Raw genomic sequence first — 57,671 nt, 5'->3', positions numbered from 1 at the left:
CAGCCCTGACCACAGCCGCCGTAGCGCTTACGGCGTGTTCCTCTGAAAAGCCAGGCCCGGCGGTGGAACAACCCGTAGGCCTGACCATCGACGCCCCGCGCGTCACCGTGGATAATCCCGGAACCGGAGAGAAAAAACTCCTGGAATACCGCGATATCGACTCCACGCAGGACCTAAACTACCGCGTTACCGAGGGCTTTGCGCAGGACCTGCTCAAAAAGTCCGCAGCTGAGAAGTTTCAGGCCGCCGACGTCGATTCCACCACTACTACCCTGCCGCTATCGGCCAAGGTAGAAAAGGCCAGCGAGGACGTCGAAGACCAGCTACCAGCCAGCCGCAATGCCTTCGTCACGGCCGGAACTCCAGAATCTACCGGAGATAAAGACGTCTCCTCGGCGGAGGGATTCCAATTTGGTTGGCGTGGCCAGGACACCGGCCAGATGAATTCGCTGCGCTTAGCCGCGCCCCAGAATGCCACGGATGATGCCCGCGGCTCCGTCGAACAAGCGATTATGAAGCTGACGGCCCTACCCGTAGTTTTCCCTACCGAGGAGGTGGGCAAGGGCGCGAGCTGGTCGGTGGATTCGCGCGTGACCGGCGAGTCTACCCTGCTGCAGACCACGCGCTATACGGTCGATTCCATCGATGGCGACCGAGTGAAACTAAACGTAGAGGTAGAACAGCGGCCCTCGCTAGGCGCACTGTCCTTTGAAGGCCAAGCCCAGGGCACGGAGCTGGAGAACAAAGAGCTCAAGGTTTTAGATTCCAGCACCAAATCCAAGGGCAGCATCACGGTGGATTTGAGCAAGCCGCTGCCCGTAGACGGTGACGTGTCCTTCGACACTAAGGTCATTTATGGTGCCGCCGGCTCGGAGCTGCGCGTGGTGCAGTCGAGCCTGACGGAGCTGAACTTTTCCTAGTTACTCGGCCGGGGCTTCTACAGGAGCCTCTGCCGGGGCCTGCTCGGCACCAGCAGCGGGGGCATCGCCTTCCGCGGGTGCACCGTCGCCCTCGGCCGGAGCCGGGGCAGGTGCGGAGGCACCGGCGCCAGTGTCCGCACACATTTCTGGAACTTGCTCTGGCGGCACCGTGTTTTGGATAAGCGTGCAAGCCCAAGCCTTGGAAAGCTTCCAGGTGCCATTTTCATACACAAACTCCACCTGGTCTGCGGCCTGCTGCTGACCATCAGCGGTGGTGAAGTTCACGGTGGTAAGCACGGACTGCGGGTCATAGCCCGGCAGTACAGGATCCACGACCTCGAATTCAGCGCCGGATTCCGCCTTGGATTTTGCCATGGTGTCAAAGATTTCCGGCGCGGTCTCGCCGCCTTGCACGGTGGAGGTCTTTTCTTGCTCGGAGGCATTGGGGTCGGTGGCCTTGGCCAAAATTGCGTTTAGGTCGGCCGGGGACGGCAGCGCGGGGGCGGCGGAATCGCCGTCCGAGGAAGCGGATTCCTTTGCCTCGGTGTTGGCGGCGGCGGAATTGTCCTGCTCATCGTCGGAAGAGCAGGCGGCCAGGGCGGTAGCCGCGGTCAGTGCGAGGCACGCGGCGCTAAACTTGCGGAATTTCAATTCTAACTCCTCACGTGTGGGTTCCAAACTCCCATCAGTTTACAGCTGCACCACCCTTTTCCGGATTGCGCCCGCCGCGTGGACGCAGATTTCTTTAACCTTAGGTACATGACCCGAATTGCTTTGATCGCCACCGGCGGCACAATAGCGTGTACCACCACAGCCGATGGTTCCCTTGTTCCCACCGTCTCCGGCGCGACCCTAGCCGCCGATATCGACGCCGAGGTAGTGGAGTTTCGGCAACTCGACTCCTCCTCTATCACTTTGGCGGACCTCGATGAGCTCATCGCGGTGGTTAATTCCCAAACGTCGCGGGAGGACATCGACGGTGTAATCATCACCCATGGCACCGACTCGATGGAAGAGACCGCGTTGGCACTGGAGATTTTCTGTAGCGGTGCAAAGCCCATCGTGCTCACGGGGGCGCAGCGTTCCTACGATCACCCCGCGGCGGACGGCCCTAGCAACCTGCGCGATGCCCGCGATCTTGCAGCCAGCGGGCGCGCCGGGGTGTTTATCTGCTTTGGCGGTGCGAGCATTCCGGCGCGCGGTGCGCGCAAGCGGCACACTAGTGACCTGCGCGGATTCGAGTCTCTGGGTATCCCTGGCACCACGCCGCGCCTAGCTCCTGCCCCGCTGGCGCCGCATCCGGTGGAGATCATCCCCGCCTATCCGGGTGCTGGGCGCCTGCTGGTTGATGCCGCCGCCACTTCCCCTACCTGCGGCCTCATTATCGAGGCCATGGGCTCGGGCAATATGGGCGAGGACATGGGCCGCGCGCTTGCCGACGCCCTCCGCACCGGCCTCCCCGTCGTCATTTCTACCCGCACGCCCTACGGCCCAACAGCGCTGGCCTACGGCGGCGACGGCGGTGGCGCGAGCCTTGGGAAACTGGGCGCTATTAACGCCGGGTCTTTCCGCCCGAGCCAGGCGCGAATCTTGCTGGCAGCGGCACTGGCCACTGGCACCGACCCAGCTGAGCTATTCCGACAGTAAATGCTTAGTCTTCGGCGGTGAGCCAATCCTGCCAATCAAGCGAGTCGAGCGGATCCGCCGGCACGAGCGCGGGGTCATCGGCCGCGAATGACTTGGTACGGCCGGGCCCCGTGGCACGGGTTTCAAAGCGCACGCTCACTACCCCATGCCCGGCGCCCTGAATCCAGCCGTGGCCGTATTCGGGGTGGAATACGTCCTGCGTTGCGTGCCACTGGTTATCGGTTTCTTCCTCCACCGTCACCGTCGGTGTCGGTACTGGCGGCGTAACGTCATCGCTCACCCCGGTTTCATAGTCCGTATCTGCCGGTGCGGGCCGCACGATTTCGCGGTCCAATTCCGGGAAGAGCACGTCCTGGCGGGCGGTTTCTAACCCGGAATAGCTTACTCCCACTAAGCGAATGGGCCCGAGCTCATCGGGATAGCGGGCGAGCTTGAAAGCGGCGGCGGTGAGCACGGCGGCGTCGTCAGTCGCGTACGGCAAGGTAGTTGAGCGTGACTCGATGTGAAAGTCCGCCATGCGCAGCTTCACCGTCACGGTGCGTGCGCCACGCCCGTCCTTGAGCAGCCGGCGGTGCGCGCCCTCCGCCGCGCGGGCTATAGCTGCATCGACCTCCGGCACGGTTAGCAAATCCTTCGGGTAGGTGTGCTCGGTAGAAATCTGCTTAGAAATAGCGCGCGGCGCTACCTCTCGGTCATCAATACCGCGGGCCAGCTGCCACAGCTGCAGACCTACCACGCTGCCGATAGAAATCTCCACTTCCTTGCGCGTCATCGCCGCGAGCTGTCCAATGGTTTCCACCCCAATGGAATTCAGCTTCGCGCCGGTCACTGGGCCGACTCCCCATAGCTTGTTCACCGCAAGCGGGTGCAACATCTCAAGCTGGCGCTCGGCCGGGATGACGAAGGTGCCATCGGGTTTCGCCTCGCCTGAGCCAATCTTGGCAAATTGCTTACCCGAACCCGCACCGATGGAGCACGGCAGCCCCGTCTCCTTACGGATGAGCGCGCGCAATTCATCCGCCCAGCGCTTGACCTCATCCGCGCTCGCGCCTTGCAGGGCGGCGGGTTCCATAAAGGCCTCGTCGATGGAAAGTTGCTCGATGACCTCCACGTGTTGCGCGATGATGTCGAATACCCGGCGCGAGGCAGCGGAATAGACCACTCGGCGCGGCTGCACCACTACCGCGCGCAGCCCAACGAGCTGCTGCGCGCGGTACATCGGCATGGCCGAATGCGCACCGTACACGCGCGCCTCGTAGGAGGCGCCTGCCACCACGCCGCGCCCGCTGGTACCGCCCACCAAAACCGGGCGCCCCTGCAGCGTAGGCCGGGTCAGCTGCTCGACGGAGGCGAAAAATGCGTCCATGTCGATGTGTAGAACCCAGCGTTGCATGCAGCCCAGTCTAATAGGCGTCCCCCAGAGCGTTTATGTGCCGTTAATTAAAGCTTTGATTGCTTTCCATCTTCGGGCCACTCCCCTGCAATGTCACGGTTTTATCTTTTACGGGTCCTTTTTAAGGAAGGCATTTTCTAGATATGAACTCACCACACGTAGTCTTGCGCGGCAGAAAGCGCGAATTCGCCGGCAATAAGGCCTGCCCCGAGACCAATCTCCGCGGCAAGTCCACCGTTGACTTGGTAGCTAGCACGTGGTGGCGCACCCGAAAGACCGCACATGCCCGCTAGCATCTTTGTCTTTGCCGATCTGCACCTAGGCCACCCTGACTCCCCTGGACTGCGCTGGGCCCTTCAAGAACTTGAGGCTGCCGCCAATAGCGGTGCTACGGCGTGCGTGTGCCTAGGCGATATCATCGACCGTAATGCCACAGCGAGCGAGTGTGTGCCCCAGGTCCGCACCGTTTTGGACCGTGCTGTCGAGCTTTTCAACGAAGTCCACTTCATTTCCGGAAATCACGATACTCACCATGAGCTAGACTTCCCGCCCGAGGTCACCGTGAATAGCACGCAAGTACATACCTTTCAGATTGGGGAGACCACAGTGCTTAGCGCAGCGGCCGCAACCGATCCGGACCTGCGCCGCCTCCAGCTTCCGCCGCGACCCAGCGACGCACCCTTTCTTGGCCTCCTGCACTCCTCCGTCACCGGCGAGTTTTCCCACGCCATCTGTCTACCACTTTCTGTAGACCAGCTACGGGCTTGCGGTGCCGACGCCTGGATCCTTGGACATGTACATTCGCCGCTCACGCTTGCCGACGCCCCCTTCATCGGCTGGGTCGGCATGGGCAACGGCTTACTCTTCGACCCCGATACGTGCCACGTCACACGATTGCCTAACTAGATTCGTTCCCCACAAAGTACACCTTCACGCTTGCTTGCATGCAAGCTTGTATGCAAGATGGATGCATGTCCAATGAACGAATGCAACCCGCTGCGGAGCGTGCCTATGACTTCGTCAAAGAGAAGATCATTGACGGCTCCTTCGAGCCCTCGCAGATGCTTTCCGAGGCCTCACTCGCTACCGAGATGGGGATTAGCCGCACCCCGATGCATGAAGCCTTTTTGCGCCTAGAGGTCGAAGGCTTCCTCCAGCTCTACCCCAGGCGAGGTGCACTTATCGTGCCGATTAGCCCGCAGGAAATCCGCGAGGTCTATGAGGCGCGCTTACTCGTAGACAGGCACTGCGCTGAGAAAATCTGCGCCATGCCTGATGCCGAGCGCGCGGACATCGCTGATCAGCTAGACGCGACCATCACGGAACAAGACACGGCATTGGATGGCGCAGACCTACGCGCCTATGCCCAGCTGGACGCACGTTTCCACCAGATCATCATGGATGGCGGGGCGAATAGCCTGCTGGCGGGACTGGGACACCAGTTGCGCGAGCGCCAACAGCGTTTTACCGCCACAGCCATTGGCCGCAACGTGGCCCGCGCCCGCACCTTCGTGGATCAGCACCGCACGCTTGCCGATGCCCTCCGCACCGGCGACCTCGACGCCTACCTTTCTGCATTGGATACCCACCTAACCAACTCGAGGAATCAACTATGACCGAAAAGTTTGCCAAACACTCATGGTTTCCCGTCGCCGGCAGCATGGTTGCCGTGGCGTGGGGAGGCAATGAGTTCACCCCTCTCCTAGTTATGTACCGCGAGCAATCACACTTCTCGCAGGTCACCGTCAACGGGCTCCTAGCCGCTTATGTGCTCGGCATCGTGCCTGCACTGCTTATCTCTGGCCCGCTTTCTGACTACATCGGCCGCCGCCCCACGATGCTGCCTGCCGCACCACTATCGCTTCTAGGTTCCTTCCTTCTATCCATCGCACCGAACGAGCCACTCGTCATCGCCGTGGGCCGCATCATGTGTGGCTTAGCTCTAGGCATCGTCATGGCGGTCGGCTCCACGTGGGTGGCGGAGCTTATCACCCGCGCCGGCGGCGACCCCGCCGCTGGACCGCGCCACGCTTCGATGTGCCTGACCCTCGGTTTCCTCATCGGGGCTGGCCTCGCCTCGGTGCTGGCCCAGTGGGGGCCATGGCCTACCCACCTAGCCTATATCCTGCACATCCTGCTCACCGTCGCCACCGCTATCTGGTTGATGAAGACACCGGAGACTCGCCCGCCACGTGGCGCTACGGTAAAAGACACCTTCCTTGACTTGAGCATCCGCGACATGCTGCGCATGCTGCACATTCCCTCCGCAGCACACCGCCGCTTCGTGCGCATCGTCTTGCCGGTAGCACCGTGGGTCTTCGGCTGCGCTGGTGCCGCCTACGCGCTCTTGCCCCAACTTTTGTCCAAGTCTGCCAGTGAAGCACCCATTGCTTTCTCCGGCCTCATGACTGTTATCACCTTGGGCTGCGGCGTTGGCGTCCAAATGCTCGGCAAGGTCATTGACACCAGCCGGTCCGCCCGTGCTTCCGCGGTGGCAATGGGAGTTATCACCGTAGGCACCATCCTCGGTGCGGTTGCCTCTAGTACCCGTTCGCTGCCGCTCGGTATCGCCGGCGCAGCCGTCATGGGTGCAGGATATGGCCTAGCCCTTGTCGCCGGTCTATCCGAGGTCCAGCGCATCGCCCGCCCTGAAGAACTCGCTGGCCTCACCGCCGTGTACTACTCGGTGTCCTACACCGGCTTCTTTATCCCCATGGCCTTCAGCGCGCTCGCCCCGCTGCTCGGCTTTACCACCCTATTCCTCATTGGCGCCGTGCTTGCACTGTGCTGCCTAGTTAACGCGGTCCTCGGCTGGCGCGCTCACCTGCCCGGTCCAGTCCGCTAAGTCCTATCACTCATGAAAATTGCCCAGCCACGCCGGCTGGGCAATTATTTTTAGGTGGCAGCTAGCGCGCTACTGCTTGACGACGGTAGCGCTAACCCCCTTAACCACCTCGTGCACGCCCTCGCCATCAAGCGCCTCGGTGGTCACTTGGAAGTCGGTGGCGAGTACTTCACCGGCTATATGGTCGGCGTGACGCTCAGCCCATGCCTTCTTCGCCTCCGGTACGGCAAGTACGGCCGCGATGCGATCCGAAACCTCGAATCCAGAAGCCTTGCGGGCGTCCTGGAGGCCACGGATAACGTCAGCAGCCCAGCCTTCGGCCTCGAGCTCTTCGGTCACCTCAGTATCGAGTACCACAAGGCCATCGAGCCCGTCGATACGCGCGGTCGACTTCGGGTTCGCCGCCTGCAGGCGCTCCGTGTACTCATCCGGACCAAGCACAATATCGCCGTCAACTACTACCTCATCGCTGCGGCGCTCATAGTTGCCCGCCTTAAGGTTCTTGATGGCGCGCTGCACATCCTTACCCAAGCGCGGACCAGCGACCTTGGCATTGCAGACTACCTGGAAGGTGCCCACCGAATCGACGTCATCGGTAAGCTCAACTTCCTTAACGTTGACCTCGTCGCGAATGATATCGGCAAAGCCCGCCAAACGCTGTGCCTCTTCAAGAGCCACCGTCAGCTTCGGCAGCGGCAAGCGGTTGCGCAGTTTATTGGACTTGCGCACCGACGATGCCGCCGAGGCCACCGCACGGGTCGTATCCATCGCAGACACCAGATCTGCATCGGCTGGGTAATCCGCGGCCTGCGGGAAGTCCGCCAAGTGGACGGAACGCTCGCCGGTTAGCCCGCGGTAGATAACTTCCGCCACGTGCGGCAAAAGTGGCGCGACCACGCGAGTCACGGTTTCCAACACGGTGTACAAGGTATTGAATGCCTCAGGATGGGCTTCCTCTCCCTCCCAGAATCGCTCGCGCGAGCGACGCACGTACCAGTTGGTCAAAACGTCTGCGAACAGGCGCACCTCTTCGGTTGCCGTAGCGATATCGGTATCGGCAAGCGCCGCGTCCACCTTAGCTACGACATCGTGGGTTTTAGCCAAGATATAGCGGTCCAGAACATGCGTAGAGGTGGTGTCGAACTTAGCTTCCTTTTCCGCGTAGAGCTGCAGGAACGTATAGGCGTTCCAAATAGGCAAGATAGCCTGGCGCACGCCCTCGCGGATGCCCTGCTCGGTCACGATGAGATTGCCTCCGCGCAGGATAGGCGAAGACATAAGGAACCAGCGCATGGCATCCGAACCGTCGCGGTCAAAGACTTCATTGACGTTTGGATAATTGCCCTTGGACTTGGACATCTTGAGGCCATCGTTGCCCAGCACGATGCCGTGGGCTACGACCTTCTTGTATGCCGGACGATCAAACAGCGCGGTGGACAGCGCGTGCATCACATAGAACCAGCCACGCGTTTGACCGGAGTACTCCACGATGAAGTCAGACGGCGAGTGGGTTTCAAACCACTCTTTATTCTCGAAGGGGTAGTGCTTCTGCGCGAACGGCATCGAGCCGGACTCGAACCAGCAGTCCAATACGTCCGGCACGCGACGCATCATAGACTTGCCGGTTGGATCGTCCGGGTTCGGGCGCACCAACTCATCGATGTGCGGGCGGTGCAGGGACTCCGGGCGGACGCCGAAGTCACGCTCCAGCTCATCCAAGGAGCCGTAGACATCCATGCGTGGGTAATTGTCATCATCGGACATCCACACCGGGATAGGCGCACCCCAGTAGCGGGTACGCGAGATATTCCAGTCGCGCGCACCCTCGAGCCACTTGCCAAACTGACCGTCCCGAATGTGCTCCGGCAGCCACTCGATCTCATTGTGGTTGAGCTCCACCATGCGATCGCGGAACTCGGTTACCTTCACAAACCAGGCTGGCAGAGCCATGTAGATTAGCGGCTCACCCGAGCGCCACGAATGCGGGTAAGAGTGCTCGATGGTCACGTGGCGCACCACTCGCCCAGCGGCCTTCAAGTCCTTGATGATGTCCTTATTGGCATCAAAAACCAGCTGTCCCTCATACGGCGGTACCTGCGAGGTGAACTTGCCGTCCTCGTCCACTGGGATAACCAGCTCGATATCGTACTGGTTAGTGGTATTCATATCGTCTTCACCAAACGCCGGAGCCTGGTGAACCACGCCGGTGCCATCCTCGGTAGTGACATAATCAGCGACCAATACCTGGTAAGCATTGCGCAAATCCGGGAAGAAACCAAAGATCGGCTCATAGGTAAAGCCCTCGAGCTGCGCGCCGGTAAAGGTCTCCAGTACCTCGGCCTCACCTAGTTCCTTTTCCAAGGTAGCCAGCAGGTTTTCCGCCATGATGAAGGTACGGCCAGCGAAATCACCCTCGGTGGCCTTAAAGAGCGCGTAGGTAACCTCTGGGTGAACCGCCAAAGCCTCATTAGAAGGCAAGGTCCAGGGGGTGGTAGTCCAGGCGAGGAAGGAGGCGTCGGCAAGCGCGGGGTGCTCCGCCAGCGTCTTTTCTGCCGCGCTTCCCTCACGAGCACCCTCCACAGGGAAGGTAACCGTCAGGGTCGGATCCTGGCGCATCTTATAGGAATCATCCAGTCGGGTCTCCTGGTTGGACAGAGAAGTATGCTCTGCCCAAGAGTAAGGCAGGACACGGAATCCCTTGTAGATCAGGCCTTTGTCATAAAGCTCCTTGAACGCCCACATGACCGATTCCATGTAGTTGATGTCCATGGTCTTGTAGCCGTTATCAAAGTCCACCCAGCGGGCCTGGCGGTTGACGTATTCTTCCCACTCGTCGGTGTATTCCAACACGGACTTAGCGCAGTATTCATTGAACTTTTCCAAGCCCATGTCCTCGATCTGCGCTTTATCAGTAATACCCAGCTGCTTTTCCGCTTCCAGCTCGGCGGGCAGACCGTGGGTATCCCAGCCGAAGACACGAGGCACGTAGTTGCCTGCCATGGTGCGATAGCGCGGAACGATATCTTTTACATAACCGGTCAACAGGTGACCATAGTGCGGCAAGCCATTAGCAAAGGGAGGGCCATCATAGAAGATGTATTCTGGGCAATCCTTTGTCTTTTCTAGCGAAGCCTGGAAGGTATCATCCTGCTTCCAGTACTTCTGAACTTCCTCTTCCATATCCGGGAAGCGACTTGAGCCTCCGGTCATGTCAACCTTGGGGTAAATCTTTTTCGCCATTACAATCCTTCACTCATCACTCGGTGCAGGGACGCGCCTGTCGGGCTCGCGGTACCACCCTGCTTGAGCCCGAAGGCTCCGCTTCGTTTCGGTGAAGGAGTTGACGGTCCCACCCGTTCAGTTCTACTAGGCCGCACTGGCTGTTCTTCTGAATTGCTCCCCGGTGATGGCCGGATCACTGCATGTAGCACAAAGTATAGCGCCCCAGAATCTTCGTGCACAATAAGTTATCCACAGGCTAAAAATTTTCCCTTGTGGGGGCTTGCGCGGGGCAATAAATTGTGAGTCGTGAACGCGCTAGATACTTACCTCGCAGCCATGGCACCTGGGATGGACATCGTCCTTGGGTGCGCAGGCATGTCTGAGGACGACCTCTGCGCACGGGGCGCTGCCGAAAAGACTGCCCGCGAGCTGGCCTTGTTAAAGGAAGCATACTGCGGCACGACCAAGTTCACGGGGAAACGTCGCCGCGCTATCGAAGGCGCCCAGCACAATGGGCATTCCATTGTTGCCTTATCCATCATTGAAAAGTATGCGCGGAAAATGCCTACGCTTTTCGACGCCTGGGTTCTCCGCGAACAACTCTGCACTACCAAGGCCACAGCAGGGGCGCTGGAGAAGCTGGCTCAGTCCAAAGTCCCGAAGAAAAAGCGCACCGTGAAACCAGGCGTGCGCATCATCCGACGCAAAGATGCTCCGTGGACGCTTGCGATCGATGGATCGTCTTCGTTTATTGCGGATTTGCACGCAGCGGTAGAAAACCAGAATAAAAAGCCGCTAGATGTGGTGGAAGATACCTTCTTCGGGGACGATAGCGCACAACGGAGCACCGTAGTAACCAATGTCATCGTGCGGCTGGAAGATTACGTACGCATCGTCAACGGTGACGGTGAGGAAATCACCCTGCAGATGACAAACGGGGCAACGCTTTCGGGTGCGCAATACTTGCGCCGCACGTTAAAGGAACATGGACTCATCACGCTGGTCAGCCCCTACGAAGGCGCGGTGAACCTGTATCGCACGGAGCGCTTCGCCAATGCTAAGCAGCGATTGATGGCGGGTGCAGAAAATCCTGTGTGCCCGTGGCCGCGGTGCGCTAAGCCCGCCGACGAATGCCAAATTCACCATTTGGACCCCTGGCTACAGGGCGGATTGACCAATATCGCAAACTTATCCACAGCCTGCGCCTACCACAATGGAGCCAACGATGACGATCCCAATGCCCCACCGCTACGCGGACGGCTTAGCCGCACGAATGGACAGATTCGGTGGCAGCCCCCTGACTGCTAGGACAAGACCGCGAAATAAGGCGCCTCGAGCGCCTTTTTGGCGTGCTATTTTAGTTCTCGCGTAAAGCCTCGCGCAAGGAATCTTGCTCAGGGTGTTGTGCTGCCCGGGCTTTATCGCTGCGATGCTTATGCGCCCAATCCAGAATAAAGCACACCAGACCGAGGCCAGCGGCGGCGAAGACGATATACAGCGACCAGTCGGCACCCGAGATGACGAAGTTGACCAAGGCTACGAATGCCACGAGGGCGAGAACTAAGGCGGCAACAAGCACAATGGTTCCTTTCGGTTAGGTCGGGATAGGGCACCACGGTCTAAAACAACAATAGCGCCCCCGCAGCGGTGGCGGGGGCGCTAGAGAGAACGCGGTGGCTTAGTTATTGCCAGCTTCGCCGTTCGGTGCGGCGGTGCCGCGAGTAGCCAGCTCTTCCAGCTGAGACTCGAGCAAGGTCTTCAGGCGAGTGCGGTACTCGCGCTCGAAGGTACGCAGCTCGGAGATACGAGCCTCCAGTGCGGTCTGCTGCTGCTTGACCGTGTTCATAACCTCGGTGTGCTTGCGCTCAGCATCGGCCTGCAAGGAAGCAGCCTTCTCCTCAGCCTGACGGATTTGTGCCTCAGCACGGGAGGACGCATCGGACTCGGTCTGCTTTGCCTTAGCCTCGGCGTCAGACACCAGCTTCTTGGAGCGGGAATCCGCGTCCTGCAGCTGGGCATCGTACTTCTTCTGGGCGTCGGCAAGCTGCGCCTTGGAACGAGAGTCTGCGTCGGTCAGCTGCTTCTCGGCGGCGGTGCGTGCCTCCGACAGCATGGACTCGGACTCCGCACGAGCCTCGGAGGTCAGGCGGTCTGCCATCTCCTGTGCCAGACCCAGAACGCGAGCGGCCTGCATGTGGGTTTCTGGGGTAGCCAGACCATCTGCAGCCTGAGCTGCACCAGCGCCTGCAAGGCCTGCAGCTGCAACGCCGGCCTTGGAAGAACCAGCTGCGGAAGCGGACTTCTTCAGCTCATCATTTTCCTTCTTGGAAGCCTCAAGGTCCTTCTTTGCCTGTGCAGCCTCTGTACGAGCTTCCTCGGCTTCCTTCTTTGCCTGTGCTGCCTCATTGCGGGCGGCCTTCAGGTCTGCAGAAGCGGAAGCGGCGGCAGAGCCGGTCTCCTGTGCCTTGGAAGCCTCAGCTTGGGCTGCCTTTACCTGCTCGCGTGCCTTCTTGGTTTCTTCCTTAGCACGGGACAGCTCGGACTTGGAGTCCGCCAGCTTGGTTTCGTACTCGGCGCGCAGCTTGGCCTCAATCTCCTTGCGCAGTGCAGCCTCATCGGTACGAGCGGAGGCTGCCGTTGCGGTACCAGCAGCACCGGCGCCAGCGCCCGCCTTGGCCTGAGAATTGAGATCGCTGACCTGTGCCTGTAGATCTTCGTTCTCATCCTGCAGCTGGGCAAGCGCATCCTCTACGAGGTCGAGGAACTGATCCACCTCGTCTTCGTTGTAGCCGCGCTTGCCAATGGGCGGCTTGCTGAACGCGACGTTGTGAACATCAGCTGGTGACAGTGGCATGTCTTCTCTTCCCCTTCAGGTTGATACAACCCCGGAGGTTCCAGGGCCTTAGGAGCTGCGGTTCAGGTCTAACTAAACCTTCCCCACAAAGGTACATGTGGTTCATAATACGGGTTATCGCGATTTATCGTAACCAAACGACCACAATAATCGACGCCCCGCCGAGTCTCAACGTTTACCACAGGTTGCGAGGCGACGGGGGTGCTAACCGAAAAATACGATTTGCAAGATTCGTGTAAGTATCGAAAGCAAAATAAATAGCACGAGCACCGATACGTCGAGGGCCACCCCGCCCATCTGGAGCGGCGGGATCAAACGGCGTAGCGCCTTTACCGGCGGATCCGTAATTACAAACAGTGGCTCCGCCACAACCATAAACCAACGTGGCGGGTTAAACTGCCGGGAAAAGGATTGAATCATCTCAATGATGATGCGGGCGATGAGAACCCACGTATAAATCCGCACGAGCAGGATAAGAATAATTCCGAGTTGTGTCACAATAACCGAGCCTATCTAATAGACCCCCGCAGGTGCCCAATCGGCACCCCACGGGGGTCAAGAAAAACTTACCGCTTTAGCGCAGGCCAGCGGCGCGCTCGAGCTCGTGCCTAGCGATGTCCGCAGACTTCGGCACGATAGAAAAGACCTTGCGCTCGGTATCCAATCCCTTGGTGAGGTTAAGCATGCGCCCTTCCAAGCCGAAGCAGAGACCGGCAGCGAAGTCGATGAAGCGCTTTGCGGTGGCCTTGTCGGCGTCGGTAAGCTCAAAGACCACTGCGTCGCCGTCGCGGAAAGGCTCGCCCACCTTGGCAGCGTCATTGAAAGACGTCAGCGAAATAGCCACGATGGTCGGCACAAACTCTTCTTTCACCGGAGCAGGCTCATAAGACTGCGGAGCACGACGCGGGGCGTAGGCGGAGGAGGCATTTTCGGAATAACGCGGCTCCTCGCTGTAGTAGGCATCGTCTTCTTCGATGTCCACCGGGCCCAGCCCGAAGAAATCCTTCGTCTTATCAATGAATGACATTTTTGGGTCTCCCTCTGACCTAAATTTGTACAAGTCTAAACGCGCAAAATGTGTCTAGTGTGACTCATGTGATTTACGCTGTGAAATGCGCTTTTGCAATGCTTTCAACCTACTGGCCGCGGCCCCATGATACTGGTTCCGACACGCACGATATCGCTGCCCGCAGCAATTGCTTCGGCCATGTCCGCGCTCATTCCAGCAGACAATTTCAGCGGGCGCTTCAGCGCGGCAGATAGCCGGTCGACCTCATCTCGCACACCGCGAAAGACCTCGCCCGCATCGGCGTCGAGGGGCGGGACTACCATGAGGCCAGCGAAGTCGAGGTGTTCGCTTCCTTCTACTGCTTCGACGAGCTCGTCGAGCGCGTGGCGAGAAACGCCTCCGCGAGCGTCATCGCCATCGGCAGACACTTGGACAAAGACCGGCAGGTTGCTCTCGCGTTCCCCTCGTTCCTTTGCCAAGGCGACGCCCCGTTCCAAAGCCTGAGCAAGTTTGAGGGAATCAAGCGAATGAACGCTGGCCGCCCAACGAGCCACGTGATTGGCCTTTTTGGTCTGGATCTGGCCGATCATATGGAAACGCAGCTGTGGCAATTCGGCAGCTTTGGCGCGAGCTTCTTGCTCCCGGTTTTCGGCAACGTCACTAACCCCGAGTTCAGCAAGTAGGGCGATATCCGCAGCTCGATGAAACTTCGTCACCGGCAGTAGCTGCGGGGGCTTGCGGTCTGCTTGCGCCGATAGCCGTTCAATCTCAGCTCGAGTAGCGGCGAGATTTTCTCGTAGCTGTGCTTTACGGTCTGCCATTAGTTAGCCTCCAACCAGATCAGCCCGGCCTGGCGGCCGGTAGTGCCTTCGCGGCGATAGGAAAAGAAATTTTCGTCTTCAATTGTGCAGCGCGGATCGGATTCAATCGCGGTGATGCCGAGGCCCATGAGCTGGCGGATCAAACCTGCGCGAACGTCAATTCCCCAGGTTCCTTTCGACGTCCGCGTCTTCGAACCGGGCAGCCGACGTTCTACATCCTCAGCCATCTCTTTCGGCACCTCGTAGTTTTTGCCGGAGGCAGCTGGTCCCATAACCACCTGGATGCGCTCGGGCTGAGCGCCGAGTTTCTCCATTTCGCGCACGGTATTGACGATGATGCCGTTGCGGGCGCCCAAGCGGCCAGCGTGGGCGGCGGCGATGACACCAGCGGCGACGTCGACAAACAGAACCGGCGTGCAATCTGCAACAAGGACGCCCAGCCCAAGGCGGCGCTGCGTGGTGACAATCGCGTCGGTGGCTGGCACAGGTTCATCCTGTGGACCATCGATAACGGTGACTGTATTGGTGTGTAGCTGTTCCATCCACACGATATCGTCCACGCCGGTCACGCGCTTTAAGCGGTCGCGATTTGCAGCAACCGCGGCGGGGTCATCGCCGACATGGAGCCCTAGGTTAAAAGAGTCATATGGAATAGCAGACGCCCCGCCGGCACGGCTGGTAAAGACCATGCGGACGGGGCGTTTGGTGCGATGTTCCTCGTTTACTGGCATGCACACCAGCGTAGCGCTTTGCGCTTAGCGCATGAAGGAAGGCACGTCCAGATCGTCGTCGCCATCATCATCGCGGCGCTGGGATGGGCGAGACAAACGGTAGTCATCACGACGCTCCTCGCGGGAGAAACGGTCAGAATTGGTGAACAGACCGGTAGATTCTGGGCGGCGCTCCTCGGCAGGGCACTCTGGGGTGTAGCGCTCCCGCTCCTGGCCGGCACGCGGCTCGTAGGAGTGGCGCGGGGAGTAATCATCTTGTACCGGCTCGGCCGCACCAGGCTGTGCCGGAGCCGGGGTGACGGGCTCTGCGGCCGCGCGCTGGCGATTGTCAAAAAGGGACCCTGGCTTGCGCTGTTCCTGCTGCTTCTGCGGTTGTGCAGCGGCCTGGGTCATATTGGCCTCGGCATCAAAGCCGGTGGCAATGATGGTGATGCGGATTTCATCACCCAAGGTGTCATCGATGATGGTACCGAAGATAAGGTTGACGTCTTCGTCAGCGCGCTCCTCCACCATGGAAGCCGCGGCATTAACCTCGTGCAGGCCAAGGTCGGAGCCGCCGGCGATGGACAACAGCACGCCCTTGGCGCCTTCCATCGTCGATTCCAATAGCGGGGAATTAATGGCCTGCTCGGCAGCGGTCATGGCGCGATTATCGCCGCGGGCAGAGCCGATGCCCATCAGGGCAGAGCCGGCGTCGGACATGACGGAGCGGACGTCGGCAAAGTCGACGTTGATCATGCCTGGGATGGTGATCAGATTGGTAATACCCTGCACACCATTGTGCAGCACCTCATCGGCGGCGCGGAAAGCCTCAACAATGGAAAGCTCTTCCCCACCGAGCTGCATCAGGCGGTCATTCGGAATAACGATAAGCGTATCGCATACCTCACGCAGCTCTTCGATGCCGGCCATAGCCTGGCGGGTACGGCGGGCACCCTCGAACTTGAACGGACGGGTGACAACGCCCACGGTCAACGCGCCCATCTTCTTCGCGATGGATGCCACAACCGGAGCGGCACCGGTGCCGGTACCGCCGCCTTCGCCAGCAGTCACGAAGACCATATCGGAGCCTTGCAGGGCGTCTTCGATTTCGGACTTATGATCTTCTGCGGAGGTCTTGCCCACCTCAGGATTAGCGCCGGCACCGAGGCCACGGGTGGCCTCGCGGCCGATATCCAGCTTGGTATCGGCATCAGAGAAGATGAGGGCCTGAGAGTCAGTGTTGATGGCGACGAACTGAACGCCCTTGAGGCCTTCTTCGATCATGCGGTTGACGGCGTTGACGCCGCCACCGCCGACGCCGACGACCTTGATATCCGCGAGATTGTTATTGGAAGAGATCATGTGAGTTGGTCTCACCTTTCGCTACTTTAAGTCTGCACGTGCATTAAACGAGGAATGTAATGCGGTCCGCCGAGAACGAATCGCGTTCCTTTCCATCTTTAACGACAGCCGTGTAATTTTCACGCACATTTTGCGCGTGTCGAGACCCTCAAGTTGCACTTTAGGGTTGTTCACCTGCGGTTTTGTTAGTCACACCCGCACCATCCGCCCCACATTGGTGCCAGAGAAAAAGGCCCCTGCAGCGCACGCGCTTAAGCGGCGCTGCAGGGACCACAGAAGGGTAAAAAATGCGTCCGGGGGCACCCGTCCCCTATCCGCGGGTGGTCACCAACTCAGGGTTGGAAATATTCCACTCGCGACCTTCCATCTTCAACACGGTGGCAAAGGCACGCGCCTTGTCATCATCATTGGAGTCGCTCGCACCCCAAAAGACGCGGCGGCCATCCTTAGTGGTAAAGACGAGCGAGTATTCATCGGCCACATCAAGGGTTCCTACTTGGTTGCGCAGATCATCCGATAACGCAGCGATCGCGCGCACCGCGTCTTGGGTTTGGCGGGAGCCGCTATCAACAGAACCAGTAACCTCAACCGCGCCGGCGGGAGGCTCCGCGGAGGTAAATTCCTCGCCCTTATCATCAATCAGGAAAGGCTTATTATCGCGCTTTACAAAAGCCACAGCCTTGTGTTCTTCCACATTGATAGTCAAGGTGGAGGGAAAATCGCGCGAGACAGTTACCGAATCAACCCAATCCAATCCAGCAACACCGGAGGCTGCCTTGCCTGCATCTACGCGCAGGAGGTTTTCTCCTTCGGCAACCCCAGCGGCCTCCTCTACCTGCGCGGCATCAAGCTGCTGGGTACCTTCCACCTGAAAATGGCGGACTTTTAAGATGGGCACCGTCCATACTACAACGGCAATGATCAAGGCTACGACAACGACAACTGCGCTGATCCCGGCAATGAGCTTGGTGGATACGCGCACTAGCTCGCCCGCAATTCATCGAGAATTTCTGCCGCGACCATAGTTACCGAGCCAGCACCGATGGTCAGCACGACATCGCCAGGTTCTACGAGCGAAACAACGTCGCGGGCAGCGGCAGAAAAATCTGGTTCGAAGATGACCTGCATGTCGCTTGGCATCTTATCGGTAATGATGCGGGAGGTAATTCCCTCCACGGGTTGTTCGCGCGCGCCGTAGATGTCGAGGACTACGGCGGCGTCGGCAAGCGAGAGCGCTTGGGCAAACTCGGCGTCGAATTCCATGGTGCGCGAGTACAGGTGCGGCTGGAAGCAGGCGATGACACGGCCGCCGTGGCCTTCGGCCTCAACCTTTGCCCGAGCGGCGCGCAGAACTGCAGCAACCTCGGTGGGATGGTGCGCATAGTCATCAAAGACGCGCACGGGCTTTCCCTGCTTGTCGACGCTCCCCCGGTACTCAAAGCGCCGGCGCACACCGCTAAAATCAGCCAATCCCTCAGCAATGGCAGCCGGGGCGCCACCGGAAAGCACACCAGCCAACAAGGCACCCATCGAGTTAAGCACCATGTGGTGTCCCGGGATCTGCAGCTCGTAGCGCACAGTTTCAGAGATGCCAGGAAGGTTAACCTTTACGGTGGTGTCCATCCCTTCAGCGGTGGTCTCCTCGCGTTCCAGCTCAGCGGCCAGCGGCACGGTAGAGGTAAAAGACTTGTCCGCTGCGCCATAGGCCACGACGTTGATGCCGCGCTCCTGCGCACGCTCGCCTGCTTGGGCGGCGTGCTCATCCTCGGCGCAGACAACAAGATAGCCGGTATCTGGGGTGACCAGGCCAGCAAAGTCATCGAAGACCTTGAAGTAAGCCTCCTCGCTGTGGAAGAAGTCGAGGTGATCGGGCTCGATGGTCGTCAGCACCGCAACATCGGGGCTGTAGCGCAGCAGGGAGGCATCGGATTCATCAGCCTCGGCGACAAAGGCCTCACCGGTGCCGCCGTGGGCGTTGGTGCCCGCGCGATTGAGCTGGCCGCCGATGGCAAAGGAAGGATCGAGACCTGCGTGTTGCATCGCACTCACGGTCATCGACGTAGTGGACGTTTTGCCGTGCGTGCCGGCTAGCAATACCTGCTTGTGGCCTTCCATCAATGCGGAGAGCAAATCGGAGCGGCGGATGACGGGGATATCGTTTTCCTGCGCGGCTACTAGCTCCGGATTGTCTTGCGGAATGGCAGCGAAGGAAGTCACCACGACGGTCGGCAGTTCACCCGATAGGCGCAGGTTTTCGGCAGCGTGCCCGATGGCGATCTTCGCGCCCATGGTGCGCAGCACCTCCACCGGGGTGGAGTCTTTTACATCGGAACCGGTAACCACGGCGCCGCGCGTGGCAAGAATTCGCGCCAGCCCCGACATGCCAGAGCCACCAATGCCGATAAGGTGAACGCGGTGGAGATCGTAGTGTGCGGGATCAGTCATTTACTTTTCCTTCCTTCCGGCGGCGGTTTCGGCCTCGGACACGCGGGCAGCGATGCGGTCTGCGATGGTATTGGCCACGTCGCCGGCGCTGGCGTGGGCGGCGGCATGCGTCATCGATGCTAGACGTTTAGGGTCATCGAGAATGCCGCGCACCTCAGAGATAAGACGCTCAGGGGTCAGCTCCGCATCGGGAATCTGGATGGCAGCGCCCGCCTCGACCACTTCACGGGAATTGAGCGCTTGTTCACCGTTACCATGCGGCAACGGCACGTAAATCGCTGGCAGCCCTGCGGCAGATACTTCGGCAACGGTCATAGCACCGGAGCGACATACGACGAGATCGGCTACCGCAAGGGCCGAGCCCATATCCTCGATATACGGCAAAGCAGCGTAGTTCGGATGTGCTGCGGGCTCTTCATTCTTCTTGCCATAAGCATGCAGGAGCTGGAAGTCCTTGGCTAGGTCTTCCACTGCCCCAGCAACCGCGCGGTTGATGCTGGCTGCGCCTTGGGAGCCACCAGTAATGAGGACGGTGGGAAGCTCGGCCAAGTTCCACTTGGTGCGCGCGCCTGCAGCAAGGGTCCCCTCCGGGTCCTCCGCCAAGCTCGGGCGCACGGGAATGCCCACGACCTCACCCGGCATTCCGGAGTCCGGGTGGGCGTTGAGGCCGATGCCGCCCATTTTCACGCCGAGCTTATTGGCGATTCCGGCTAAGGCATTGGTTTCCAAAACATAGAACGGGATCCCGAGGGAACCCGCAGCAATATAGGCTGGGCCGGCCACGTAGCCGCCGGTGCCAAAGACAACGTCTGCTTCGACGTCCTTGAGTACCTGCTTGGCCTCCCTCACCGCGCGGGAGAGGTTAAACGGTAGCTTGAAAAGCTGCGCGTTGATTTTGCGCGGAATCGGCACGGGGGTAATCAGTCTAAGGTCCACGCCTCGGGCGGGAATGATATCGCGCTCAAGGCCCTTTTCGGTACCGAGAGCAGTGATGCGAGCGCCGTGGCGCTCACGCAAAGCTTCGCCCACGGCAAGGGCGGGTTCAATGTGTCCGGCAGTGCCGCCACCTGCAATGACGACGGAAATAGGCGTGGAATTCATAGCCTAAAGGCTACCAGCGCCACCTATCGATAGCGGCGCTCGGCGCGCGGATAGCGGCGGCCGCTTCCAGTCACCGGGCGACCAAATTGCTCTTCGCGCACACGGGAGCGTGGCTCCTGCGGGCGGGCGTGACGCCCCCGCTGCTTCTTTTTCGGCTTAGACACCGGCTGCGGCTCGCCGATGAAAAAGAGGCGATCAAAAAACGGGCGGCCAAAGTTCTGCATTGCGGAAATCTGCATCGGCTCGTGGCGCGCTACATTGCACAGCACGCCCATCGAACCGATGGTGATAATCGCCGCGGTACCGCCGGCGGAGATCATGGGCAGCTGAATACCGGTCACTGGCAGCAGGCCAATGACATAGCCAATATTGACGAAGGCCTGGGTAACCACACCGATGGTCAACGAGGCGGCGAGCAAAGATTGGAACTGATTCTGTGCCCGCATCGCGGTGCGCAGGCCCACATATCCCAAAGCGGCAAAGAGGAAGATAACGAGCGCGCCGCCCCACCAGCCAAGCTCCTCACCCACGATGGCGTAAATAAAGTCATTCTTCGCCTCTGGCAGGTAGAACCACTTGGCGCGGGATTGGCCGATACCAACGCCCCAGAAGCCGCCGTCGGCAAGCGAGAGAAAGCCCTGATAAGACTGGAAACCAGTGCCTTGAGTATCGGAGATATTGCCCAACAAGGCGTCGAAATAGGTGTGGAAGCGATTCGAGCGGAAACCGCCTTTCAAGAAAATCCCGATCAACCCCAAGACCGCGGCAACGCCGATCGTTGCGGGGACTCTCCAGTCAACGCCGGCGAAAATGAGGGTAAAGACCACCACGATGGCGAAGGACAGCGCCATGCCCATGTCCCCTTGACCGACGATGAGCAAAAACATTCCTGCAGAAATAAAGGAATACATCATGAAGGGGTCAGAAAGCTTCATGGATTTGTGTTCCTTGTCGGCCAGGACGCTCGCACCAAACATGCCTACGGCAATGCGCGCGAGCTCCGAGGGCTGCAAGGAAAACGGACCGAGGTAAATCCACGACTGCGAACCCACCTCTTCACGGCCGGTGCCTACACCGGGGATGAGCACCGCAATGAGCAAAATAATAGAAAGACCCACGATCCACGGCACGCATTTGCGCAAAGTATGTGGCGAGACCTGCAGGCCCAGCCAAAAGGCAAGGAGACCAAAAAACACCATGACGCACTGCCGTAGCGCCTGGTTCCACACCCCGCCGTCCTCGGTCAATGACGTGGCCATTGAAGAGGAAAAGACCATGAGCACACCAATGCCCACGAGCGTGAAAATGATAAAGCGCAACAGCTGGTAATCTAGGCCGGCCTGCTGGCGGGCTTGCTCGCGCAGCTCACGAACGCGGTCGCCAAAGCTCTTGGAGCGCGGGCGCTGCTGGGAGGTGGCCATCATATGTTCTCCTGATCTTCAATATCAAGCTCTAGTCACGGGTGAGCTCCCGCGCGGCTGCGGCAAAGAAGTCACCGCGTTGAGCCATGCCGGTATACATATCCAACGATGCCGCAGCCGGTGCCAAAAGGACGGTATCCCCGGCTTCGGCGTGTTGCAGTGCAGCATCCACCGCTGCATTCATGGCCGCGGCAGGGTCGTTGCTTTCGATAACGTCTACAGGTGCATGTGGTGCGTGTTCGGCCAGTGCCTGGGCGATTTCTTGCCTATCCGCGCCGAGAACTACCGCGGCCTTGATAAGGGCGGCGTGCTTGGCGACGAGCCCGTCTACCTCCGCCCCCTTCAACTGCCCGCCGGCAATCCATACAACGGAATTGAGCCCTTTTAGCGCTGCATCCGCTGCGTGTGGATTGGTGGCCTTGGAGTTATCGATGAAACTGATGCCGGAATGCTCATGAATCACAGCGCCACGGTGCCCGGCGACGGTATACGCTGCCAGCCCCTGCGCGATGGAGCGCGGGCTAGCGCCTGCCAAGCGCGCGACGCTTGCTGCGGCTGCAGCGTCCAAGACTCCTGCCAAGCCAGCGGGCTCGATACCCTCGGCGGAAGCGAGATCCTCCCGCTCCTGGGTGAGCCGAGAGAGAAGGCGGCCGGCGCTTACGCCTACCTCCCCCTCTGCAGGTTCAGCGGCGGTAAAGCCGTATAGATTAGCTGTATTCTCGGCGTAGCGCACCGCCGCGGCATCGTCCTTGCCCACGACGGCGGCTTGGCCGTCGAGCACCTTGGCTTTGGCCTGCGCATAAGCGTCGAACGAGCCATGCCAATCGAGGTGGTCTTCTGCCAAGTTCAACAGCACGCCCACATCTGGGCGCAACTGGCTAGACCAGTGCAGCTGGAAAGAAGAAAGCTCGGCACAAAGGACGTCGACGCGAGGGGTGGCGGTGAGGGCGTCGAAAAGCGAAACGCCAATATTGCCCACCGCCAGTGCGCGCTTGCCGGTGCGCTCGGCATCGGCCTGCATAATCTGGGCCAACATTCCGGTGGTGGTGGTTTTGCCGTTAGTTCCGGTGACCACTAACCAGGTGCGCGGTGCCCCGAAGACGCCGGATCGGTCCAAGCGATAGGCAAGCTCCACATCGCCGATCACCTCTACCCCAGCGTTCTGAAAAGCAACCAACAAAGGCGAGTCAGGACGCCAGCCGGGCGAGGTAATCACGAGGTCAAACTCGCTTTGGGCAGCGGAGTCAACGGAAACCGTAGCTACGCCGTAGTCCTCCGCCAACGCCTCTAGAGCATCTTCGTTGGAATCTGTCACGGTAGTATCCACGCCGAGTCTGGTGAGCATAGCGACGCAACCGCGCCCGGATACTCCCGCCCCAGCCACGAGCACGCGACCGCGCAAGGAGGATGGCAACTCGGTCATCTGTTTTTCCTCTTTCCTCGATAAAACTAGAAGGCGTGAGTCTTAAGAACTAAAACCGACCGCGGACAGCCAGTCACCATAAAAGATGCATACGCCGGCAATGGCGGCCATGGCGCTGAGCAACCAAAAGCGAGTGACCACGGCGGTCTCTGCCCAGCCACCGTTTTCAAAGTGATGGTGGATGGGCGCCATGCGGAAAAAGCGCTTTCCGGTGCTGCGGAAGACGATGATCTGGATAACCACGGAGACCGTCTCAATAACGAAGATGGCGCCGATGATGATCATGAGCAGCTCGGTACGGGTGGTCACGGACAGGCCAGCGACGAGACCACCGAGTGCTAGTGAGCCGGTATCGCCCATAAAGATTTTCGCCGGTGCGGCATTCCACCACAAAAAGCCCAAGCAACCGCCCAGGCCAGCTGCAGCCAGCACGGCGAGGTCGAGTGGATCACGGACCTCATAGCACCCCGCCGCAGGCGACGCCGCGCAAGAATTGCGGAACTGCCAGAAGGAAATGAGCGCGTAGGCTCCCATGACCATCGCAGTGGTGCCGGCGGCCAAGCCGTCGAGGCCGTCGGTGAGGTTTACGGCATTCGACCACGCCGCGATGAGTAGATAGAGAAAGACCAAGAAAACGATGGTGCCGATAATGGCGCCGCCTACGGCGATATCGAAGGTGTCAAAATCGCGGACGAAGGACAGGTTTGTCGACGCCGGGGTCAAGCCGTGTGCATCGGGGAACTGCAGTGCCAAGATGCCGAAGATAAGCGCGACGGCTAGTTGACCTACCAGCTTGGCGGTCTTATTGAGGCCGAGGTTACGCTTTTTAAACAGCTTGATGAAGTCATCGGCAAAGCCCAGTCCGCCCAAGCCCATGGTGAGGAAGTAGACCAAGAGACCGGAGGGGCTAAAGCCACCGTTGCCCGTCACGCGGGCGTAAATGCCCACCACAAGGTAGGCCACAGTGATGGCGAGCAAAATCGCCAGTCCGCCCATAGTTGGGGTGCCGCGCTTGCGTAGGTGCAGCTGTGGCCCGTCCTCACGGATTTCCTGCCCCTTGCCTACGCCGGAAAAATAGCGGACCAACATGGGAGTGGTAAAAATCGCGACGAGGAAGCTGAGGATGCCCGCGATAATGATCTGAGTCATTGCTAGAGGTCTTTCTCCTTGTACTGAGGACTAATGGCGATTGAGCTTTTCTGCCACGCGCCACAGGCGCTGGGCATTCGATGACTTGATGAGGACAACGTCTTTGGCCTCGCGCTCCGCCCAGTCTTCGATGCCGGCAGGCGCTACCCTAATGATGTCTTCGACCGCCGCCGCAGCGGTGTCAACATCTGGGCTGATAGTAGTATTTATACCCTGCGCCCGTGCGGCCTCGACCATCGCCCTCATATTCTCGTTATCTCCCACGGCCACGAGGTAGCCAACGTGGTATTTGGAAAGGACCTCGCCCAATGTGCGGTGGGCAGCCACCGCTTCGCCGCCGAGTTCTCCCATCTCACCGAGCACGGCGATGGCACGGGCATCCGGACGGGCGGCTGAGGTATAGGCCAGCGCGGCAATCGCCGCGTGCATGGAATCGGGATTGGCATTATAGGAGTCATCGATGGTGGTGACTCCATCGCGGCGGGTGCGTACGTCCATGCGGTGTTCGGAGGCATTTTGGTGCCCCGATAGCGCGCTGGCTACCACCTGCGGGTCCATGCCTGATTCAATGGCTGCGGCCGCCGCTGCCAAAGCATTAGATACTTGGTGCCGGCCAAAGACCTGCAGTTTTACTGGAAGCGGGTCTGTGCCCGGCGCATGCAGCACGAACGAGGGGCGGGCCACATCATCGAGCTGGATTTCACTGGCGTAGTACTGGGCGTCGGCAGCCGGCGGCTTATTTGCCGAGTAGTAAACCACCTTTGCTGAGGTGCGTGGCGCCATGCCGGCGACAAAGGGATCATCGGCATTGAGCACAGCGACCCCGCCCTCAGCGGCCGAGGGCAGGGCCTCCACAAGCTCGCCTTTGGCTTGGGCGATGTTTTCACGCGAGCCAAACTCGCCTAGGTGAGCGGTGCCGACGTTGAGCACTACGCCCACGGTGGGTGCGGTAATAGTTGTCAGGTGGCGGATATGGCCAATTCCGCGGGCAGACATTTCGGCAACAAGGAAGCGAGTGTGCTCATCACAGCGCAAAGCGGTATAGGGCAGACCGACCTCGTTATTAAAGGAACCAGGAGGGGCAACGGTATCGCCCTCTGCGCGGAAAATAGTGGCCAGCAGGTCCTTGGTGGAGGTCTTTCCGGCTGAGCCGGTCACACCGACTATCTCTAGGCCCTGCTCCGCGGTCAGGCGGCGGGTGACTTCCCTGGCAATATCGGACAGCGCCTGGACAACCGCAGCGGCAGAGCCGTCCTCGTCGTGAGCATAGATATCCGCGTTCGCAGCATCACCGGTAACGCGGCCTTGAGGCTTGACGACGACCGCCGGAACGCCGACCGGCCGCGCGGCAAGCACCGCTACAGCGCCCTGCTCAATGGCCTTTTCCGCATAATCGTGGCCATCCACTCGGGCGCCGGGCAGGGCTAGAAACAACCCACCTTTGGTTACCTTCCGGGAATCGAATTCGATGAACCCGGTAACGCGCTGATCTGGGTCGGAAACGCAATCGAGGCTGCCCCCGGTGATTTCGGCAATATCGGCAATAGAAAGTGGAATCATGACTACTCCTTCGCATCCCTAAGGGTATCGCGCTGTAGGGTTCCGGCCAGTTTCTCCTCGATGGCGCGTGCCATTTCTTCGCGGTCATCAAAGTGCAAGGTTTTCCCGTTAATAAGCTGGCCCGCCTCGTGGCCCTTGCCGACGACGATGACGGCATCGCCTGGCTCGGCCCAGTCAACGACTTCATCGATGGCACGGGCACGAGAACCTACCTCACGAATATCGCCCTGGGGCGCGGCTTCGCGTGCACCGTCCACCACCGCAGCACGAATAGTGGCAGGGTCCTCAGAGCGTGGGTTGTCATCGGTGACCACAGTGAGGTCAGCGCGGGTGGCCGCGGCAGCGCCCATGATGGGGCGTTTTGAGCTATCACGGTCTCCGCCGGCACCGACGACGATGCCGACGCGCCCCTTGGTTCCTTCTAGTTGGCCGCGCAGAGTATCAAGCACCGCGGCGATAGCTGCCGGCTTATGGGCATAGTCCACCACGGCCACAAAGTCTTGGCCGCGGTCGATGCGCTCCATACGGCCGGGAACAGCGACCTTTTCCACGCCCGAGAGGAACTCCGCCGGCTCCTCTCCTACCGCTACGGCCATGCCCAGCGCCAAACAGGCATTGGCGATATTGAACTCGCCAGGCAGTGGCAACCGGAAGGAGAAATCGGCACCGTCATAGTTCAAGGCGACCTCTTGGGCGCCGGTAGCCTCGGTGGCGGTTTGGTGCGCAGAAATCGTGGCCGCAGCCCCCTGAGTGGCCACCGTGGTTACGGGGTGGCCAGCGCTCTCGGCGACGCCGCGCATGCGCCCGCCCCACTCATCATCGAGGCAGATTACAGCCTGCTCGGCCGCCTGTTCCCCAGCAAAGAGCTTGGCCTTAGCTTCAAAGTAGTCCTCCATGGTGGGGTGAAAATCCAGGTGATCCTGGCTTAAATTCGTAAACCCGCCCACGGCAAACCGGGTTCCGCGCACGCGTCCCAACTCCAGTGCATGCGAAGATACCTCCATCACCACGTGGGTGACGCCCTCGCTTTTCATGCGCGCGAATAGCTCTTGCAAGGTAGGTGCCTCGGGAGTAGTAAGCGAGGTAGGAACCGGGGTGCGGTTAATACGAGTACCGGTGGTACCGATAAGCCCCACGGAATGCCCAGCATGGAGCAGACCAGCTTCAAGCAGGTAGCTCGTGGTGGTCTTGCCGGAGGTACCGGTGACGCCAATGACCGTCAGTTCCCGGGTGGGGTGGCCATAAATTTCAGCGGAAATCGGACCGAGCACGGCACGAATATCGTCCACCACCACAATGGGGCGGGTTTCTTGGGCCCGGCTGAGCAGGTCGAGTCCGGCGGCGTCGGTAAGCACAGCCGCAGCCTTAGTATCGCGGGCGAACTGCGCGCCGTGTGCACGTGTGCCCGGCAGGGCGGCAAAAAGCGCGCCCTCAGGCAGACGGGAAGAATCCAGCCCGCACGCGGAGACCTCCACGGAGGCATCACCAATGACGCGCCCGCCAGAAAGCTGGGCGAGAGTATCCAATGAAACGGTCATACTAAGCTCCTATTGTGCCCGCAGGGTCAGCCGCGGTGCTGGTTTCGAAGTCGGAATATTGTCACGGTTGAGCAGCCAGGAGGCGATGTCTCGGAAAATCGGCGCTGCCGATTGGCCGCCGCCTCCATTGTCCTCCACACCGGATTTGGGTTCATCCAACATGACGGCAACGACGAAGCGCGGATCATCGGCCGGTGCGATACCGGCAAAGGTGATCCAATAGGCGGAGTTCGAATAGGCCCCGGTATTCGGATCGACCTTTTGAGCTGTACCAGTCTTGCCGGAGAGCTGATAACCCTTGAGTTGCGCATTACCGGCCGTGCCATTTTGCAGGCCAGCGTCATCGTCTTGGAAGACGGCCCGGAACATATCCACCGTTGTCTTGGCGGTTTCAGGGCTTATCACCTGGGTCTTTTTTGGCTCCTCCAGCTTTTCTTCCTTGCCGTCTGGCCCCTTCACAGAGTCAATGATGCGCGGCTCGATGCGCTCGCCGCCATTTGCCAATGTTTGGTACACGCTCGCCATCTGCAAGGTGGTCCAGGACTGGCCCTGACCAATGGGCAGGTTGGCGAAGGTGCCGCCGGACCATTGCTCCAGGTCCGGCACGCTACCGGCAGATTCATTCGGTAGTTCTACGCCGGTGGTATTACCCAAACCAAACTTTTCCAAGTACTTCGCGTACTTTTCTTGGCCCAATTTATCGGCAAGCATCAAGGTGCCCACATTGGAGGATTTACCAAAGATGCCGGTCGTTGTATAGGGCTCGGTGCCGTGCTGCCACGCATCGTTAACGGTCACACCCGCCATATCGATGGATCCCGGAACCTGGTGCACCTCGTCCGGGGTGGTCACTCCCTCTTGCAATGCGGCAGCAGCGGTAACCACCTTGGCTACAGAGCCTGGCTCATAAGGGTGCGAGACGCTGTGGTTTTCAAAGTCTTTGCCCTCATCGAGCTGATCCTCAATATTCTTGTTGGGATCTACGGTATCGGTATTGGCCATGGCGAGAACTTGGCCGGTCGCAGCATCAAGGACCACAGCCTCCGCGCCAGAAGCCTTGGAGTTGGCCTTGGCCTTCTCCAGCTTTTGCTGCACATAAGTCTGCAGGTCCAAATCGAGGGTGAGGGTGACATCGCGGCCATCAACGGTATCAACGACATCACGGAGCGTGCCGGGGATAACCTGGCCATCCGCGGATACGTCCTCGGTTGACTGGCCGTCAATGCCGGTTAGTTCCGTATCGCGCGCGGCCTCGAAGCCAAATTGGCCATGGCCATCCATGGATACCTTGCCCACGACATTCTCCCCAATAGCGCCATTGGGGTACTGGCGAATGTCTTGCCGGTCCGCTGCCACTCCGTGGTACTTATTGGAAATCTCTACGGCTACATCCGGATCGACATTGCGCACCAATACCTCGTATTGGGTATCGGCCTTGAGCTTATTAAGAATGTCTTCCTTTTCCACCTTGGAGGTCGAAGCTCCCGAATCCTCAATCATCTTCGGGATTCCCTCCGCCATGTCTTTGAGGGTCTCCTCCATTTTCTGGTTGAGGAAGCTATCGAGCTTCTTATCGTCCATACCCTCAGTCGAGCCGTCATTCTGGGCCTCGATTTCGGCCTTGTCTTTTAGCTCATCGCGCAGACGAGTAGGTGAGACGGTCAAGGACCGAGACTTCATCGTATAAGCCAAGCGCTGGCCGTCGCGGTCTAAAATCTCTCCCCTACGGGCCGGCTCAATATAGACGCGCTCGCGCTGAGTTACGGCCTTGGCGGAAAGGTCCGGACCCCATACGAGCTGCACCCAGGCTAGTCGGCCGACAAGGACAACCATAGCCACGAGCACCACGGAGACGATAATGCGCAGACGCTTGCGCATCAGCTTCTTTTGCGGCACCGCGGAGCTGGTGGTGCGGCGCGGGCGGCGCCTAGCCCTACTTGGCGTAGTCACAGTCCAATGTCACCTTCCCTATTTCCGCCACAATTTCTTGCGTGTATTGATTGTGCCCTACAAAAGTCAGAATGCCCGCGCCACCACGCGCGAGCATCATCATTTTCACCGAATATTCTTTCCTAGCTACTCCGGCTACTCGGCGCGGCTGGCGTACGGCGCACGTGCGGGAAGGTTGGGGCGCGCGTCATCCTGCGCGGCGCCGGTATTCCCGGCATCACCGCCGCGGGTGGTGCGCTGTTGGCCTTGCGGCACGGCGTTTAAGGAATCCGAGAGGCCTTCAGTATCCTTCGGGTCGCTGGAAGCTTGGCCGGGGCGGATAGGTTCTCCGTTTACGTCAATAAGCTTTTCCGTATCCGGGGTGCCTTCGCGCTTATCGACGATCTTTCCATCGCCGCCAACTTCCGCAATACCTGGCTGCTTAGGAATGGCCATGCCCATTTCATCCGCACGGCGCGCGATGTCTGCAGAAGAGCTGAGATTTTCTGCATCACGGTTGAGGGTTTCAATCTGGTTATCCAGTTGGGAATCCTGAACGGTGAGCTGTTGGATGGCAAAGGTTTGCTTGGTAGACAAACCGGACAGCCACATTGCCACAGCTACGCCGACGATGAGAAGCGTAAGCGCGATGACAGACAGGCGGGCAAACAGCCCGCTCTTCTTAGTCTGCGGCTGCAGCTGCCGGCCGCGGAAGCTAACAACCTGCTTCGATCCCAGGCGGTTCGTGCTGCGGCTGCGGTGCGGCACCCGGGTGCGGCTCGGGGCACGCTTCGTGCTGGGACGCTCACGCAGCGCCGTCGGGGCTCCGGTATCGATTCCGGTGGTGAAGTCTCGGCTGGCGCCCATGGTGCGAGTGGCCTCTCTGTCGCGGCTGTCAGTCTTTAGGTGGTTTCGACGTGGGATTGTGCTCATGGCCTGCCTCCCGGCGGTAGAAATTCTGGCATTCCCTCGAGCCTTTCGATGGCACGAACACGCACCGACGCGGCCCGGGAATTTTCTGCAATCTCCTCTTCGGAGGCCTTTTCCGCGCCTCGCGTCACGATTGTGAATTTCGGCGCGGTGCCAGGAAGGTCCATTGGCAGTCCGGCCGGAGTTGTGGACGTGGTCAATTCTTTAAAGGCCGCCTTCACGATGCGGTCTTCCAAGGACTGGTAACTCATAAATACGGCACGGCCTCCTACCGATAGTGCTTGGGTAGTAACCGGCAGCACATTTTCGATAGCCTCCAACTCGCGGTTGACCTCGACGCGCAAGGCTTGAAAGGTGCGCTTCGCGGGGTGTCCCCCTGTACGCCGGGTCGCGGCCGGAATGGCGTCGTAAAGCAGCTCAACTAAGCGCGCGGAGTTAGTGAAAGGCTCCTTACCGCGCTCCTTCAGTACAGCCGAGGCAATTTTCCCGGCAAAACGCTCATCGCCATAGGTCTTGAGGATCCGAGCCAAATCACCGTGCGAATAGGTGTTGAGCACATCCGCCGCAGTAATCCCCTGCGAGGGATCCATACGCATATCCAGCGGTGCGTCCGTCTTGTACGCGAATCCGCGATCCGCCTGATCGAGCTGCATCGAAGAAACGCCAAGGTCAAAGAGGGCTCCCGCAAGGCCAACGCTGCGGGCCAGATCAAAGTTATAGCCCTCGCCTTCCGCAATGGCACTGCCCAACTCATCAAAGCGAGCGTTGACGCCAATGAAGCGATCGCCATAAGGAGCTAGACGTTCGGTTGCGTTGCGCAGCGCCTGCTGATCGCGGTCTACGCCAATCACTCGGACATTGGGGAAAGCTTCTAGAAAATAGCGGGTGTGGCCGCCGGCGCCCAAGGTGGCGTCAACAAGCACGGCATTATCCCCCGCCGTTTCTACTTGGGGGCGCAGGAGATCGGCCATGCGCTCGCGCATGACAGGCACATGGCCGTGATTATCAGCCACGTCATAATTTAGGTTTTCAATAGCCATGTCTCCCCGCAACCCCCTTTCTTCGAATCCCGGACTTCCAGTGGTGGAAAGCATGCGAGTGCGTATAGGGCCCTGTCCGAGGCAGGTTTCTGATATCGGGGAAGTACACCAGAATCATCCGCCTCGGACAGAGTCCTTACACGCACTCTTGTGCAGGCTTAGAGCAAGCCCGCCAGTACGTCATCGGCATCTGCGGCCGAATAAGCATCTTCAGTTTGCGACTGGTACTCGGCCCACGCGGCCGCGTCCCAAATTTCGAGAAAGTCCACAGAGCCAACCACAACGCATTCCTTGGACAGGTTCGCGTACTCCCGATGCCCCGCGGACAACGTGATTCGACCATGCCCGTCCGGCCGCTGTTCGTCCGCACTTGCTGCCAAGTTGCGAATGAAAGCGCGTGCTTCTGGGTTGGTTCGAGAAACCGCCGCTGCCTTCCGTGCTCGTGCCGCAAACTCCTCCCGTGGGTACACGGCCAGCGAGTGGTCCTGCCCCTTGGTGACCATGAGGCCACCCGCGAGTTCATCGCGAAACTTTGCCGGAAGCGTAAGACGTCCTTTGTCATCGAGCTTCGGAGTGTAGGTTCCGAGAAACATCCCGGCATCCACCTTCCTTACTCGAAAACTCCGGATTCTCTCACTTCAGAATCGAGACATTGAAGCCCCTCTTTCCTCCGCTGCGCCCCACTCTACCCCACTTTCCCCCACCTAACCCACTTATTGCCGCGTGTCCTTCAGTTAGTCCACAATTTCCTGCAGCTAGATAGCGGTTTTTTCAGTGGGAAGAAATCCCCTAAAAAGCCTTGACAGCCCACTACAGCCACCTCTTACACCCCACCCGTAACACCAATATAATGCGCCCCGATTCCCTCACCTCCCCCATATCCTGTGTTATCAAGGCGTTTTGACTGGGCCTACGGGAAAGCTACCCCACAACAGCCCACCGAACGCTTCTCCGGTGGGGCAAAGTGGGGATTTTTGGTTGGATACAAAAAATCCCCGGTCAACCTTTGCTAGGTCGACCGGGGTGAGCTTGAAAATGAGAAGCGCTAACGCCCCTCAAAACGGCGGCGGAAGTTTTCCTCCAGCTTATCGCTGACTCCGCCCCTACGGGCGGCAGACTTCTTTGCACGGGCACCAGAATCACGCTTCTTCACCGAATAGCCGGAGCCATCACCGCGCAGCATCCACACACCAGCGGCAAACATCACTAAAAAGCCCGCAATGGAAAGCGCAATAAACCACAGACTCTGTTGCGCGAGGGCAACACCGCCAATGAGCATGCATAGACCGACAACAACGAGTGCTACACCACGCAGGGTTACCGCGCCGCCAGAGCCACCGAACGACGCAGGCTCAGAAACGGAAGCGCCAAACTTAGGATCATCAGCAAGTAACGATTCCTCAATTTCACGGAGCGTACGCTGCTCCTGTTCAGAAAGAGACACTGTTCCTCCAACTAGGGATTGGGCTTCGGGCGGCAATAGTTCTACTTATACTAACGCCCAGAATAATCAGTATGTTCCCTAAAAGGTAGTGAGCGCCCCCACGCAGTGACTACGCAGCAAAAGAGCCAAAAGAAGTCTCTAACTCACTTTCATCCAAGAACTGTGCAGCACGCTGCATAAGACCGTAGACAAAATCCTCGCCCGGGACTTCATCCAAGCCCGATGCTACGCGAGCGCGGGTACGCGAATAGCCCTTAAAAGATTCAGCCCACCGCTTTTCCTCCACACCTACGAGCGCTAGCCGGTCCCATGCGCTAGAGGGGAGGCGGCGACGTCGAGCCACCGCCGATGCAGCTACCCGCGCCCCCGCGGTGCGAAGGGCCGATTGGTACGCCACCTCTAAAGCTTGATCGAACCTCCCCTCAGCCGCATAACCGCGTGCGGCATCCAATAATTCTCGAGCCTGAAAGAGGAACCGCGCTCGCTTGCCGCCCGCCCGGCCATTAGAACGGGTACGCGTTGCCGAAATAATCTGTGCCATTGCCTTTGTCCTTAACTAAATAAATAACGTCGTTGGTTTTGCCCATTGACCCTAAGGAAGCCGCCGGACATTTCACCCTTAAGAATAGTGCACCTGTTCGAATTAGACAAGGGTATACCCTGCGCACAAGGTTCTATAAGGCCGATTGTTCGACTTTTTAACACCGCGTCCGAAAGACAGAGTTCGTCCCACTGTCCGCCTCTGGGCCAGACTTCTGGTGTCATAGATACTGTGAGCTTTGAAATTCGCCGCCTAACCCCGCCGGAGTTTTCCTTACTGGCCCCTCAATTGGTTGAAATCCATATCGAGGCAATGAACTACAACCCCGCCATCGTGCACAGCCGCATCTCCAGCTGGCGACGTGACTTGACGCGCCCTGGATTCAGCGCGCAGATAGCCACCCAGGACGACGGCATCGTTGGGGTGTCCTATGGGTTTCTAGGTTCTCCGGATAGCTGGTGGGACGCTGAGCTTCGTCGCGGGCTACGTTTGCAAGGCGGTCCCACTGAAGAGCAGTGGGACATCGTACGCAACTACTACGAATTGGCGGAGATCCACGTATTGCCGCAATACCAGGGACACGGCCTGGGTAAAAAGCTCTTAGAGGGAGTGTTATGGAATGCCCCGGCGCGTTATGCCCTATTGTCCACGCCTGAAGTACCAAACGAGGACAACGGTGCCTTCCGCCTCTATAGGTCCGCCGGTTTTTTCGATGTCCTCCGCAATCACCTCTACCCCGCCGATGCCCGCCCTTTTGCCATCTTGGGCGCTAGGCTGCCGCTGTAAACCTCTGTTATTTCTTAAGTGCTCTAGGCGGTATCGTGTGGGATGTGACTATGCAAAATATTCCTGAGCTGGCGGACATTCCCGGTGCGGTACGCGAAGAACTCGCTGCCTTTCTTGATCAACGCCGAGAGCAGGTGGCCGCAATTGGTGCCCCTGTAACTAAGGCCGTGAGCTTTTTGGAATCCTTCGTGCTTGACGGCGGCAAGCGGGTGCGCCCCACCTATGCCTGGGCGGGCTACCTCGCTGCTGGTCGCGGAGAAGAAGACCCGGAGGCCATGCTCCGCGCGGCCGCTTCCCTGGAATTTATCCAGGCATGTGCGCTCATCCATGATGACATTATCGATGCTTCAAATACCCGGCGCGGCAATCCTACGGTGCACCGAGGCGTCGAAAAGCTGCACCGCGAGTCGGGATACTTGGGGGACCCAGAATTTTTTGGCACGTCCGTAGCAATCTTGGTCGGCGATCTAGCGCTGGTGTATGCGGAGGACATGTTCCAGGACTCCGGTCTTAGTGCGGCAGCTTTACACCGAGCTCGCAGCCCGTGGCGCGGCATGCGAACTGAAGTCATTGGCGGACAACTTTTAGATATCTCTTTGGAGGCGGCCGGTTCCGAATCCGTAGAGCTTGCCAATTCCGTCAACCGCTATAAAACGGCCGCCTATACCATTGAACGCCCATTGCACTTGGGCGCCTCGATTGCCGGTGCTAGCGAAGAACTTATCGCAGCCTTCCGCGGCTACGGGCAAGATATCGGCATTGCCTACCAGTTGCGCGACGATCAATTGGGTGTCTTTGGCGATCCCGCCGTAACCGGCAAACCTGCCGGTGATGATCTGCGCGAAGGAAAACGCACCGAGCTTTTGGCGCTAGCGCTTCGTCGCGCGGATGAATCCGACCCGCAGGCTGCGGCCACCCTACGCAAGCTCATCGGTCACACCTCAGATCCCCAGGAGCTATCGCGCTTAGCGCAGATTATCGCTGATTCGGGCGCACCGGAAGAGATTGAGCGCCGCATCGCATCACTGACGCAATCCGGTTTGCAGCACCTGCGCGCCGCACGAGTAGATCCCGCGGTAACCGAAACCCTAGAGCAGTTGGCAATCAAGGCCACGGCTCGCCACAAGTAGGTTTTTGCCGTGTCAAAGACGTACTCCTTTCCCATTCCGCGCGCGCTACCACTGGGATTATCGGCATCCTGTATTTTGCTGTTTGCCTCATTCTCCGGCGGCGCTACCCGGAACCGCGGCGGGCTCCTTGAGGCGCTAAATATTGGCTTCTTGTCTTATGGTCACGGGCGCAATCTCGGTCTTGCGCTGTACTGGGTGGGCATTTTCCTCTTAGCTGCGGCTTGGGTACTCGCTGGGCGCACCATTATTCGCCCGCAGCTTACTAACCCTCGCCCCAAGGGCGGCTTACGCGATATCCAGCGCATCCTCTTTGCCTGGGTCACTCCCCTTGTATTTGCCGGTCCCCTGGCTTCGCGCGATGTGTATTCCTATCTCATGCAGGGCGCAATGGTCCGCGACGGCTTCGATCCTTATACCGAAGGTGCTGCTGTCAATCCAGGCCCCTTCCTTCTTGAGGTTTCCCAGGACTGGCGCAATACCACCACGCCCTATGGCCCCCTTCATTTATGGATAGGTGAATTGGTCACCGGCTTGGTGGGTGACAACGTCACCGCAGGTGTCGCCGCGTATAAGGTTCTTTCCCTATTAGGTTTTATCACCATCGCTTGGTCTATCCCCCGCATCGCTTCGAAACTCGGCGCTGATCCGGCGGTAGCTTTGTGGCTCGGCGTGGCAAACCCAGTCATTATCTTGCACCTCATCGGCGGCATGCACAATGAATCTCTCATGGTGGGTCTCGTATCTATCGGGCTGCTAGCAGCTTTGAACAGGCATTTCCACGCCGCCCTCCTCCTCGTAGGCACGGCAGTGGCGATGAAGGCCACTGCCGTCATTGCGGCACCTTTCATTGTATGGATGATGCTTCACTACTACGCGCCCAAAGGCTCTAGCAAGTGGCGGTCGCTATTCGTCTTTGTGCTTTCTGGCCTAACTGCGCTGGTAGAAATCATCGCTGCGGTAGCCCTCATCACATGGATTTCGGGAACGTCTTGGGGCTGGTTGTCTCAGGTAAGCGGCAATTCCAAGGTGATCAACCCGCTTGCGGGGCCAACCCTAGCCACTGATGTAATCTTCCCCGCCGTGCAAATCTTTATGCCGGATGCTTCCTATAACGCCATCCTGGCTGTCTTGCGCAGCATCGCAATGGCCTGCATGCTCATCGGACTGGTGGCGGTGTGGTGGCTATGCCGCAAGGACGACCGCGACGCTGTCATGGGCACCGCGGCCGCCTACCAGGTCGCCTTTGTCTTCAATGCCGTGACCTTGCCGTGGTATTACGCCTCCATCTTTACCCTGATGGGCACGTTCCGGCCGCCATTATGGCTTATTAAATTCGCCTCCGGCGTGGCCCTGTTTATCGGCGTCTCCTTCTCCGGCGATGGCAATCACCAGCTCTACAACTGGTTCTGGGTCATCGGGATGATCGTGGTGGCATGGTTTGCCATTCAGTGGATATTTGAAGGCGTGCCTAAAAAGCGGCAGCCTGAGCACGCCGGATAACCTCGCGGGCGAGGTGACCATGCAAGGCATCGATGGGGCGGCCCGGCAGTGAATCATCCTCAGTAAAGAGGTGCTTGAAGATTTCGGTGTCCTTATAGCCGCCGTCGGTCAATACGGTAATCGCCGCGGTCACATGCTTGGCAATGACACCTTTATCATTGAAGAAGGCCAGCGGCACCCGCTTTCCTTCTGGGGAATCCCAGGCGATGAACTTTCGGTCCTGCAGCAGGTCATAGGCGCGCGTAATGGGCAAGCCTAGCTTTTCTGCTACTTGCTGCATGCTGAGCAGTTCTTCGTTAGCGAGCAAGGTATCTAGGGATTTTTCTGCATTAATCACGTTCTCTACTTTAACGCGGGCTAGAGGATCAGCCATACTGGGAAGCATGACTAGGTTGGAAATTGGTGACGTACTGGAAAACCGTTACCGCATCGATCGCCCCATTGCCCGCGGTGGCATGTCTACCGTCTATCGTTGCGTGGACATGCGGCTTGGGCGAGCGGTAGCGGCCAAGGTCATGGACGAGCGCTATTCCGATGACCCAGTTTTTATCAAGCGCTTTTCGCGCGAGGCCCGCGCCATGGCTCGTTTGCAGCATCCCAACCTCGTGGCTATTCACGACTTTTCGGCCGATGGTGAGCCCATCTACCTCATCATGGAGCTCATCGATGGCGGTACGCTGCGCGAGCTTCTGGCCGAAGGCGGCCCCTTCCCAGTGCAGGCGGCCACCTCTACCCTGCGCAATGTTCTCCGCGGCCTAGAGGAGGTGCATTCCACCGGGCTCATCCACCGCGACATCAAACCCGATAATGTGCTTATTACCTCCCACCACCGAGTAAAGGTGGGCGATTTTGGGCTGGTGCGCGCCACCAATGCCGAAGCCACGACAAACATGATTGTGGGCACCGTGTCCTACCTTGCGCCAGAGCAAGTCACAGGTGAGGAAATTACCCCGGCCTCAGATGTATATTCAGCCGGTATTGTCCTCTTCGAGCTGCTTACCGGCACCGTTCCCTTTTCTGGCGATACTCCCATGGCGCATGCCACGGCCCGCTTAAATTCCGACGTCCCCGCGCCATCGTCGCGTATCTCTGGTGTGCCCAAGCTTGTCGACGCCCTCGTGGCCACCGCCACCGCCCGTGATCCCCGTGAGCGCTTCTCCGACGCCGGCGAGTTTCTCGAGGCACTCGATGACGTCTGCCGAGAGCTCGATCTCCCAGACGTGACCATCCCCGTGCCAAGGAACGCTGCGGCAGCGCGCACGGCACAGGCTCCTACGGATTTTTCTGGCACAGGAGCCACCGAGATCTTTGAGCCCACTCGCAGCATCTCGCAGGACGAAACGGAACATCTTGACGGTGGCCCGACAGAAGTCATCCCGCCGCAGCGCCTTAGTTTTGAAACAAAACTGGATATGCCTCAGGCGGAGGCCGCTCCAGGGCCGCAGCCACAACCGCAGCCATATTCCACGGCCGAGTCCCCCCTCGAGCCGTTTGCCCCGGCAGCTGCATCTGCGCCACCACCGGTGCCGGCGTCTGTCCCTGAGCAACCGGTCCACAGCGCACAAGAAGAACCCGCCGAGCGTCCGTTGACCAACCGCAATCCGCTTTCACTAGTTCTTTTCCTACTAGTGGTAGCGATTGCTGTTGGCGCGGTGGCGATCGGCGGGTGGTGGTTCGGTTCTTCGCTTTATGGCATGACGCCGAACCTGTGGATTTAGTTACGCAGCATCTCCGCAATGAGGAAGGACAGCTCTAGCGATTGCTGTGTATTCAAGCGCGGATCTACGGCAGACTCATAGCGGCCCGGCAGGTCCACGTCGGTGATGTCCTCGGCACCGCCTAGGCACTCGGTGACGTCTTCACCGGTGAACTCGAGGTGCACGCCACCCGGATGGGTGCCCAGTTCACGGTGGACCTCAAAGAAGCCTTGGACCTCGTCCACAATCTTGTCAAAGTGGCGAGTCTTATAACCATTGGATGCGGTAAAGGTATTGCCGTGCATCGGATCAGACTGCCAAACCACCTTGTGGCCTGAGTCTTCCACTGCCTTCACGATGGCAGGTAGAACGCTGCGGACCTTATCGTGGCCCATGCGCGAAATCATGGTCAGGCGACCAGGTTCGCGGTTCGGGTCGAGCCTTTCTGCGTACTCCACGGCCTGCTCTGGGGTTACCCCTGGCCCCAGCTTGATGCCCACTGGGTTGCCAATCATCGCCGCAAAATTCACGTGGAAATCCTCGATACCTCGAGTGCGCTCACCAATCCATACTTGGTGCGCAGAAAGATCGTAGAGCTTGGTATCGCCGTTATTATCCAAGCCCAAGCGCAGCATGGAGCGCTCGTAGTCCTTCAGCAATGCTTCGTGCGAGCAGTAGATATCGGCAGAGCGCAAGGTGTCATCGTGCACGCCGCAGGCATTCATAAAGTTCAGGCCGTTTTCGATCTCACGGGCTAGGTCCTGGTAGCGGGCACCAGCGCGAGATTTACGCACGAACTCACGGTTCCACTCATGCAGGCGGTAGAGATCCGCAGTTCCAGACGAGGTTAGCGAACGTACCAGGTTCATTGCCGCCGAAGAGTTTGCGTAGGCGCGGATCATGCGGGCGGGGTCGTGACGGCGCGCCTCCTCGCTTGGCTCCACGCCATTGACAATGTCACCGCGGTAGTTCAACAGACCGTTAGAATCCGTATCAGAGGAACGCGGCTTGGCGTACTGGCCGGCGATGCGGCCCAGTTTCACCACGGGAACCGAGGCACCATAGGTCAACACCACGGCCATCTGCAGCAGCGTTTTCACATTGCCGCGGATATGCGGCTCGGTATTTGACTCAAACGTTTCTGCACAGTCGCCGCCTTGCAGCAAAAAAGCCTTGCCTAGGGCAACGTCTGCCAGCTTCTTCTTGAGCGCTTCAATCTCGGGCGCAACCACGATAGGAGGCACGGATTCGAGAATTTTGCGCACGTTATTGGCCTGGGAGGGATCCCAGCTTGGCTGCTGCTTTGCATCACGCTTGATGACGTCTTGGAAGACTTCCTCGATGCCCTCAGGCAATGGTGGAAGGTCCGGGAGAACGCCTTGCGGAATATCTACTGTCCAACTCACACTGCTATTTAACCATTAAGGACCTATAGCGCGTTAGTTAAATTCTAGATATTGATTCTATTGCCCTTAGAGAGCGGAAGCACCTGGGCGCAGGCACGGAACTTGGCAAGGTTATGGCGGGCGTCGACAAGCGCATCATGATTGCCCTTTGGCACGGCGGGCAAGCTTGGTCGTCCTGCAAACTCCCAATACTGCTTGAGCTCGCGGGTATAGCGCGGCATCCGCCTAGGCAGCCCGGCCATATCTCCCCACAACTGCGCCAATACCACGTGATCGTAGGCTCCCACCCACGCCCACAGCTCTATCGGAGTGGAACTTTGGGTCAGGAATTCAAAGACCTCCGTGCGGATGGTCTCCAAAGGTTTCCACACTGGATCCCGGGGGCTGGGCAACTTGGCTAATACATTGTCTTTTACCCAAGAATTGGCCTTTGCCGGATCAAAATCCGTAGACACAGCGTAGTACTCGCTGCCATTCTCACCGACGATGCCGATGGAGACCAATTCAATGGTCTGTCCATCTTCGATAAATTCGGTGTCATAGAAGTAGCGCACGTCTCCCAAGCCTAGCGTCGCCTTATCCGGGGCGGTAAATTGGCCCCTTAAAGAGACAGTTGTACACTTCTGGCGTGAAGAAGTCTGTGTGGTTTACTGCATTTCCCTTGTGCCTATCTGCCCTCGTGGCCCTTTGGTGGCTGATTGATATTCCGGAGCTTTTCTCCGGCCATTTCTCCACCTACTACCACATTGACCTCGACGTTTACCGCGAAGGCGGTGCCGGCTTTGGCAGCGATTTATATGCCAAAGATTACCTAGTCGGCAGCAATCGCGATGTCTCTCTCCCCTTTACCTACCCGCCGTTTGCGGCGCTGCTTTTTGTCCCATTGAGCTGGATTCCCCTCACCGCCGCAAGCATCCTCATATCTATCGCTTCCTTTGCTGCGCTTTGGGGCTGCGTAGCCCTCGTTCTGCGTGCTTTGCGCTGCCCTGGCTGGGCAGGTTGGGCGCTTTTGGCCGCAATGCTTACTGAGCCGATCACGGAGACCTTTAGCTTCGGGCAGGTCAATATCTTGCTGACCGCACTAGTGGTGGTGGATATCCTCTGGCTTAGCCCCAGCCGTGGCCGCGGCGTGCTGACCGGTATTGCAATGGCTATCAAGCTCACCCCCGCAGTATTCCTCGCCGTGTTCTTTGTCCGCAGGGAATGGCGCGCATTTTTCAGCGCGCTAGGCGCCTTCCTAGCCGCGGGTCTCCTTGCCTTTGCTTGCAATCCGCATAGTTCCATCCAGTACTGGAGCGATACGTTGCGCGATTCCAACCGCATTGGCGGCCTTGCCTATAGCTCCAACCAATCTCTGCGCGGATTCTTCAGCCGCCTAGCCCCAGAACACGCCGAAAAGCTATGGCTCGTAGCTGTTCTCCTCGTCATTGCCCTCATCTGGTTTACCATGGAGCGTCTCTCACAGGAGAACCAAGCGGTGCTCATGCTTCTGGCCGCATCAGTTTCGCTGCTGTGCTCGCCGGTGTCGTGGTCGCACCACTTTACCTGGCTCGTTTTGGCGGGAGTGCTTCTGGTGGCCCGTCGCCACTGGGGGTTTGCCGCACTAACGTGGCTGGCGCTTCTGGCTCGCGGGCACTGGCTCGTGCCTCATGCCAATGGCCAAGAGCTAAGCTGGGCCTGGTGGCAGCACATCGTGGGCAATGATTACGCCATCGTTACTGCCCTGCTGGTTCTTTGTTCGCTACCATTGGCTCTACGACGGGCCGGCGCTTATCAATCCGCGGTGGAACCAGCGTCCACCCAAGGATAGGTACCTTGCCCAGCGCCCACAGTGCCACCGAGGCCGCTGCCGAGTAGAAAAAGCAGGCTCCAATCCAGAACCAGGTATTTTCCATGGGCCACGCGCCGGCCAGGCTCACCGCGTAGTCTCGGTGGGCCATGAAGAACCCGAATCCCACCGTCATACCAATGGGGTGGGCCAAGTAAATGGGCAACGTGTGCCGGCCGACAAATTTTACGAAGGTGGAAAGCGCCGGAATATGGCTGATGATGACCGCACCGACGATGCCCGCTGGGGTTTCGAGCGTTTGCTCTGCAAAGCGAATCAAGAGATCTAAATCGCCCCGGCCGAGGACGTCCCCACCTGGCAATGGCCACTGCACAGCTACGTCACCTTCGATAGCATTCCAGGTTTGGCGGAGGGACAGTCCCGTGATGTAGCTAATGATGGCCGCACAATATACCCATAGCGATCCTGTGTGGAAGTTGCCCTTGAAGGGTGCTTCGGCGGCGTCGGCAAACCGCGTAATTGGTCCACGCAAATAGGCCGCCCCCACGAAAATGGGCAAGAACATAATTGCCTTGCCGATGAAAAAATAGTGGTCCTGCCAGGCTATAAAAAGCAGCGGTGCAAAACTTAGTCCTATGCCCGCCCACGCTGGCAGCTTGCGCACGGCCCACAAAAATATATTGAACAAAATGAGCGAGTGAATAAACCAAGCCATCGTGTGCCCCAAAAGCAGGTTATACAGTAGCTCAGTAACCTGGAGATAGGGATCACCGAAAACCCAGTGATACTCGATGCGCTTGGTCCATAGTTCAACGGTCATCCACGCCGTATAGGGAACGAGGAAAAACCACAGGCGTCGAGTAAATAGCTCGCTAAAAGAATAGCGAAAAATCTTGGTAGAGAAATAGCCGGATACGAGAAAGAACAAGGGTAGGCGGAGCGGGTCCAGCCATACGTTTAGGGCAGCCAACCACGTTAGCTCACCTTCTGGAACTACCAGCGTGACGTGCAGCAGCACGACGCCGATAATGGATACGCCTTTAGCGGTATCTGGCCAGGCTAAGCGGGCCTTGGGAATAGTGATTACCTCCCCTTGTATTCTGCGCCGGCGGGGTAACCATGGCCAGCTTTGAGTGAAGCCTTCACATCGGAGGCGTACACATCAACATAAGGCTTATCGCTCATCTCGGCCAAATTGCGCATCACAAAATCAGTAAAGGCACGGATCGTCTCATGCTCTTTTGGATTCATACCGCGCTCTTTGGCCCACTCATGCGGCCAGATGGCGTCGCCCACCCGCACGCCGACCTTGAAGGGGCGAGGAATCCACGAGCCAATGGGATTAGCTTTGCGCGTGTTGATCATCGCAATGGGGAAAACCGGTTGGTTAGTCTCCATCGCAATGCGCGCCATGCCGGTGCGGCCCTTATAAACGCGTCCATCCGGAGAACGGGTGCCTTCCGGGTAAATACCGAAAAGGTCCCCGCGGGACAAGATGCTTTCTGCGGTTTGCACAATGGCATCGCCAGCGTCTTCACTATCGCGCTCGATGGGGACTTGGCCTACCGAAGTAAAAAACCACTTCTGCAAGCTACCGACGAACCCATGGGTGGTGAAATATTCCGACTTAGCTGGAAAGGTAATCTGGCGAGGGCATACCAAAGGAAAGAAGAAAGAATCCATCACAGCTTGGTGATTCGAGACCAAAATCGCGGGCCCTTCCGCTGGGATGTTTTCAATTCCCTCGGTCCACGGGCGATTCCATACGCGCAGGACAGGTCCGAAGAATATGTACTTAAAAGCCCAGTACCACTTGTTTTTCATCGCCAGGTCGTCCTTTGTTCGTTCTAACGGCCGCTACGGGCCAAATCGGCTACGCCAATCATACCCGCTGCAGACCCCAATTCCGCGGTGGCAACACGTGCGAGGGGGCGATGCCCTGCCCCGACAATATCTTGCCCCATGGCTTTGGTGGCCCCTTCGAGGTACAAGTCCGCGTCTTGAGATACGCCGCCGCCAAGCACTATGAGCTCTGGATCGAGGACATCGGCCACAATGGACAGGCCTTGGCCTAGCCACCGGCTGAAGTCTTCCATCACCGCTACAGCAAGCGGGTCTCCCCTACGCGCTGCCTGGGTAATTTCTTTACCTGTAGGCTCCGCCGGCAACGAAGTCTCATAATGTTCACGCAGATCGGCGCAGGTATCCGGCAAGGCAGTCCCGGAGGCATAACGCTCCAAACAGCCACGCTTGCCACACGAGCACTGCCGCCCATTAGGAGACACCACGATATGCCCAAACTCTGGTGCGGTGCCGAACGCACCGCGGTAAATGGTGTCATGCGTCATCAGCGTGGCGCCGATTCCGGTTCCCACTGCAAAAAAGACCCAATCTTCCGCGCCACGACCAGCACCAAAGCGCCATTCTCCCCACGCAGCAGAATTTGCATCATGCTCCAAGCGCACGTGCATGTCTAGCTTGCGCGAAAGCGATTCCTGCACGTGGGCTTGCCGCCATGGAAGATGCGGGGCAAAGCGCACTACTTCGCACGAAGGATCCAGAAATCCCGCCAATGCGAGGCCAACCGCATCCACTGTATATTCAGCGCGCAGTTCCTCGACGATACCCACTATGTCCGCTTCCAGTTGCTCGACGTCCATAGAAGTGGGAACGGTACGGCTCGCGAGAATTTCCCCTTCCCGAGTGATCACTCCACCGCGCACGTTGGTGCCACCGACGTCAAAGCCGATAGTGAGATCGGCGGAGTTGTTCTTAAGCATGCATAACAGAATATACCGACAACCTGGTTAGGGTCACATCAGGACATCAGCCGACGCAATCGCTGGCCCATAATCCGCCAGGTCCAATGAGCTTCTACATGGCGACGCCCCGCTTGCCCCATGCTGAGCCTACGCTGCGGATCAGCCAAAAGAGCCTTTACTGCCTCTGCCAGTTCCTGCACCGATGAGCCATTGACGACGACTCCGGTATCCTCCGTCATTGTCTCCGGTGCTCCGCCGGAGTTTCCGGCAATAACCGGCAGGCCGCACGCTTGGGCCTCCAAGTAGACAATGCCTAGGCCCTCAACATCCAGACCGCCGCCGCGAGTGCGCGCCGGCATGGCAAAGATATCCGCCGCGTGCAAGGCAGTCTCAATGCTCTCTGCTTCTTGAATCACTGCATCCGGGCAGTAGATATCCGCCAGTTCCTTTAAGGCCCGGCGATAGCGCCCGCGCCCGATAAGAAGTAGCTGCGTATCGGGGAATTCTCCACGTACTAAGGGCATGGCGCGTAGGAGCTGATCCTGGCCTTTGCGGGGTACGAACCGCGATATGCACACGATAGTCGGCCCGCTGACACCGAACTCAGCCTTTGCAGCTGCACGTTGCTCCGGTGTGGCCGGGAAAAGTCCTTCTACACTCACGCCGGAAGGCAAATGCTCCCACCGCGGATTCGGCCCAAATGCTCGGCGCAACCGACGCAGGGTGTATTCAGAGATATAAGTAATGACGTCGGCGTGATCACCAATGCGGCGCAGGCACTGCCTGGCGACGGGCAGCATCGACCACCCCACCTCGTGTCCGTGGGTTGTAGCAACCACACGGGTGGCTCCTGCCTCTTTAGCGGCCTTGCCCATCAAGGCAAGGGGCGCAGCTGCACCGAACCACACGATGTCAATGCCCTCGGCGCGGATAATCTCCTGCATGCGGCGCACCGTGGCCGGCGTCGGCAGCATCACTCGGCGAGGCCAACGGATAACCTTGTAGTCCACCGCGGCATCGAATTCCGCCGGCGATTCCTGAGTCGAGGCAAATACCACGACGCCGCGCGGATCTAAGGTTGCTAAAAAATCCCGGAGGTAAGACTGAATCCCGCCGATCTTGGGCGGGAAATCATTGGTTACCAGCAGAACGCGGGCCACTTAGTACCGCGCCGTTCCGGTAATCGGCATGGACTTCAACGGCACCACCTGAACAGGCACGCCATAGGTAGAGGCATGGACCACCTGCCCATTACCGATGTACATACCCACGTGAGTGACACCAGGGTAATAACCCACAATATCGCCCGGCTGCAGGTCCTCTAGCGGTACCGAGGTGCCGCCAGCAATCTGAGCCTGCGACGTACGTGGAATCGACTTGCCAATCTGCTGATACGCCCAGAACATCAGCCCAGAGCAATCAAATTGATCTGGGCCTGCAGCGCCCCAGCCATAAGGTGCACCCAGCTTCGACAGAGCAGCGGAAGCGGCACCATCAGCAACCTCGCCCAAATCCATATCAGGCTTATCGGTACCGCCGAACTGCCCTTCCCAGGCCTGACGCTGTTGCTCATCGAGGGCGTCTACCTGCTTCTCGATGTCCTCTTGCTGCTTTTCCAGCTCCTCCTTTTCCTTGAGGAGCTTCTCGCGCTGCTCTTCTAGCGCCTTCTTTTCCTCGCGTACCTTAGTAGCGGCTTCAGTAGCCTTGTGCTTTTCTCCCTCCGCCGTCGAAGCGGCGCTCGCCTTTGCATCAAGGGTGCGCTGCGCCTGGCGGGAAAGCGCTCCGAGGTAACCCATGCGCTCAACTGCATCGGAAGGATTTTCTGCAGCCAGCGCTCCCGATACAGCGGAGCGAGAATCGCCGCGGTAGCGCGACTGAGCGAGGTCATCGACGCGGCTCTGCTGCGCGGTCACGTCACCCTTCGCCTCATCCGCCCGAGTTTGCGCCTCAGCGGCTGCGCTCTCAGAATCAGAGACTTCCGCCTGTTTTTCCTCGAGCTTGATTTCTAGCTCTTTTACTTCTTCATTCTTGGCGGAAACCTTGCGCGCAACCTCGCCAACGCGCTCCACCAACGCGTCCATATCTTCCGTGGCGTTTTCCTGTTGCGGCGCCGCTTCCTGCGCAACTACCTGCGAAATCCCAGAAACCGACGACACAGCAAGAGCTGCCACGATTGCAGCTACGGGAAGTACTCGTTTAGACACGTAAGGACCCTTAGACTAAGAGGAATTTAAAAATCGCATCAATTATAGCGGGTTTTACCCCCTAATGCACAACAAAGCCCTCCCACGGAAGGGAGGGCTCTATCCGCAACCTATTAGAAGCGGACAGCGGAGTGAATCGGCATGTAGTTCATGTCGCGCTCCTGAACCGGAACACCGGAGTTCAAAGCGTCAATGATGGTGCCGTGGCCGGTGTAGATGCCGACGTGGGAAGCACCACCGTAGTAAGCGATAATGTCACCCGGCTGCAGCTGATCCAGCGAAACCGGAGTACCACCGGAGGCCTGTGCCTGAGAGGTACGCGGAATCTGCTTGCCAGCCTGAGCGTATGCCCAGCTGGTCAGGCCGGAGCAATCGAAGGCGTTAGGGCCTGCAGCGCCGTAAACGTACGGGGAGCCGATAACGGAGCGGGCTGCTGCCAGCGCCTTCTGACCAACGGTCTGCTGTGCCGGAGCTGCCTGCTTGTGGCCGGCGGCTGCGTAGTTGGTGTTCTGCTGGTCAGAAACCTGGCCCAAAGACGGAACGTAGCGGTCAATGTTCGGGACCTGGTCAATATTCGGGACGTTTTCCAGACCTGCTACCTCGAAGCGGTAGTCAGTATTAGGTACGACGACCTCTGCCGCCTGCGCTACGCCTGGCGCAACGACAGCTGCGGTGGCAGCCAGTGCTGCGGTAGATGCGATTCGACGGGTGTTCTTAATGCCCTGACGACGGTGCTGTGCCATGAGAAAAACTCCAAATCTTCCTGCGCGCCTACTTCTCTACTAAGAGAAGCTCTGACCCTGGGGGACTAGCGTTCGTTGGAAATCCGTTCCTTTAGGATTTCCTCCACTCGGCCCCTCAGTAGGAGGAGCCAGATGCGGCGCTGTAATTCTTCTGTTTAGATTGAGCACCTTTCGGGCGGTAACTCAATGTCTCGAATAGGTTACGAAATCATTACAACCGATGTCCATTCGCACTACCCAATTTTGCTTTGTTATCGGTTCGTTACCTTCCCTTGACCTAGACGAGACTTATCACCCATAGAACGAAATAAGTTCACCGCTAGCAGAACTTATAAACCTACTACCTGCATAAATATCAAAGCTTAGACCACACCGCTCAAAGCCGTATGTTCACAACGCTGACACTCAACAATTAAGCAAGTTCTAATTTGTGACTTTAGCCACTAACACATTTGATGGCCCTATTTAGCCGTAAATTAACCCCTTCTACTCCACCGCACTGTAGCCCCTTCACGACAGTCGAACCTCCCTACATAGCCGAGCAGTATCGGCCTCTCGCCGCGTACAGATCTTTAACCGAAACCCATAGTGAAGGTCACCGCGAGACTAGAAAATAGGGCGTAACTACAAGGAACTTGAGAAAGCCCCTACAAGAAGCAGCATCGAAGCCTGACTGCCCGTAGGGACAACGCCAAACGAAAACAACAAGCCCGGCTATGAACGCCTGCCGAGGAACTCCATGGACTTCTCACGCGTTTATCGTCTAAACATTGCTCCTCCATGCTCCAAGGCCGCTCACCGCGCAGGGGCTCCATTCCAGTACTCTTTCTGCGCTTCGGCATTACACCTCAATAACAACAGCACCTAGAGAAGTATTGGGCCAGCAAAACGCAAAACCCACCCTTGCTCCTTCAGCAGGAGCAGGGTGGGTCTATGAGCGTGTTTCGAGTAATCCTCAGGAAAAGGGCTTAGATGCGGCCGTTTTCCTCGTCCTCGCGGCGGTTAGCCTCGTTGAGGCGACGGAACATCTCCGCTTCCTCATCGTGGTTATCCGAGTGGATTTCATGGACGCGGTGCATGAGCGCCTCATCGTCAGGGCTAAAGGTGCCCTGAGTCTCGGAATCCGCCAAGCCGAGCTGGTTGAGCTGCTTTGGAACCTGAGCACCTGCGTACTCGAGGGGAACTGGGTGACCATCGGCATCAACCGGGCCGAGCGGCTGGTGAACCTCAATGAAGGCACCATTCGGCATCTGCTTGATAACGCCGGTCTCGATACCGTGCTCCAGAACCTCACGGTCGGAGCGCTGCAGACCAACGCAGATGCGGTAGGTCATGAAGTATGCAATCGGAGGCAAGATGATCAAGCCGATACGACCAACCCAGGTCATCGCGTTGAGCGAAATCTGGAAGAAGTGCGCTACGTGGTCGTTACCACCGGACAGCGTGACCAGCAAGAAGAATACGATGGCAGCTGCGCCGATAGCGGAACGGGTAGGAACATCGCGCGGACGCTGCAATAGGTTGTGGTGTGCATCGTCACCGGTGAACTTCTTCTCCAAGAATGGATATGCCATAAGCAGTACGACCATCAGACCACACAGCAGAGCAACCCAGAACGCGGAAGGAATGGTGTAGTTGCCAATGTAGAGCTCCCAAGCTGGCATGACACGGGCAACACCATCAGTCCACAGCATGTAGATATCCGGCTGAGAACCGGCGGAGACCTGGGACGGGTTGTATGGTCCAAGCGTCCAGATGGCGTTGATGGTCAGCAGACCAGACATCAGAGCAAGTACGCCGGCGACCATCATGCCCATGCCAATTGCCTTGGTAGCAAAGACCGGCATAATGCGGACACCAACGACGTTGTTCTCGGCACGGCCCGGTCCGGGGAACTGGGTGTGTTTCTGGAACCAAACCATAATCAGGTGGGCAGCAATCAGGCCGAGGATGATGCCCGGAATGACCAGAACGTGCAGGATGTAGAAACGATCCAGCATCAGGTCAGACGGGAAGTCACCGCTGAAGATTGCCCAGTGCAGCCAGGTACCGATAATAGGCAGGCCGAGGATGATGGCGGACATGATTCGCAGACCAACACCGGAAAGCAGGTCATCCGGCAGGGAGTAACCGAGGAAGCCCTCGATCATGCCCAGCAAGATGAGTGCGCAGCCGATGATCCAGTTTGCTTCACGTGGACGGCGGAATGCGCCGGTGAAGAAGATGCGGAGCATGTGAGCCACCATGGACATCATGAACAGCAGGGCTGCCCAGTGGTGCATCTGGCGCACAAACAGACCGCCACGAACCTCAAAAGAGATGTCCAGCGCAGTGGCGTAAGCGCGAGACATTTCCACACCGTTCAACGGTGCGTAGGTGCCGTCGTAAATGACCTTCGTAATGGAAGGGTCGAAGAACAACGCCAAGTAGATACCGGTCAGTACAAGAATGATGAAGCTGTACAGCGCCATCTCACCGAGCATGAAGGACCAGTGGGTCGGGAAGACCTTGTTCAGCTGAGTCCTCAGCACACCGGCGGCGCTATAACGCTCATCCATATTGTTGCCCATTTGGGCGAGTTTATTGCTCATTATGACTTACGCTCCCAGAATGCCGGGCCGACAGGCTCAATGAAGTTGCCCTGTGCAACGAGGTAGCCCTCGTCGTCCACCGTGATAGGCAGCTGTGGCAGTGCACGGGCTGCAGGACCGAAGACCGGCTTGCCGTAGTGCAAAGCGTCGAACTGCGACTGGTGGCATGGACACAGGATTCGGTTGGTCTGAGCCTCATAGAGAGAGGTCGGGCAACCGATGTGAGTACAGATCTTGGAGTAGGCGTAGTAGTCGCCGTGGTGGAAGTCTTCTTGACCTTCGCGCTCGATGGCCTTCTGCGCATCGTTGTGACGCAGTCGGATCAACATCACGGCGTTGCGGTTGCCGTGAATTGAGTGCATGTGGTGCTCGTAGACATCGCGCTCGGCATCGTACTTATCGCCATCGTTGACGTCTTCTTCTGCCAGCGGGAAGACGGTCTCCATACCGCCTGCTGCCAGATCCTCCGGACGCACGCGAACCAGGCGGGTAACGCCCTTGGTGCTGTAGTGCTCGCCGGTTTCACCGGAGTGCTTCTCAGCGATGGTACCGGTGTCGCGGGCCAGGTAAAGCTTGACACCTTCATTATGAAGGGTCCAGCCGGAGGTCCACAGAGTTCCGTCACCGGCGTAGTTCAGGTTGTGGCGAACCTTCCATGGGTTCTTGATTGCGCCGCCCAGCGGTGCAATCACAGTCAGGCCGAACAGAACGCCGGCTCCGCCCAACAGCCCCTGAACGGTCTTACGGCGACCAAGGGTGGAAGTCTTCCAAGAATCATTCAGCAACGCGGTCAAGGTACGACGGTCAACCTCTTCGGAAGGACCGTCATGGCGACGCTGTACGGAAATCTCCTCTGGGAGGATCTTCTTAACGTACTGAACAATGGCGATACCCAACGCACAAATTGCGAGTGCGGCGGTAATACCCAGCAAAGGAGTGTAGAGGGTGTGCCAAATGTGGCCCTCCTCCCCTAGCTGCTTGTACTGCCACGGCCAGAACAGGTAAACGCCGAGGAATCCCAGCCCGCCGATGACAGACAGGAAAAGCCAGATGGCGACGTTGCGGCCCGCACGCTTTTCAGCCGGGTCGCCTTCAACCGGGAAGCGCTCCTTGCGGAACGCGACGGTGACATCATCGAGCTCGGTACCTAGAGCAGCGAGTTCATCGTTGCTCATCTTATCGAGCTCAGCATTAGTGTAATTCTTCTTTACATTGCTCATGAGCGCGATCCAATCCACATAGCGGCGGCGCACAGGGCGCTAATGCCGATAATCCACATTGCCAGGCCTTCCGCTACGGGGCCGAGGCTACCAAGGTCCCAACCTGCTGGGGAAGGAGTTTCCTTTGCAGACTTGAGGTAGGCAATGATGTCCTTCTTCTCGTCTGCAGTCAGCTGGCGGTCGGAGAACTTAGGCATGTTCTGCGGGCCGGTCAGCATTGCCTGGTAAATCTCCTGCTCGCTTGCCGGGGCAAGCTCAGGAGCGAACTTACCGGAGGACAGCGCGCCACCCTGGCCGGTGAAGTTGTGGCAAGATGCACAGTTCATGCGGAAGAGCTCAGAGCCCTTCGCTACGTCTTCTGCTTGGATTTCGCCATTGTAGTTAGCACCACGCAGGGATTCCTGGGCAACGCTTCCGTCATCGTTGTAAACGATGTCTGCGCCGCCACCATTGGCTGCTACGTATGCAGCCAATGCCAGAGTCTGCTGCTCGGTGTAACGCGGAGCCTTGCGCTCTGCCTGCGCATCGTTAGACATCATCGGCATACGGCCAGAGTGTACTTGGAAGTACACGGAACCAGCGCCGATGCCAACGAGGGAGGGACCGCGGCCTTCGATGCCCTGCAGATTGGCACCGTGGCAAGTGATACAAGCGGTGTCATAGATGTCCTTGCCCTCCTGAACGAGGGCTTGGTCATCTTTTTCCGCCGTGGCGACCTGTGCGTCTGGGGTCAAGGCAGAAGCCAAGACGCCCGCACCGGACAGGCCAATCGCCAAAGCGAAGCCACCGGCAATGGTGCGCTTCGCCTTGCGGCGACGGCGGGTCTTCTTAGCCGCCGCAGTGGTCTGCTCCACTGCCACGGACTGCGAATTGTTATCCATCATTTTCCTTTAGATAACTCGAACACGGGAGGACTGTTTGGGGATAGTGGCCAGTTCTACTGGACCAAGTAAATAACGGTGAAGACGCCGATCCACACAACGTCAACGAAGTGCCAGTAGTAAGACACTGCCATTGCGGCGGTCGCCTGCGCCGGCGTGAACTTGGACTTAGCAACGCGCGCCAGGATGATTGCAAAAGAAATCAGACCTGCGGTCACGTGCGCAGCGTGGAAGCCGGTGATGATGTAGAACACCGAACCGAAGACGCTGGACTGCACAGTCACACCTGCGTGAATCAACTCGGTCCACTCGAATGCCATGATGCACAGGAACACAACGCCCAGTACCAGCGTCACGGTGTACCAGAGTCGAAGCTTGTAAACGTCACCCCTTTCTGCGGCAAACACGCCGAACTGAGAGGTCACAGAAGAAGTAATCAGCACTGCCGTAATGAGGAAACCCATGGGCAGGTTGATATGGGCGGTGTGCTCCGCCCAGTCGCCTTCTTGACCGTTTGCTCGCGAGGTGAACCACATCGCGAACAGTCCGGCAAAGAACATCAATTCCTGAGACAGGAACACGATGGTGCCCACACTGACCATATTTGGTCGGTTCAGTGAGGCAGCACGTGGTGCTGTCATACCTTGGTTAGAAACTACGCTCGTCACAGAGGCCATTATGGCTGTTCTGGGCGGCAAAGTCACCTCGATTCCCCCCGTTATCACTATTCATTTTTGATGCTTTAGCCAGCAGACGTTCAGCCAGTTCCCTGCGATATTTTTATTTTTTCCGCCGGGAACTTTTTCCTCTGCTTTACGACGCCCCATCGATGCAGGTGACAACACACGACGCCCCACGCTTAGAAAATCCCGAGCGCCCCCACCTCAGTAATTCTGACCTGTAGATGCATTAACAAGTACGCGAGATTGATACTTTCTGGAGAGATAAATCACACCCACTCATTACCCCAAACCCGCAGGTCTACAACTTTCGGTCGACCCCCGCGAAAAGTCGCCTCTACGTGCCCGAATGACGTAGACAGTCAGGTAGCAGTCTTGCTAGATATCCAGCCACTACCCCACCACAGAAAAGTTTTTTGGAATCTAGGGAACTTTTTCGCGGAACATCCGACTACCGATCGCCAAAGCCCTCCTAGCTTCCAAAGCTAGGAGGGCGGAGAAGTTTTAGGCGGGGATTTCTTCAGAGTGAAGAACTAGTGCTTTTCCTTTGGCAGACCGTACTGCAGGGAAAGACCGGTGCATGCCGCGATGAGGCAGACAGCGCCGAGAGCGATCAACCAGAAGTAGAGGAAGATGATACCCAGGCCAAGGAGGGCGATAGCACCGGTCATAGCCAGCGGCCAGATGGAGCCTGGAGAGAAGAAGCCTAGGATGCCAGCCGCGTCCTCGGTCTCTGCCTCTTCCCAATCCTCTGGCAGGACGTCGCTGCGGTTATCGGTGAAGTGCAGGTAAGCACCGAGCATCATGCACAGCAGGAAGGCAAGGAACATACCCACGATGCCAACCCACTCGGCACCATACAGGTAGCCGTCGTCCTTAACGAAGGTAACGCCGAAGATGTAGACAATCAGCGAGACAAGAAGGTAGGTCGCGATTGAGTAAAAGACTTTCGATGTTGCACGCATTGTGTTGTGTCCTTATCTCTTATGCCGCCGTGTTGACGAAGTTGTCACCATTAGCGGTATCACGCTCGCCGGAGAACGGGTGGGTGGTAACCGCGTATGGGTCCTGACCGATTTCCTTGAGAGCCTCGGCGTTGGTAGCTTCCGGATTGTTCTCGCGGAACTTCATGTACTTGTTGAAGTCCTCTGGGGATACAACGCGAATTTCGAAGTTCATCATCGAGTGGTAGGTACCGCACATCTCGGCACAGCGACCAACGAATGCGCCCTGCTTCTCAATCTTTTCCACCTGGAAGCTACGCTCCTGAGCGTTTGCCTCTGGGTGTGCGTAGACGTCGCGCTTAAATAGGAACTCCGGTACCCAGAATGCGTGGGATACGTCGCCAGAAGCGAGACGGAATTCAATCGCGGTATCGGAAGGAAGAACCAGAACCGGAACCTCTTCGGTAGTACCGACGGTCTCAATCTTGTTGTAGTTCAGGTAGGAAAGGTCGCCCATGGACTTGCCGTGGATTGGGTTCGGGTTATCGATACCCTCTGGGTCGTGAGCAGACTTTTCTGCCTCGGCCTGACGTTCCTTATCAGCACCGTCATAGTTCTCACCGTTAACGTGGTTCTCCGCGTAACCGAACTTCCAGTTCCACTGGAAAGCGGTGACGTCGACGACGACCTTCGGATCCTTATCCAAGGCGGTAACTTTCTGCTGGGTCTGAACGGTAAAGAAGAACAGGCCCATAATAATGAGGATCGGAACGATGGTCAGAACCATCTCAAGCGGTACGTTGTACTGAATCTGGCGCGGGAACTCGCCCTTGCCATCCTTCTTCGCCTTCTTCGCGCTCCAGCGGAAGATAGCGGTGAGGAATAGGCCCCACATAATAAAACCAACGATCCATGCAGCAACCCAGACCCAAATCCAGAAGTTGTACATGGCCTCTGCCTCAGGGGTAATACCCTTTGGCCAACCGAATCCTAGGAGGTTCTCTACAGCAGTTGGCGCCTGAACGTCACAACCTGCCAGAGCGAGTCCACCCAGGGCAAGTGCGCCAGCTACGCCCGCCTTGCGGGCAAAGGTGCGCTTATTACGCTGTCCCACGTGTGTTCTGCCTTTCTGTCCACACAAAACTTCTCGAATACTCACAGAGCACTCTTACCCAATCAGAATAGAGGAAAATTGCCAGATTCCCAGCCTATTTAAAGGCATAAAAGGGCACCTAGTGCACTCATTTCATATTCTCCTTCTTGTAGGTTACCGCCCCACCTGCACAATGTTCCAACCGGACCCTAAGGTTCCAACACGGCCATGTGTGTCAATTCACAGCTTACCCGGGGATACATCAACCGAAAGTTCGCACCCTATCGGGGAAGCTATTTCCAAGGCAGCCAACAGCTTTCCTTAAGCCGTGGCGTGTTCTAGTTTGCACCTCTCGAGCCGTAAAGTGGGTGACTAGCAATAGACGCTTATATTAAGGAGCAATCTTTACATGTGCGGACTTCTTGGCATGCTCGCCACCACGGGCGACGTAGATAAGTACGTTGACGCGCTAGAACGTTCCCTGCCTTGCATGCGCCACCGCGGCCCAGATGCGGCAGGCACCTGGCACGACGGCGATGCTGCCTTTGGCTTCAATCGCCTGTCCATCATTGACCTAGAACACTCCCACCAGCCCCTTCGCTGGGGCCCGGAGGATCAGCCCGACCGCTACGCCATGACCTTCAACGGCGAAATCTACAACTACGTAGAACTACGGGAAGAGCTCAAGGGCCTCGGCTATACCTTCCATACCGAAGGCGATGGTGAGCCTATCGTGGTGGGCTACCACCACTGGGGCAAGGACGTGGTCAACCACCTGCGCGGCATGTTCGGCATCGTCATCTGGGACACCCACACTAAGACGATGTTTGCTGCCCGCGACCAATTCGGCATCAAGCCGCTGTACTACGCCACCACCGACGCTGGCACTGTCTTTGCCTCCGAGATGAAGTGCATTCTGGAAATGGCAGACGAGATCGGTCTAGAGCTCAACCTTGACCGCCGCGCCATTGAGCATTACGTCGACCTGCAATACGTCCCGGAGCCGGAGTCCCTCCACGCGAATATCCGCCGCGTGGAATCCGGCTGCACCGTTACCCTTCGTCCAGGCGAAGAGGTTGTCTCCGAGCGCTACTTCAAGCCCCGCTTCCCTGTTCAACAGGTAAAGCAAGGTGAAGAGCAGCAACTCTTTAACCGGATTGCGGAGGCGCTGGAGGATTCCGTAGCTAAGCACATGCGCGCCGACGTCACCGTAGGCTCCTTCTTGTCGGGCGGCATTGACTCCACAGCTATTGCCACCCTGGCTAAGCGCCACAACCCTGATCTGCTGACTTTCACCACCGGCTTCGAGCGCGAGGGCTACTCTGAGGTCGATGTCGCGGCAGAGTCCGCGGAAGCTATTGGCGTAGAGCACATCGTCAAGATTGTCTCCCCGGAGGAGTATGCCGAGTCCATCCCGAAGATCATGTGGTATCTGGACAATCCGGTAGCTGACCCTTCGCTGGTTCCGCTCTATTTCGTGGCCCAAGAAGCCCGCAAGCACGTCAAGGTTGTTCTTTCCGGTGAGGGCGCGGACGAACTCTTTGGCGGTTACACCATCTATAAGGAGCCACTGTCCCTCGCGCCCTTTGAGAAGATCCCTTCCCCACTGCGCCGCGGGTTGGGCAAGCTCTCCCAGGTGCTGCCAGAAGGTATGAAGGGCAAGTCTTTGCTCAACCGTGGCTCGATGACCATGGAAGAGCGCTACTATGGCAACGCTCGTTCCTTCAATTTTGAGCAGATGCAGCGGGTTATTCCGTGGGCGAAGCGCGAATGGGACCACCGCGAGGTAACTGCGCCCATCTACGCGCAGTCTGAGGGCTTTGACCCGGTCGCACGCATGCAGCACCTAGACCTCTTTACCTGGATGCGCGGTGACATCTTGGTCAAGGCCGATAAGATCAATATGGCCAACTCGCTTGAGCTTCGCGTGCCCTTCTTGGACAAGGAAGTCTTCAAGGTGGCCGAGTCCATCCCTTATGGCCTGAAGATTTCCCACGGCACCACCAAGTACGCACTGCGCAAGGCAATGGAGCAGATCGTTCCGGCCCACGTTCTGCACCGCAAGAAGCTGGGCTTCCCCGTGCCGATGCGCCACTGGTTGGCCGGCGACGAGCTCTACGGCTGGGCCCAAGACACCATCAACGAATCCCAGACCGAGGACATCTTCAATAAGAAGGAAGTTCTCGAGATGCTCAAGGAGCATCGCGACGGCGTCTCCGACCACTCCCGCCGTTTGTGGACCGTACTGTCCTTTATGATTTGGCAAGGCATCTTTGTGGAAAAGCGCATCGATCCGCAGATCGAGCAGCGCGACTATCCAGTCAAGCTCTAAGAGCCTTCCACACATACACAAGAGGGTGGGTGCCATCGGCACCCACCCTCTTTGCTGTCCTTCTTTTTAGTTGAAGGAATCGCCACAGGCGCAAGAACCGGTGGCATTCGGGTTATCGATGGTAAAACCCTGGGACTCGATGGTGTCAGCGAAGTCAATCTTGGCACCGGTCAGGTAAGGAACGGACATCTTGTCCACGACGAGGTTTACGCCGCCTACCTGGTCGACCTTGTCACCATCCAAGGTGCGATCATCAAAGTAAAGCTGGTAGCGCAGGCCAGCGCAGCCACCAGGCTGAACGGCAATGCGCAGGGAGAGATCGTCGCGGCCTTCCTGATCAAGCAGCGCCTTTGCCTTAGCGGCTGCTGCTTCAGTCAGAATGACGCCGGTTGCGGAAGCTGGAGCGGTCATCACTTCTCCTCAATAAGTATTGGTTTCGTTGCCACTACCCTACCCGCTTCTTTCAGCTGGGAAAAGGTAGCCCACTGCTACAACATCTACTGCGCCGGGCCTATTCCCCTATTCGCGCCTAAACCTTGTAGTGTGAGGAGCGTGAAACTCCCGTGGCAAAAAGATGACAAGACCTCCACTGAGCCCGCTCCTGCG

Annotated in this window: 54 protein-coding genes (2 of these 54 cut by a window edge); 14 read left to right on the top strand and 40 right to left on the bottom strand. The window is 58.3% G+C overall.

What is annotated here, in order from left to right; translation table 11 throughout:
• Positions 1–920 carry the 3' portion of a hypothetical protein gene (locus tag WMP97_RS00795; RefSeq protein WP_023021221.1) on the top strand. The gene continues 22 nt to the left of window position 1, outside the view, so 920 of the gene's 942 nt are visible here — the last part of the coding sequence; the start codon falls outside the window, past its left edge; the stop codon is at positions 918–920.
• Here WMP97_RS00795 and WMP97_RS00790 read toward each other — a convergent pair whose 3' ends face one another.
• Entirely contained in the window at positions 921–1,571 is a 651-nt protein-coding gene (locus tag WMP97_RS00790; RefSeq protein ID WP_316360309.1) for a hypothetical protein, read from the bottom strand.
• Between the two features lie 108 nt (positions 1,572–1,679).
• Between WMP97_RS00790 and WMP97_RS00785 the strand changes: the two genes are divergently transcribed.
• Positions 1,680–2,567, top strand: a complete 888-nt coding sequence (locus WMP97_RS00785; protein WP_340439629.1) for an asparaginase — start codon at positions 1,680–1,682, stop codon at positions 2,565–2,567.
• Between the two features lie 4 nt (positions 2,568–2,571).
• On the opposite strand, the gene WMP97_RS00780 is transcribed toward WMP97_RS00785, so the two are convergent.
• Positions 2,572–3,960: a DNA polymerase IV gene (locus WMP97_RS00780; protein ID WP_284798330.1), complete on the bottom strand. Its 1,389-nt coding sequence runs from the start codon at positions 3,958–3,960 to the stop codon at positions 2,572–2,574.
• 143 nt (positions 3,961–4,103) lie between these two features.
• Here WMP97_RS00780 and WMP97_RS00775 point away from each other — a divergent pair, with 143 nt between their 5' ends.
• The 4 genes from WMP97_RS00775 (at position 4,104) to WMP97_RS00760 (ending at position 6,805) form a co-directional block, all read left to right on the top strand.
• On the top strand, positions 4,104–4,253 hold the full coding sequence (locus tag WMP97_RS00775; RefSeq protein WP_248099895.1) for a hypothetical protein: 150 nt from the start codon (positions 4,104–4,106) through the stop codon (positions 4,251–4,253).
• Entirely contained in the window at positions 4,243–4,866 is a 624-nt protein-coding gene (locus tag WMP97_RS00770; RefSeq protein ID WP_340439628.1) for a metallophosphoesterase family protein, read from the top strand. Before WMP97_RS00775 ends, WMP97_RS00770 begins: the two co-directional genes overlap by 11 nt.
• A 65-nt stretch (positions 4,867–4,931) precedes the next feature.
• Positions 4,932–5,576 (top strand): GntR family transcriptional regulator, encoded by a 645-nt coding sequence (locus WMP97_RS00765; protein ID WP_248099891.1) that lies wholly within the window; start codon positions 4,932–4,934, stop codon positions 5,574–5,576.
• Entirely contained in the window at positions 5,573–6,805 is a 1,233-nt protein-coding gene (locus WMP97_RS00760) for an MFS transporter (protein ID WP_248099889.1), read from the top strand. Before WMP97_RS00765 ends, WMP97_RS00760 begins: the two co-directional genes overlap by 4 nt.
• A 69-nt stretch (positions 6,806–6,874) precedes the next feature.
• Here the strand turns inward: WMP97_RS00760 and ileS are convergent, their stop codons facing one another.
• Positions 6,875–10,045: an isoleucine--tRNA ligase gene (gene ileS, locus WMP97_RS00755; RefSeq protein ID WP_301731919.1), complete on the bottom strand. Its 3,171-nt coding sequence runs from the start codon at positions 10,043–10,045 to the stop codon at positions 6,875–6,877.
• A 288-nt stretch (positions 10,046–10,333) separates the two neighbouring features.
• Between ileS and WMP97_RS00750 the strand changes: the two genes are divergently transcribed.
• On the top strand, positions 10,334–11,335 hold the full coding sequence (locus WMP97_RS00750; protein WP_023021212.1) for an HNH endonuclease signature motif containing protein: 1,002 nt from the start codon (positions 10,334–10,336) through the stop codon (positions 11,333–11,335).
• A 49-nt stretch (positions 11,336–11,384) separates the two neighbouring features.
• Here the strand turns inward: WMP97_RS00750 and WMP97_RS00745 are convergent, their stop codons facing one another.
• The 21 genes from WMP97_RS00745 to WMP97_RS00645 all read right to left on the bottom strand — a co-directional run bounded on the left by WMP97_RS00745 (position 11,385) and on the right by WMP97_RS00645 (position 33,307).
• Positions 11,385–11,606 (bottom strand): zinc-binding dehydrogenase, encoded by a 222-nt coding sequence (locus tag WMP97_RS00745; RefSeq protein ID WP_200288871.1) that lies wholly within the window; start codon positions 11,604–11,606, stop codon positions 11,385–11,387.
• 99 nt (positions 11,607–11,705) lie between these two features.
• Entirely contained in the window at positions 11,706–12,881 is a 1,176-nt protein-coding gene (locus WMP97_RS00740; RefSeq protein ID WP_340439627.1) for a DivIVA domain-containing protein, read from the bottom strand.
• A 204-nt stretch (positions 12,882–13,085) separates the two neighbouring features.
• Entirely contained in the window at positions 13,086–13,379 is a 294-nt protein-coding gene (locus tag WMP97_RS00735) for a YggT family protein (protein ID WP_023021209.1), read from the bottom strand.
• Positions 13,380–13,455: 76 nt separating this feature from the next.
• Complete coding sequence (locus WMP97_RS00730) at positions 13,456–13,908, bottom strand: cell division protein SepF (RefSeq protein ID WP_023021208.1); 453 nt, start codon at positions 13,906–13,908, stop codon at positions 13,456–13,458.
• A gap of 104 nt (positions 13,909–14,012) precedes the next feature.
• Positions 14,013–14,711 carry a YggS family pyridoxal phosphate-dependent enzyme gene (locus tag WMP97_RS00725; RefSeq protein WP_340439626.1) on the bottom strand — a complete coding sequence of 233 codons (699 nt, stop codon included), beginning with the start codon at positions 14,709–14,711 and terminating at the stop codon, positions 14,013–14,015.
• A complete protein-coding gene (gene pgeF / locus WMP97_RS00720; protein ID WP_340439625.1) occupies positions 14,711–15,442 on the bottom strand; it encodes a peptidoglycan editing factor PgeF in 732 nt (243 codons plus the stop codon). The genes WMP97_RS00725 and pgeF overlap by 1 nt, the downstream gene beginning before the upstream one ends.
• A 24-nt stretch (positions 15,443–15,466) precedes the next feature.
• Positions 15,467–16,786, bottom strand: a complete 1,320-nt coding sequence (gene ftsZ / locus WMP97_RS00715) for a cell division protein FtsZ (protein WP_340439624.1) — start codon at positions 16,784–16,786, stop codon at positions 15,467–15,469.
• 310 nt (positions 16,787–17,096) lie between these two features.
• Positions 17,097–17,768, bottom strand: coding sequence for a cell division protein FtsQ/DivIB (locus WMP97_RS00710; protein WP_340439623.1), 672 nt, complete (start codon positions 17,766–17,768; stop codon positions 17,097–17,099).
• The gene (gene murC, locus WMP97_RS00705) at positions 17,768–19,231 is read right to left on the bottom strand and encodes a UDP-N-acetylmuramate--L-alanine ligase (RefSeq protein WP_340439622.1); all 1,464 of its coding nucleotides are present in this window, start codon (positions 19,229–19,231) and stop codon (positions 17,768–17,770) included. Before murC ends, WMP97_RS00710 begins: the two co-directional genes overlap by 1 nt.
• Positions 19,232–20,332 (bottom strand): undecaprenyldiphospho-muramoylpentapeptide beta-N-acetylglucosaminyltransferase, encoded by a 1,101-nt coding sequence (gene murG / locus WMP97_RS00700; protein ID WP_301715604.1) that lies wholly within the window; start codon positions 20,330–20,332, stop codon positions 19,232–19,234. It lies immediately after the preceding gene.
• 23 nt (positions 20,333–20,355) lie between these two features.
• Positions 20,356–21,756 carry an FtsW/RodA/SpoVE family cell cycle protein gene (locus WMP97_RS00695; RefSeq protein WP_248099881.1) on the bottom strand — a complete coding sequence of 467 codons (1,401 nt, stop codon included), beginning with the start codon at positions 21,754–21,756 and terminating at the stop codon, positions 20,356–20,358.
• A gap of 28 nt (positions 21,757–21,784) precedes the next feature.
• Entirely contained in the window at positions 21,785–23,176 is a 1,392-nt protein-coding gene (murD, locus tag WMP97_RS00690) for a UDP-N-acetylmuramoyl-L-alanine--D-glutamate ligase (protein WP_340439621.1), read from the bottom strand.
• Between the two features lie 42 nt (positions 23,177–23,218).
• Positions 23,219–24,325 carry a phospho-N-acetylmuramoyl-pentapeptide-transferase gene (gene mraY, locus WMP97_RS00685; protein ID WP_340439620.1) on the bottom strand — a complete coding sequence of 369 codons (1,107 nt, stop codon included), beginning with the start codon at positions 24,323–24,325 and terminating at the stop codon, positions 23,219–23,221.
• 30 nt (positions 24,326–24,355) lie between these two features.
• The gene (locus WMP97_RS00680) at positions 24,356–25,885 is read right to left on the bottom strand and encodes a UDP-N-acetylmuramoyl-tripeptide--D-alanyl-D-alanine ligase (RefSeq protein ID WP_340439619.1); all 1,530 of its coding nucleotides are present in this window, start codon (positions 25,883–25,885) and stop codon (positions 24,356–24,358) included.
• A gap of 2 nt (positions 25,886–25,887) precedes the next feature.
• Positions 25,888–27,423, bottom strand: a complete 1,536-nt coding sequence (locus tag WMP97_RS00675; RefSeq protein ID WP_301715600.1) for a UDP-N-acetylmuramoyl-L-alanyl-D-glutamate--2,6-diaminopimelate ligase — start codon at positions 27,421–27,423, stop codon at positions 25,888–25,890.
• Positions 27,424–27,432: 9 nt separating this feature from the next.
• Positions 27,433–29,301, bottom strand: a complete 1,869-nt coding sequence (locus tag WMP97_RS00670; protein ID WP_034655422.1) for a peptidoglycan D,D-transpeptidase FtsI family protein — start codon at positions 29,299–29,301, stop codon at positions 27,433–27,435.
• Positions 29,302–29,508: 207 nt separating this feature from the next.
• Entirely contained in the window at positions 29,509–30,285 is a 777-nt protein-coding gene (locus tag WMP97_RS00665) for a hypothetical protein (protein WP_259825123.1), read from the bottom strand.
• Entirely contained in the window at positions 30,282–31,322 is a 1,041-nt protein-coding gene (gene rsmH, locus WMP97_RS00660; protein WP_432417961.1) for a 16S rRNA (cytosine(1402)-N(4))-methyltransferase RsmH, read from the bottom strand. Before rsmH ends, WMP97_RS00665 begins: the two co-directional genes overlap by 4 nt.
• Before the next feature lie 158 nt (positions 31,323–31,480).
• The gene (gene mraZ, locus WMP97_RS00655) at positions 31,481–31,915 is read right to left on the bottom strand and encodes a division/cell wall cluster transcriptional repressor MraZ (protein ID WP_005324499.1); all 435 of its coding nucleotides are present in this window, start codon (positions 31,913–31,915) and stop codon (positions 31,481–31,483) included.
• A 452-nt stretch (positions 31,916–32,367) separates the two neighbouring features.
• Positions 32,368–32,766 carry a DUF3040 domain-containing protein gene (locus tag WMP97_RS00650; protein ID WP_086587386.1) on the bottom strand — a complete coding sequence of 133 codons (399 nt, stop codon included), beginning with the start codon at positions 32,764–32,766 and terminating at the stop codon, positions 32,368–32,370.
• A gap of 109 nt (positions 32,767–32,875) precedes the next feature.
• On the bottom strand, positions 32,876–33,307 hold the full coding sequence (locus WMP97_RS00645) for an SAV_6107 family HEPN domain-containing protein (RefSeq protein WP_086587385.1): 432 nt from the start codon (positions 33,305–33,307) through the stop codon (positions 32,876–32,878).
• A 231-nt stretch (positions 33,308–33,538) separates the two neighbouring features.
• Between WMP97_RS00645 and WMP97_RS00640 the strand changes: the two genes are divergently transcribed.
• The 3 genes from WMP97_RS00640 to WMP97_RS00630 are packed head-to-tail and all read left to right on the top strand — an operon-like array spanning position 33,539 to position 36,723.
• Positions 33,539–34,093, top strand: a complete 555-nt coding sequence (locus tag WMP97_RS00640; RefSeq protein ID WP_340439618.1) for a GNAT family N-acetyltransferase — start codon at positions 33,539–33,541, stop codon at positions 34,091–34,093.
• A 50-nt stretch (positions 34,094–34,143) separates the two neighbouring features.
• Entirely contained in the window at positions 34,144–35,223 is a 1,080-nt protein-coding gene (locus tag WMP97_RS00635; RefSeq protein ID WP_034655886.1) for a polyprenyl synthetase family protein, read from the top strand.
• Between the two features lie 9 nt (positions 35,224–35,232).
• The gene (locus tag WMP97_RS00630; protein ID WP_239204385.1) at positions 35,233–36,723 is read left to right on the top strand and encodes an alpha-(1->6)-mannopyranosyltransferase A; all 1,491 of its coding nucleotides are present in this window, start codon (positions 35,233–35,235) and stop codon (positions 36,721–36,723) included.
• On the opposite strand, the gene WMP97_RS00625 is transcribed toward WMP97_RS00630, so the two are convergent.
• Positions 36,692–37,096: an Rv2175c family DNA-binding protein gene (locus WMP97_RS00625; RefSeq protein WP_340439617.1), complete on the bottom strand. Its 405-nt coding sequence runs from the start codon at positions 37,094–37,096 to the stop codon at positions 36,692–36,694. The two genes, WMP97_RS00630 and WMP97_RS00625, sit on opposite strands and share 32 nt — an antisense overlap.
• Before the next feature lie 10 nt (positions 37,097–37,106).
• Between WMP97_RS00625 and WMP97_RS00620 the strand changes: the two genes are divergently transcribed.
• Positions 37,107–38,441 (top strand): protein kinase domain-containing protein, encoded by a 1,335-nt coding sequence (locus tag WMP97_RS00620; RefSeq protein ID WP_023021187.1) that lies wholly within the window; start codon positions 37,107–37,109, stop codon positions 38,439–38,441.
• Here the strand turns inward: WMP97_RS00620 and WMP97_RS00615 are convergent.
• Both WMP97_RS00615 and WMP97_RS00610 read right to left on the bottom strand, forming a co-directional pair.
• Complete coding sequence (locus WMP97_RS00615) at positions 38,438–39,826, bottom strand: class II 3-deoxy-7-phosphoheptulonate synthase (protein WP_023021186.1); 1,389 nt, start codon at positions 39,824–39,826, stop codon at positions 38,438–38,440. The two genes, WMP97_RS00620 and WMP97_RS00615, sit on opposite strands and share 4 nt — an antisense overlap.
• Before the next feature lie 44 nt (positions 39,827–39,870).
• On the bottom strand, positions 39,871–40,380 hold the full coding sequence (locus WMP97_RS00610) for a polyadenylate-specific 3'-exoribonuclease AS (RefSeq protein ID WP_239204554.1): 510 nt from the start codon (positions 40,378–40,380) through the stop codon (positions 39,871–39,873).
• 74 nt (positions 40,381–40,454) lie between these two features.
• On the opposite strand from WMP97_RS00610, the gene WMP97_RS00605 reads away from it, so the two are divergent.
• The gene (locus tag WMP97_RS00605; RefSeq protein WP_340439616.1) at positions 40,455–41,636 is read left to right on the top strand and encodes a glycosyltransferase 87 family protein; all 1,182 of its coding nucleotides are present in this window, start codon (positions 40,455–40,457) and stop codon (positions 41,634–41,636) included.
• On the opposite strand, the gene WMP97_RS00600 is transcribed toward WMP97_RS00605, so the two are convergent.
• The 12 genes from WMP97_RS00600 to ctaC all read right to left on the bottom strand — a co-directional run bounded on the left by WMP97_RS00600 (position 41,542) and on the right by ctaC (position 54,754).
• Positions 41,542–42,633 carry a hypothetical protein gene (locus tag WMP97_RS00600; protein ID WP_340439615.1) on the bottom strand — a complete coding sequence of 364 codons (1,092 nt, stop codon included), beginning with the start codon at positions 42,631–42,633 and terminating at the stop codon, positions 41,542–41,544. The two genes, WMP97_RS00605 and WMP97_RS00600, sit on opposite strands and share 95 nt — an antisense overlap.
• A gap of 65 nt (positions 42,634–42,698) precedes the next feature.
• On the bottom strand, positions 42,699–43,439 hold the full coding sequence (locus WMP97_RS00595) for a lysophospholipid acyltransferase family protein (RefSeq protein ID WP_340439614.1): 741 nt from the start codon (positions 43,437–43,439) through the stop codon (positions 42,699–42,701).
• A 23-nt stretch (positions 43,440–43,462) separates the two neighbouring features.
• On the bottom strand, positions 43,463–44,395 hold the full coding sequence (locus WMP97_RS00590; RefSeq protein WP_239204393.1) for an ROK family protein: 933 nt from the start codon (positions 44,393–44,395) through the stop codon (positions 43,463–43,465).
• Between the two features lie 38 nt (positions 44,396–44,433).
• Complete coding sequence (locus WMP97_RS00585) at positions 44,434–45,537, bottom strand: glycosyltransferase family 4 protein (RefSeq protein WP_340439612.1); 1,104 nt, start codon at positions 45,535–45,537, stop codon at positions 44,434–44,436.
• On the bottom strand, positions 45,538–46,581 hold the full coding sequence (locus WMP97_RS00580) for a C40 family peptidase (protein ID WP_200288858.1): 1,044 nt from the start codon (positions 46,579–46,581) through the stop codon (positions 45,538–45,540).
• 113 nt (positions 46,582–46,694) lie between these two features.
• A complete protein-coding gene (locus WMP97_RS00575; protein ID WP_200288857.1) occupies positions 46,695–47,324 on the bottom strand; it encodes a C40 family peptidase in 630 nt (209 codons plus the stop codon).
• Positions 47,325–48,292: 968 nt separating this feature from the next.
• Complete coding sequence (gene qcrB, locus WMP97_RS00570) at positions 48,293–49,915, bottom strand: cytochrome bc1 complex cytochrome b subunit (protein ID WP_023021177.1); 1,623 nt, start codon at positions 49,913–49,915, stop codon at positions 48,293–48,295.
• Positions 49,915–51,135, bottom strand: coding sequence for a cytochrome bc1 complex Rieske iron-sulfur subunit (qcrA, locus tag WMP97_RS00565; RefSeq protein ID WP_023021176.1), 1,221 nt, complete (start codon positions 51,133–51,135; stop codon positions 49,915–49,917). Before qcrA ends, qcrB begins: the two co-directional genes overlap by 1 nt.
• Positions 51,132–52,019 carry a cytochrome bc1 complex diheme cytochrome c subunit gene (gene qcrC / locus WMP97_RS00560; RefSeq protein ID WP_049361051.1) on the bottom strand — a complete coding sequence of 296 codons (888 nt, stop codon included), beginning with the start codon at positions 52,017–52,019 and terminating at the stop codon, positions 51,132–51,134. Before qcrC ends, qcrA begins: the two co-directional genes overlap by 4 nt.
• A 53-nt stretch (positions 52,020–52,072) precedes the next feature.
• Positions 52,073–52,684 (bottom strand): aa3-type cytochrome oxidase subunit III, encoded by a 612-nt coding sequence (gene ctaE, locus WMP97_RS00555; protein ID WP_432417960.1) that lies wholly within the window; start codon positions 52,682–52,684, stop codon positions 52,073–52,075.
• A 545-nt stretch (positions 52,685–53,229) separates the two neighbouring features.
• On the bottom strand, positions 53,230–53,661 hold the full coding sequence (gene ctaF / locus WMP97_RS00550) for an aa3-type cytochrome oxidase subunit IV (protein WP_049361050.1): 432 nt from the start codon (positions 53,659–53,661) through the stop codon (positions 53,230–53,232).
• 19 nt (positions 53,662–53,680) lie between these two features.
• The gene (gene ctaC / locus WMP97_RS00545; RefSeq protein ID WP_049361049.1) at positions 53,681–54,754 is read right to left on the bottom strand and encodes an aa3-type cytochrome oxidase subunit II; all 1,074 of its coding nucleotides are present in this window, start codon (positions 54,752–54,754) and stop codon (positions 53,681–53,683) included.
• Positions 54,755–55,142: 388 nt separating this feature from the next.
• Here ctaC and asnB point away from each other — a divergent pair, with 388 nt between their 5' ends.
• Positions 55,143–57,065 (top strand): asparagine synthase (glutamine-hydrolyzing), encoded by a 1,923-nt coding sequence (gene asnB / locus WMP97_RS00540; protein ID WP_340439611.1) that lies wholly within the window; start codon positions 55,143–55,145, stop codon positions 57,063–57,065.
• Between the two features lie 66 nt (positions 57,066–57,131).
• Here the strand turns inward: asnB and WMP97_RS00535 are convergent, their stop codons facing one another.
• Positions 57,132–57,476, bottom strand: a complete 345-nt coding sequence (locus WMP97_RS00535) for a HesB/IscA family protein (protein WP_005324455.1) — start codon at positions 57,474–57,476, stop codon at positions 57,132–57,134.
• Positions 57,477–57,617: 141 nt separating this feature from the next.
• Here WMP97_RS00535 and WMP97_RS00530 point away from each other — a divergent pair, with 141 nt between their 5' ends.
• A protein-coding gene (locus tag WMP97_RS00530) for a DUF3043 domain-containing protein (protein ID WP_200288854.1) crosses the window boundary here: on the top strand, positions 57,618–57,671 show its 5' portion. It continues 639 nt past the right edge of the window; the window shows 54 of its 693 coding nt (coding positions 1–54); the start codon lies at positions 57,618–57,620; its stop codon lies beyond the right edge, outside the window.

The sequence above is a fragment of the Corynebacterium sp. KPL4072 genome (genome assembly GCF_037908395.1).
GTDB lineage: Bacteria > Actinomycetota > Actinomycetes > Mycobacteriales > Mycobacteriaceae > Corynebacterium > Corynebacterium kefirresidentii.
The sequence above is the reverse complement of the archived record's forward strand: the minus strand, read 5'-3'. Positions and strand labels throughout refer to the sequence as shown.

Coding starts and splice junctions, on each gene's coding strand:
- WMP97_RS00785 (WP_340439629.1), top strand. CDS start 1,680: ATGACCCGAATTGCTTTGATCGCCACCGGCGGCACAATAGCGTGTACC.
- WMP97_RS00780 (WP_284798330.1), bottom strand. CDS start 3,960: ATGCAACGCTGGGTTCTACACATCGACATGGACGCATTTTTCGCCTCC.
- WMP97_RS00775 (WP_248099895.1), top strand. CDS start 4,104: ATGAACTCACCACACGTAGTCTTGCGCGGCAGAAAGCGCGAATTCGCC.
- WMP97_RS00770 (WP_340439628.1), top strand. CDS start 4,243: ATGCCCGCTAGCATCTTTGTCTTTGCCGATCTGCACCTAGGCCACCCT.
- WMP97_RS00765 (WP_248099891.1), top strand. CDS start 4,932: ATGTCCAATGAACGAATGCAACCCGCTGCGGAGCGTGCCTATGACTTC.
- WMP97_RS00760 (WP_248099889.1), top strand. CDS start 5,573: ATGACCGAAAAGTTTGCCAAACACTCATGGTTTCCCGTCGCCGGCAGC.
- ileS (WP_301731919.1), bottom strand. CDS start 10,045: ATGGCGAAAAAGATTTACCCCAAGGTTGACATGACCGGAGGCTCAAGT.
- WMP97_RS00740 (WP_340439627.1), bottom strand. CDS start 12,881: ATGCCACTGTCACCAGCTGATGTTCACAACGTCGCGTTCAGCAAGCCG.
- WMP97_RS00730 (WP_023021208.1), bottom strand. CDS start 13,908: ATGTCATTCATTGATAAGACGAAGGATTTCTTCGGGCTGGGCCCGGTG.
- WMP97_RS00725 (WP_340439626.1), bottom strand. CDS start 14,711: ATGGCAGACCGTAAAGCACAGCTACGAGAAAATCTCGCCGCTACTCGA.
- pgeF (WP_340439625.1), bottom strand. CDS start 15,442: ATGCCAGTAAACGAGGAACATCGCACCAAACGCCCCGTCCGCATGGTC.
- ftsZ (WP_340439624.1), bottom strand. CDS start 16,786: ATGATCTCTTCCAATAACAATCTCGCGGATATCAAGGTCGTCGGCGTC.
- murC (WP_340439622.1), bottom strand. CDS start 19,231: ATGACTGATCCCGCACACTACGATCTCCACCGCGTTCACCTTATCGGC.
- murG (WP_301715604.1), bottom strand. CDS start 20,332: ATGAATTCCACGCCTATTTCCGTCGTCATTGCAGGTGGCGGCACTGCC.
- WMP97_RS00695 (WP_248099881.1), bottom strand. CDS start 21,756: ATGATGGCCACCTCCCAGCAGCGCCCGCGCTCCAAGAGCTTTGGCGAC.
- murD (WP_340439621.1), bottom strand. CDS start 23,176: ATGACCGAGTTGCCATCCTCCTTGCGCGGTCGCGTGCTCGTGGCTGGG.
- mraY (WP_340439620.1), bottom strand. CDS start 24,325: ATGACTCAGATCATTATCGCGGGCATCCTCAGCTTCCTCGTCGCGATT.
- WMP97_RS00680 (WP_340439619.1), bottom strand. CDS start 25,885: ATGATTCCACTTTCTATTGCCGATATTGCCGAAATCACCGGGGGCAGC.
- WMP97_RS00675 (WP_301715600.1), bottom strand. CDS start 27,423: ATGACCGTTTCATTGGATACTCTCGCCCAGCTTTCTGGCGGGCGCGTC.
- WMP97_RS00670 (WP_034655422.1), bottom strand. CDS start 29,301: ATGCGCAAGCGTCTGCGCATTATCGTCTCCGTGGTGCTCGTGGCTATG.
- WMP97_RS00665 (WP_259825123.1), bottom strand. CDS start 30,285: ATGAGCACAATCCCACGTCGAAACCACCTAAAGACTGACAGCCGCGAC.
- rsmH (WP_432417961.1), bottom strand. CDS start 31,322: ATGGCTATTGAAAACCTAAATTATGACGTGGCTGATAATCACGGCCAT.
- mraZ (WP_005324499.1), bottom strand. CDS start 31,915: ATGTTTCTCGGAACCTACACTCCGAAGCTCGATGACAAAGGACGTCTT.
- WMP97_RS00645 (WP_086587385.1), bottom strand. CDS start 33,307: ATGGCACAGATTATTTCGGCAACGCGTACCCGTTCTAATGGCCGGGCG.
- WMP97_RS00635 (WP_034655886.1), top strand. CDS start 34,144: ATGCAAAATATTCCTGAGCTGGCGGACATTCCCGGTGCGGTACGCGAA.
- WMP97_RS00625 (WP_340439617.1), bottom strand. CDS start 37,096: ATGGCTGATCCTCTAGCCCGCGTTAAAGTAGAGAACGTGATTAATGCA.
- WMP97_RS00620 (WP_023021187.1), top strand. CDS start 37,107: ATGACTAGGTTGGAAATTGGTGACGTACTGGAAAACCGTTACCGCATC.
- WMP97_RS00595 (WP_340439614.1), bottom strand. CDS start 43,439: ATGAAAAACAAGTGGTACTGGGCTTTTAAGTACATATTCTTCGGACCT.
- WMP97_RS00590 (WP_239204393.1), bottom strand. CDS start 44,395: ATGCTTAAGAACAACTCCGCCGATCTCACTATCGGCTTTGACGTCGGT.
- WMP97_RS00575 (WP_200288857.1), bottom strand. CDS start 47,324: ATGGCACAGCACCGTCGTCAGGGCATTAAGAACACCCGTCGAATCGCA.
- qcrB (WP_023021177.1), bottom strand. CDS start 49,915: ATGAGCAATAAACTCGCCCAAATGGGCAACAATATGGATGAGCGTTAT.
- qcrA (WP_023021176.1), bottom strand. CDS start 51,135: ATGAGCAATGTAAAGAAGAATTACACTAATGCTGAGCTCGATAAGATG.
- qcrC (WP_049361051.1), bottom strand. CDS start 52,019: ATGATGGATAACAATTCGCAGTCCGTGGCAGTGGAGCAGACCACTGCG.
- ctaF (WP_049361050.1), bottom strand. CDS start 53,661: ATGCGTGCAACATCGAAAGTCTTTTACTCAATCGCGACCTACCTTCTT.
- asnB (WP_340439611.1), top strand. CDS start 55,143: ATGTGCGGACTTCTTGGCATGCTCGCCACCACGGGCGACGTAGATAAG.
- WMP97_RS00535 (WP_005324455.1), bottom strand. CDS start 57,476: ATGACCGCTCCAGCTTCCGCAACCGGCGTCATTCTGACTGAAGCAGCA.